Origin of the sequence: Thiomonas bhubaneswarensis (assembly GCF_001418255.1) — a bacterium.
Taxonomy (GTDB): domain Bacteria; phylum Pseudomonadota; class Gammaproteobacteria; order Burkholderiales; family Burkholderiaceae_C; genus Thiomonas; species Thiomonas bhubaneswarensis.
The window spans coordinates 87,145-143,245 of the sequence record NZ_LIPV01000010.1 but is presented as its reverse complement, the minus strand read 5'-3'; the positions used below and the strand labels follow the sequence as shown (position 1 = coordinate 143,245).

At 63.1% G+C, this 56,101-nt stretch carries 53 protein-coding genes, 3 tRNA genes and 1 pseudogene (1 of these 57 cut by a window edge); 30 read left to right on the top strand and 27 right to left on the bottom strand.

The window, feature by feature from the left end:
• Positions 1–203 carry the 3' end of a hypothetical protein gene (locus tag ASC45_RS15780; protein WP_055451533.1) on the top strand. 457 nt of this gene lie to the left of the window's left edge, so 203 of the gene's 660 nt are visible here — the last part of the coding sequence; its start codon lies beyond the left edge, outside the window; its stop codon occupies positions 201–203.
• A gap of 280 nt (positions 204–483) precedes the next feature.
• On the opposite strand, the gene ASC45_RS13405 is transcribed toward ASC45_RS15780, so the two are convergent.
• From ASC45_RS13405 to pgsA, 7 genes are all read right to left on the bottom strand, one after another.
• Positions 484–559 (bottom strand) — tRNA-His (locus ASC45_RS13405).
• A 65-nt stretch (positions 560–624) separates the two neighbouring features.
• Positions 625–2,550, bottom strand: coding sequence for a SurA N-terminal domain-containing protein (locus ASC45_RS13400; RefSeq protein ID WP_055451532.1), 1,926 nt, complete (start codon positions 2,548–2,550; stop codon positions 625–627).
• Between the two features lie 91 nt (positions 2,551–2,641).
• A tRNA-Val gene (locus ASC45_RS13395) sits at positions 2,642–2,717 on the bottom strand.
• A 72-nt stretch (positions 2,718–2,789) separates the two neighbouring features.
• On the bottom strand, positions 2,790–3,062 hold the full coding sequence (locus tag ASC45_RS13390; RefSeq protein WP_055451531.1) for an HU family DNA-binding protein: 273 nt from the start codon (positions 3,060–3,062) through the stop codon (positions 2,790–2,792).
• A 204-nt stretch (positions 3,063–3,266) separates the two neighbouring features.
• Entirely contained in the window at positions 3,267–4,394 is a 1,128-nt protein-coding gene (locus tag ASC45_RS13385; protein ID WP_055451530.1) for a tartrate dehydrogenase, read from the bottom strand.
• 18 nt (positions 4,395–4,412) lie between these two features.
• Entirely contained in the window at positions 4,413–5,264 is an 852-nt protein-coding gene (locus ASC45_RS13380) for a DMT family transporter (RefSeq protein ID WP_425427636.1), read from the bottom strand.
• A 121-nt stretch (positions 5,265–5,385) separates the two neighbouring features.
• Positions 5,386–5,964 (bottom strand): CDP-diacylglycerol--glycerol-3-phosphate 3-phosphatidyltransferase, encoded by a 579-nt coding sequence (pgsA, locus tag ASC45_RS13375; RefSeq protein ID WP_055451528.1) that lies wholly within the window; start codon positions 5,962–5,964, stop codon positions 5,386–5,388.
• Positions 5,965–6,116: 152 nt separating this feature from the next.
• On the opposite strand from pgsA, the gene ASC45_RS15885 reads away from it, so the two are divergent.
• Positions 6,117–6,260 carry a hypothetical protein gene (locus tag ASC45_RS15885; RefSeq protein WP_167344857.1) on the top strand — a complete coding sequence of 48 codons (144 nt, stop codon included), beginning with the start codon at positions 6,117–6,119 and terminating at the stop codon, positions 6,258–6,260.
• A gap of 37 nt (positions 6,261–6,297) precedes the next feature.
• On the opposite strand, the gene ASC45_RS13370 is transcribed toward ASC45_RS15885, so the two are convergent.
• Positions 6,298–7,662 carry an ATP-binding protein gene (locus tag ASC45_RS13370; RefSeq protein ID WP_055451527.1) on the bottom strand — a complete coding sequence of 455 codons (1,365 nt, stop codon included), beginning with the start codon at positions 7,660–7,662 and terminating at the stop codon, positions 6,298–6,300.
• A gap of 16 nt (positions 7,663–7,678) precedes the next feature.
• Positions 7,679–8,425: a response regulator gene (locus ASC45_RS13365; protein WP_055451526.1), complete on the bottom strand. Its 747-nt coding sequence runs from the start codon at positions 8,423–8,425 to the stop codon at positions 7,679–7,681.
• Between the two features lie 164 nt (positions 8,426–8,589).
• Between ASC45_RS13365 and ASC45_RS13360 the strand changes: the two genes are divergently transcribed.
• From ASC45_RS13360 to ASC45_RS13320, 9 genes are all read left to right on the top strand, one after another.
• The gene (locus ASC45_RS13360) at positions 8,590–9,033 is read left to right on the top strand and encodes a hypothetical protein (protein WP_141655797.1); all 444 of its coding nucleotides are present in this window, start codon (positions 8,590–8,592) and stop codon (positions 9,031–9,033) included.
• 26 nt (positions 9,034–9,059) lie between these two features.
• Complete coding sequence (locus tag ASC45_RS13355) at positions 9,060–9,359, top strand: hypothetical protein (protein ID WP_055451524.1); 300 nt, start codon at positions 9,060–9,062, stop codon at positions 9,357–9,359.
• A gap of 19 nt (positions 9,360–9,378) precedes the next feature.
• On the top strand, positions 9,379–10,068 hold the full coding sequence (locus ASC45_RS13350) for a DUF2202 domain-containing protein (protein WP_055451523.1): 690 nt from the start codon (positions 9,379–9,381) through the stop codon (positions 10,066–10,068).
• A gap of 30 nt (positions 10,069–10,098) precedes the next feature.
• Positions 10,099–10,734 (top strand): DUF2202 domain-containing protein, encoded by a 636-nt coding sequence (locus tag ASC45_RS13345; protein WP_055451522.1) that lies wholly within the window; start codon positions 10,099–10,101, stop codon positions 10,732–10,734.
• Positions 10,735–11,006: 272 nt separating this feature from the next.
• A complete protein-coding gene (locus ASC45_RS13340) occupies positions 11,007–11,615 on the top strand; it encodes a TetR/AcrR family transcriptional regulator (protein WP_055451521.1) in 609 nt (202 codons plus the stop codon).
• On the top strand, positions 11,612–12,760 hold the full coding sequence (locus ASC45_RS13335) for an efflux RND transporter periplasmic adaptor subunit (RefSeq protein WP_055451520.1): 1,149 nt from the start codon (positions 11,612–11,614) through the stop codon (positions 12,758–12,760). The genes ASC45_RS13340 and ASC45_RS13335 overlap by 4 nt, the downstream gene beginning before the upstream one ends.
• Complete coding sequence (locus ASC45_RS13330; protein ID WP_055451519.1) at positions 12,757–13,971, top strand: ABC transporter permease; 1,215 nt, start codon at positions 12,757–12,759, stop codon at positions 13,969–13,971. Before ASC45_RS13335 ends, ASC45_RS13330 begins: the two co-directional genes overlap by 4 nt.
• Before the next feature lies 1 nt (position 13,972).
• Positions 13,973–14,686 (top strand): ABC transporter ATP-binding protein, encoded by a 714-nt coding sequence (locus ASC45_RS13325; RefSeq protein WP_055451518.1) that lies wholly within the window; start codon positions 13,973–13,975, stop codon positions 14,684–14,686.
• A 43-nt stretch (positions 14,687–14,729) separates the two neighbouring features.
• Positions 14,730–16,220: an efflux transporter outer membrane subunit gene (locus ASC45_RS13320; protein ID WP_055451517.1), complete on the top strand. Its 1,491-nt coding sequence runs from the start codon at positions 14,730–14,732 to the stop codon at positions 16,218–16,220.
• Here ASC45_RS13320 and ASC45_RS13315 read toward each other — a convergent pair.
• Genes ASC45_RS13315 through ASC45_RS13305 form a run of 3 tightly spaced genes read right to left on the bottom strand, consistent with a single transcriptional unit; the run spans position 16,201 to position 19,308 of the window.
• On the bottom strand, positions 16,201–16,521 hold the full coding sequence (locus ASC45_RS13315; RefSeq protein WP_055451556.1) for a c-type cytochrome: 321 nt from the start codon (positions 16,519–16,521) through the stop codon (positions 16,201–16,203). The genes ASC45_RS13320 and ASC45_RS13315 overlap by 20 nt on opposite strands.
• Positions 16,522–16,577: 56 nt before the next feature.
• Positions 16,578–17,822 (bottom strand): hypothetical protein, encoded by a 1,245-nt coding sequence (locus ASC45_RS13310; protein ID WP_055451516.1) that lies wholly within the window; start codon positions 17,820–17,822, stop codon positions 16,578–16,580.
• A 4-nt stretch (positions 17,823–17,826) separates the two neighbouring features.
• On the bottom strand, positions 17,827–19,308 hold the full coding sequence (locus ASC45_RS13305; RefSeq protein ID WP_055451515.1) for a cytochrome ubiquinol oxidase subunit I: 1,482 nt from the start codon (positions 19,306–19,308) through the stop codon (positions 17,827–17,829).
• Positions 19,309–19,786: 478 nt separating this feature from the next.
• On the opposite strand from ASC45_RS13305, the gene ASC45_RS13300 reads away from it, so the two are divergent.
• Positions 19,787–20,263 carry a hypothetical protein gene (locus ASC45_RS13300; protein ID WP_055451555.1) on the top strand — a complete coding sequence of 159 codons (477 nt, stop codon included), beginning with the start codon at positions 19,787–19,789 and terminating at the stop codon, positions 20,261–20,263.
• A gap of 25 nt (positions 20,264–20,288) precedes the next feature.
• On the opposite strand, the gene uvrC is transcribed toward ASC45_RS13300, so the two are convergent.
• Complete coding sequence (gene uvrC, locus ASC45_RS13295; protein ID WP_055451514.1) at positions 20,289–22,235, bottom strand: excinuclease ABC subunit UvrC; 1,947 nt, start codon at positions 22,233–22,235, stop codon at positions 20,289–20,291.
• Entirely contained in the window at positions 22,232–22,801 is a 570-nt protein-coding gene (locus tag ASC45_RS13290; RefSeq protein WP_245610066.1) for a uracil-DNA glycosylase family protein, read from the bottom strand. The genes uvrC and ASC45_RS13290 overlap by 4 nt, the downstream gene beginning before the upstream one ends.
• A gap of 133 nt (positions 22,802–22,934) precedes the next feature.
• Here ASC45_RS13290 and earP point away from each other — a divergent pair, with 133 nt between their 5' ends.
• Both earP and efp read left to right on the top strand, forming a co-directional pair.
• The gene (gene earP / locus ASC45_RS13285) at positions 22,935–24,101 is read left to right on the top strand and encodes an elongation factor P maturation arginine rhamnosyltransferase EarP (RefSeq protein ID WP_055451512.1); all 1,167 of its coding nucleotides are present in this window, start codon (positions 22,935–22,937) and stop codon (positions 24,099–24,101) included.
• A 35-nt stretch (positions 24,102–24,136) separates the two neighbouring features.
• The gene (efp, locus tag ASC45_RS13280) at positions 24,137–24,691 is read left to right on the top strand and encodes an elongation factor P (protein ID WP_055451511.1); all 555 of its coding nucleotides are present in this window, start codon (positions 24,137–24,139) and stop codon (positions 24,689–24,691) included.
• Positions 24,692–24,767: 76 nt separating this feature from the next.
• Here efp and ASC45_RS13275 read toward each other — a convergent pair whose 3' ends face one another.
• The 3 genes from ASC45_RS13275 to ASC45_RS13265 all read right to left on the bottom strand — a co-directional run bounded on the left by ASC45_RS13275 (position 24,768) and on the right by ASC45_RS13265 (position 26,652).
• A complete protein-coding gene (locus ASC45_RS13275) occupies positions 24,768–25,061 on the bottom strand; it encodes a high-potential iron-sulfur protein (RefSeq protein WP_055451510.1) in 294 nt (97 codons plus the stop codon).
• A 70-nt stretch (positions 25,062–25,131) separates the two neighbouring features.
• Positions 25,132–25,587, bottom strand: coding sequence for a group I truncated hemoglobin (locus ASC45_RS13270; protein ID WP_055451509.1), 456 nt, complete (start codon positions 25,585–25,587; stop codon positions 25,132–25,134).
• Positions 25,588–25,614: 27 nt separating this feature from the next.
• Positions 25,615–26,652 carry a DUF3034 family protein gene (locus tag ASC45_RS13265; protein ID WP_055451508.1) on the bottom strand — a complete coding sequence of 346 codons (1,038 nt, stop codon included), beginning with the start codon at positions 26,650–26,652 and terminating at the stop codon, positions 25,615–25,617.
• Between the two features lie 222 nt (positions 26,653–26,874).
• Here ASC45_RS13265 and ASC45_RS13260 point away from each other — a divergent pair, with 222 nt between their 5' ends.
• The 12 genes from ASC45_RS13260 to ASC45_RS13205 all read left to right on the top strand — a co-directional run bounded on the left by ASC45_RS13260 (position 26,875) and on the right by ASC45_RS13205 (position 44,944).
• Positions 26,875–27,381: a MaoC family dehydratase gene (locus ASC45_RS13260; protein ID WP_055451507.1), complete on the top strand. Its 507-nt coding sequence runs from the start codon at positions 26,875–26,877 to the stop codon at positions 27,379–27,381.
• Positions 27,382–27,610: 229 nt separating this feature from the next.
• Positions 27,611–29,071, top strand: a complete 1,461-nt coding sequence (gene zwf, locus ASC45_RS13255; RefSeq protein ID WP_055451506.1) for a glucose-6-phosphate dehydrogenase — start codon at positions 27,611–27,613, stop codon at positions 29,069–29,071.
• A gap of 3 nt (positions 29,072–29,074) precedes the next feature.
• Positions 29,075–29,764 (top strand): 6-phosphogluconolactonase, encoded by a 690-nt coding sequence (gene pgl, locus ASC45_RS13250; protein ID WP_055451505.1) that lies wholly within the window; start codon positions 29,075–29,077, stop codon positions 29,762–29,764.
• 17 nt (positions 29,765–29,781) lie between these two features.
• Positions 29,782–31,305, top strand: coding sequence for a 4-alpha-glucanotransferase (malQ, locus tag ASC45_RS13245; RefSeq protein ID WP_055451504.1), 1,524 nt, complete (start codon positions 29,782–29,784; stop codon positions 31,303–31,305).
• A gap of 14 nt (positions 31,306–31,319) precedes the next feature.
• Positions 31,320–33,515 (top strand): 1,4-alpha-glucan branching protein GlgB, encoded by a 2,196-nt coding sequence (gene glgB / locus ASC45_RS13240; protein ID WP_055451554.1) that lies wholly within the window; start codon positions 31,320–31,322, stop codon positions 33,513–33,515.
• Positions 33,516–33,517: 2 nt separating this feature from the next.
• Entirely contained in the window at positions 33,518–35,749 is a 2,232-nt protein-coding gene (gene glgX / locus ASC45_RS13235; RefSeq protein WP_055451503.1) for a glycogen debranching protein GlgX, read from the top strand.
• The gene (locus tag ASC45_RS13230) at positions 35,746–37,377 is read left to right on the top strand and encodes an alpha-D-glucose phosphate-specific phosphoglucomutase (RefSeq protein WP_055451502.1); all 1,632 of its coding nucleotides are present in this window, start codon (positions 35,746–35,748) and stop codon (positions 37,375–37,377) included. Before glgX ends, ASC45_RS13230 begins: the two co-directional genes overlap by 4 nt.
• A 50-nt stretch (positions 37,378–37,427) precedes the next feature.
• Positions 37,428–38,756 (top strand): glucose-1-phosphate adenylyltransferase, encoded by a 1,329-nt coding sequence (glgC, locus tag ASC45_RS13225; RefSeq protein ID WP_082454424.1) that lies wholly within the window; start codon positions 37,428–37,430, stop codon positions 38,754–38,756.
• On the top strand, positions 38,749–40,242 hold the full coding sequence (gene glgA / locus ASC45_RS13220; protein ID WP_055451501.1) for a glycogen synthase GlgA: 1,494 nt from the start codon (positions 38,749–38,751) through the stop codon (positions 40,240–40,242). Before glgC ends, glgA begins: the two co-directional genes overlap by 8 nt.
• The gene (locus tag ASC45_RS13215) at positions 40,239–42,722 is read left to right on the top strand and encodes a glycogen/starch/alpha-glucan phosphorylase (RefSeq protein ID WP_055451500.1); all 2,484 of its coding nucleotides are present in this window, start codon (positions 40,239–40,241) and stop codon (positions 42,720–42,722) included. The genes glgA and ASC45_RS13215 overlap by 4 nt, the downstream gene beginning before the upstream one ends.
• Positions 42,723–42,762: 40 nt before the next feature.
• Positions 42,763–44,271, top strand: a complete 1,509-nt coding sequence (locus tag ASC45_RS13210) for a glucose-6-phosphate isomerase (RefSeq protein ID WP_055451499.1) — start codon at positions 42,763–42,765, stop codon at positions 44,269–44,271.
• 97 nt (positions 44,272–44,368) lie between these two features.
• Positions 44,369–44,944: a DUF4337 domain-containing protein gene (locus tag ASC45_RS13205; RefSeq protein WP_055451498.1), complete on the top strand. Its 576-nt coding sequence runs from the start codon at positions 44,369–44,371 to the stop codon at positions 44,942–44,944.
• 62 nt (positions 44,945–45,006) lie between these two features.
• On the opposite strand, the gene ASC45_RS13200 is transcribed toward ASC45_RS13205, so the two are convergent.
• A tRNA-Arg gene (locus tag ASC45_RS13200) sits at positions 45,007–45,083 on the bottom strand.
• Between the two features lie 202 nt (positions 45,084–45,285).
• On the opposite strand from ASC45_RS13200, the gene ASC45_RS13195 reads away from it, so the two are divergent.
• Together ASC45_RS13195 and ASC45_RS13190 are read left to right on the top strand one after the other, a co-directional pair.
• The gene (locus ASC45_RS13195; RefSeq protein ID WP_055451497.1) at positions 45,286–46,416 is read left to right on the top strand and encodes a tyrosine-type recombinase/integrase; all 1,131 of its coding nucleotides are present in this window, start codon (positions 45,286–45,288) and stop codon (positions 46,414–46,416) included.
• 28 nt (positions 46,417–46,444) lie between these two features.
• Positions 46,445–46,825, top strand: coding sequence for an IS5 family transposase (locus ASC45_RS13190; RefSeq protein ID WP_055451496.1), 381 nt, complete (start codon positions 46,445–46,447; stop codon positions 46,823–46,825).
• 203 nt (positions 46,826–47,028) lie between these two features.
• On the opposite strand, the gene ASC45_RS13185 is transcribed toward ASC45_RS13190, so the two are convergent.
• Together ASC45_RS13185 and ASC45_RS13180 are read right to left on the bottom strand one after the other, a co-directional pair.
• Positions 47,029–47,640 (bottom strand): LysE family translocator, encoded by a 612-nt coding sequence (locus ASC45_RS13185; RefSeq protein WP_055451495.1) that lies wholly within the window; start codon positions 47,638–47,640, stop codon positions 47,029–47,031.
• The gene (locus tag ASC45_RS13180; RefSeq protein ID WP_055451494.1) at positions 47,640–49,238 is read right to left on the bottom strand and encodes a B12-binding domain-containing radical SAM protein; all 1,599 of its coding nucleotides are present in this window, start codon (positions 49,236–49,238) and stop codon (positions 47,640–47,642) included. Before ASC45_RS13180 ends, ASC45_RS13185 begins: the two co-directional genes overlap by 1 nt.
• Before the next feature lie 163 nt (positions 49,239–49,401).
• Between ASC45_RS13180 and ASC45_RS15775 the strand changes: the two are divergent.
• Together ASC45_RS15775 and ASC45_RS13175 are read left to right on the top strand one after the other, a co-directional pair.
• Positions 49,402–49,500: pseudogene (locus tag ASC45_RS15775) on the top strand (IS5/IS1182 family transposase); the annotation flags it as partial.
• Positions 49,501–49,535: 35 nt separating this feature from the next.
• Complete coding sequence (locus ASC45_RS13175) at positions 49,536–49,805, top strand: DUF1153 domain-containing protein (protein ID WP_281173308.1); 270 nt, start codon at positions 49,536–49,538, stop codon at positions 49,803–49,805.
• A gap of 8 nt (positions 49,806–49,813) precedes the next feature.
• On the opposite strand, the gene ASC45_RS13170 is transcribed toward ASC45_RS13175, so the two are convergent.
• The 7 genes from ASC45_RS13170 to ASC45_RS15575 form a co-directional block, all read right to left on the bottom strand.
• Positions 49,814–50,335: a GNAT family N-acetyltransferase gene (locus ASC45_RS13170; RefSeq protein ID WP_055451492.1), complete on the bottom strand. Its 522-nt coding sequence runs from the start codon at positions 50,333–50,335 to the stop codon at positions 49,814–49,816.
• A 15-nt stretch (positions 50,336–50,350) separates the two neighbouring features.
• Positions 50,351–51,205 (bottom strand): diaminopimelate epimerase, encoded by an 855-nt coding sequence (dapF, locus tag ASC45_RS13165; RefSeq protein WP_072243071.1) that lies wholly within the window; start codon positions 51,203–51,205, stop codon positions 50,351–50,353.
• 108 nt (positions 51,206–51,313) lie between these two features.
• Entirely contained in the window at positions 51,314–52,258 is a 945-nt protein-coding gene (gene argC / locus ASC45_RS15595; RefSeq protein ID WP_072243076.1) for an N-acetyl-gamma-glutamyl-phosphate reductase, read from the bottom strand.
• A gap of 46 nt (positions 52,259–52,304) precedes the next feature.
• Complete coding sequence (locus tag ASC45_RS15590; RefSeq protein WP_072243070.1) at positions 52,305–53,378, bottom strand: pyridoxal phosphate-dependent aminotransferase; 1,074 nt, start codon at positions 53,376–53,378, stop codon at positions 52,305–52,307.
• Between the two features lie 25 nt (positions 53,379–53,403).
• Positions 53,404–54,216 (bottom strand): ThiF family adenylyltransferase, encoded by an 813-nt coding sequence (locus ASC45_RS15585; RefSeq protein ID WP_072243069.1) that lies wholly within the window; start codon positions 54,214–54,216, stop codon positions 53,404–53,406.
• A 29-nt stretch (positions 54,217–54,245) separates the two neighbouring features.
• Positions 54,246–54,941: a 2OG-Fe dioxygenase family protein gene (locus ASC45_RS15580; RefSeq protein WP_072243068.1), complete on the bottom strand. Its 696-nt coding sequence runs from the start codon at positions 54,939–54,941 to the stop codon at positions 54,246–54,248.
• Between the two features lie 12 nt (positions 54,942–54,953).
• Positions 54,954–56,003 (bottom strand): iron-containing redox enzyme family protein, encoded by a 1,050-nt coding sequence (locus ASC45_RS15575; RefSeq protein ID WP_072243067.1) that lies wholly within the window; start codon positions 56,001–56,003, stop codon positions 54,954–54,956.
• Positions 56,004–56,101 lie beyond the last annotated feature (98 nt).

The following is a 56,101-nucleotide window of genomic DNA, read 5'->3' as shown; positions in this document are numbered from 1 at the left end:
AGCAGGTGAACAACGGCACGCCGCGCGTGGAGGATTCACCGAAGCCTGCAAACGAACAATCATGCCTGGAGGCACCGAATGAGTGGAGCACACTGGACACCCGAGCAAAGACAACGCCAGCGCGAAGCAATCCAGCGATGGAAACCGTGGGAGCAGTCCACCGGGCCAAAGACGCCCGAGGGAAAGGCCGCATCGTCGGGTAACGCCCTGGTGCATGGCCTGTTCGACGCACGCAGCCGCGAGGCACTGCGCCACATCCATGAGCTACTGCGGGAGCAGCGCCAGGCTCTGAAGAGGCTTTGACGCCAACGCCTTCATTCGCGCATGACCCACACCACCGCCCGGCCATTGCGCCGGGTTTTTCATGCCCGCCGAACCTGCCGAGATGCCAGGCATTCCCGTGCGCGCATTACACAGCCATTACATGAACGCCAGGCAACAAAAAGCCCAGCGGGTGAGGCTGGGCTAAGTTCTTGATTTATTTGGGGTGGCTGATGGGACTCGAACCCACGACGACAGGAATCACAATCCTGGACTCTACCAACTGAGCTACAGCCACCGCAGAAAATCAAACATTCTATACGAAACGCCTTGTGTGCTTGAAGAGCTTTAGCCAGCGCACATTCAACCTGCGGCGGTGGTGCCTTCGGCGTTTGGTTTGTAGAAAATTTCCACGCCGAAGCGTTTCTTGAGCGCCTCGATGTAGGCGTCCATGATGCCCTGGGTGAGAAGCTGCTGCTCGGCGCCAGCTGCCGCGTTGACGAGTACCGGGGGAGCTTTGCCTTCGGTCACTTTGTCGAGTTGCAAGACAGCGTAGCCACCGGCCCCGAGATCCACGCCCGCCAAAGTCGGCAGCTTGTCTGTGCCAAGACCGAAGGCTTTGGCGACGACGGCCGCCGGGACATCTGGCGAGGGTTGGGTTTGATCCAGCGTGATCGGTGCCCCGAATTTCAGCGTTGTGGGCGACTTGAGAGCCTGCTCCCCTGCGCTGCGCGCGAGTTCGGCAGCGCGCTGCTCCACGAGCATCTGCTTGGCCTGGTTCTCCACCTCGGCGAGGGGAAGGGTTTGGGCCGGGCTGTACGACAGCACGCGGCCGGAAGCCCAGACATTGGGCGCGATCTGCACGGCCTGGATGTTGTGCTTGTTGCGCAGGCTGTTCTCGGCAAACAGGGCGTCGAGGAAAGCTTTGCTGGACAGCGGATCGGTGCTGCCAGGAGCCTGTGGCTGAGGAGTGCGTGTGACGTTGTTGGCGGTCTGCACCTTCAGCTTGAGCTTGTTTTCGACGGTCTTGAAGCTGTCGGGGTGTTCATAGACGGCATTGGTGAAGGTCTCGACATCGGCGGCGAGTTGCTTTTGCGCGGCCTCCTGCCGCATCAGCTTTTCGATGCCGGGTTTGGCGGCGTCGAAGGGCTGCTGGCTGCCTGGCTTGATGCCGGTCAGCTCGATGATGTGGTAGCCGAACTGGGTCTTGATCGGCCCGACGATGTCGCCGATCTTCTTCATGCCGAACACGGCGTCGGCAAAGGGCTTGACCATCGCGTCGGCGGTGAAATAGCCGAGGTCGCCGCCCTTCTCTGCGGAACCAGGGTCTTGTGAATCCTTGCGGGCCAGTGCAGCGAAATCGGACGGATTCGCTTCGACCTGCTTGGCGATGGCCTCGGCCTTGGCTTTGGCCGCCTCCTGCTGGGAGGGGGTGGCGTCGCTCGGCACGGTGATCAGGATGTGGCTGGCACGCCGCTCGGCTGGCGTGGAAAACTTGGCTAGGTTGGCGTCGTAGTAGGCCTTGATCTGCTCGGGCGTCACCTGAATCTGGTCAGCCAGCGTGTTGGCGCTCAGCACCACATACTGAATGTCCACTTGAGCGGGCTTCTGAAACTTCGCCTTGTTGTCCTCGTAAAAGCTCTCAACCTGCTGCGGCGTGACCTGAACCTGCGCCGTGTAGTCGGCGGGCTTGAACAGCGCCAGACGCACTTCGCGCTGTTGTGCCGCCGCCTTGGCAGCAGCCTCGGCCAGAGCCTTGCTGTCGATTACCGATCCGGTCAGCCCTCCGAGCACCTGCTGCAGGATGAGCTGTTCGCGCACTTGCGCTTCGAACTGGGCGGTATTCATGCCCTGCGCCGCGATCAGGCTGCGGTAGGCCTGCACATCGAAGCTGCCATCGGGCTTGCGCAGCGCCGCAATCTGCGGAATCTGCAGAATCGCCTGCTGCACCTGTGCATCGGTCACTGCGAGATGCTCGCGGCGCGCTTCGAGCTGCAGCAGGATCTGGCGGATCAGACCGTTCAAGGTGCGCAGCTTCTGTTCGGGGGTATCGAGTTGCTTGATGTCCACGGCGCTGCCCAACATACTTTGCAGGCGCGCGATCTCCTCGCGATTGGCCGCGTCGAGTTGTTGCATGGTGATCTTCTGGCCACCGACCTTGGCCGCCACATCCGCATTTCCCTCAAAGCTAGAGTAACCCTGGATTCCAAACAGCACGAAGGACGGAAAGATCAACACGAACAGCACGATTTGCATCAGCTTGCTGTGTTTGCGTATGGATTCGAGCATGGTGGCGAGGCTTGGAGAGGGGTGCCCTGTGAGGCCGACTCACAGAGGGATCAAAGACAGGTGAAGAATGATCGACCTGCGCAACAGCCGTTGGTGGGTGCTGAGGGGTTCGAACCCCCGACCTACGCCTTGTAAGGGCGCCGCTCTACCAACTGAGCTAAGCACCCGGCCGTTGCCATTGCGGCCCAGGTCTTGCAAGCCGAACGATCGTGCCTGCGGGCTTGGGCCTTGGACAACTCTTACTTGATGGCGTCTTTCAGGCCCTTGCCCGGACGGAACTTCGGAATCTTGGCGGCCTTGATCTTGATGGCGGCGCCGGTGCGCGGATTGCGACCCGTGCGCGCGGCACGCTTGGTGACAGCAAAAGTGCCAAAGCCGATCAGCGAGACGCTGTCGCCTTTCTTCAGGGTGCGTCGCACGGCATCGACCAGGGCGTCGAGCGCGCGGCCAGCCTGGGCCTTGTTGAGATCGGCGTTTTTGGCCATGTGTTCAATCAGTTCAGCCTTGTTCACTTGTGTCCCTCTTCAGTCTGGATAACGGCGCAAAGCCGCGCCCTGCGCCAAAAAATCGCGCCCTGCTCAGGGCGCGCGATGATCGGTCGCGACGATCGATTGATTAGAGCCGGGGCGATTTGCCCCTGTCAATGCGGCATATCAGTGATGGCGTTGTACACGCCAAAGAGCGTGCATTCTAGCCACGTCTGTCAGCGGCACGCCTCATCGGCCCGGCAGCGCGAGCGATCCGACGCACTCTGCCACGGCCCGCCCGACATCGGCCGTCGTCGCCTTGCCACCAAGATCGGGGGTGCGGGGTGCGCCGGAGGCGGGATCGAGCACCGTCTCGATCCCGCGCAAGATGGCATCGTGGCCATCGCGTCGGCCGAGAAAGTCGAGCATCAGCGCCGCACTCCAGATCTGCGCAATGGGATTGGCAATGCCCTTGCCCGCGATGTCGGGCGCCGAGCCGTGTACCGGCTCGAACAGCGATGGGAACTTGCGCTCCGGATTGAGGTTGGCCGAAGGCGCGATGCCGATGGTGCCGCAGCAGGCGGGGCCAAGGTCGGACAGGATGTCACCGAAGAGATTGCTCGCCACCACCACGTCGAACGCCTGCGGACGTTGCACAAAGTGCGCGGTCAGGATATCGATGTGAAACTGATCGCGCGTCACGTCGGGAAACTCGGCTGCGATGGCCTCGACGCGTTCGTCCCAAAACGGCATGGTGATGGCGATGCCATTGGATTTGGTCGCCGAGGTGAGATGTCTGCGCGGCCTGCGACGCGCCAGCTCGAAGGCGTATCGCAACACGCGATCCACGCCGAGGCGGCTCATCACCGTCTCCTGCATGACGATCTCGCGCTCGGTGCCTGCAAACATGCGCCCACCGATGCTGGAGTATTCGCCTTCGGTGTTTTCGCGCACGATCAGCATGTCGATTTCACCGGCGGCATAAGGGCTGCCGTCGCGTTTGACCAGGGGTGAGCGCACCCCCGGCATCAATCTGGCCGGACGCAGGTTAACGTATTGGTCGAAAGCACGCCGAAATTGCAGCAGCGACCCCCACAGCGAGACATGGTCGGGCACGGTCTTCGGCCAGCCGACGGCGCCGAAAAACAGCGCGTCGTGGCCGCCGAGTCTCTCTTTCCAGTCGTCGGGCAGCATCTGGCCGTGACGCTCGTAATACGTGCACGAGGCAAAGTCGAAATGATCGAACTGGAGCGCGATGCCCAGGCGCCGCGATACGGCGTCGAGCACCCGCAGCCCCTCGGGAACGACCTCCTGCCCGATGCCATCGCCCGCCATCACGGCAATGCGCAACGGTGGTGAATCCACGGCTTTCTTCATTGCATCTCCTGTCTACGGTCAGCCTCGAGCCGGGGGCGACCAGCGCGTCACGGCCATCACCCCGGCGGCCACCAGCGCCATGCCCACCCAGGTCGTCAGACCGAGCGTCTCGTGAAACAAGGCCCACCCCATCAGTGCGGTCACCGGGGGAACCCAATAAATCAGGCTGGTCACCTGCACCGCGGCGCCGCGCTGGATCAGCAGGTAGAGCAAGGCACCGGCTCCCACCGTCAGCGCCAGTACCGACCAGGCCAGCGCACCGATGAGCTGCCCGTTCCACACCACCGATTCCGACTCGATCAGTGCGAACGGCAGGCTCAGCAGCAGGGCCGCGGCGAGCTGTACGGTCAACGCGCTCCACACCGCAACCGGGCGGACATAGCGCTTCTGCCACAGCGTACCGGCCGTGATGCTGCCCAGCGCCAGCAGCGACAACATCAGGTTGTGGACGCTGAGTTCGCCGCCGTCGAGCTTGTGCAGCACCACCAGCGCCAGCCCACCGAAGCCCAGCAGCAGGCCCAGCCATTGACGCAGGTGAATGCGCTGGCCTCCGGCGGAAACCAGTACCGCGGTCAAAAGCGGCTGAAGCCCGACGATCAAGGCCACCGTGCCCGCGGGAATGCCATGTTTGACCGCCGCCCAGACACCGCCGAGATAACCCGCCTGCATCAGCGCCCCGACCACCGCGAGATGCAGCCATTGCCTGCGCCCACTGGGCCACTCCGTGCGAAGCCAGGCGGCCAGAGGCAACAGAACCGCGAGCGAGAAGGCGTAGCGCAGACTGAGAAATTTCAGCGGAGGCGAATACGGCATGCCATACCGAGCCACGATGAAGCCGGTGCTCCAGATCAGCACGAACACCCAGGGCATCACCCGCTTGAGCACGGGCGCAGACACCGCCGCTGCCGCGCTCACGTCAGTTCCGCACGGCCGTTCCGAAGGAACTGACGCCCCCTCGGGGGGAACGCGCGCAGCGAGCAAGGGGGCCGTTTCATACCAGTTTCATGCCGGCCAGGGCGATGCGGAAGTAATAGAGCATGGACCAGAGCGTGAGCACGGCCGCCACCCAGATCAGCCATTGACCGATCCACACCGTGTCGATGACCCCGAACAGCACGCCGTCGAACAAGAGGAAGGGTATGGCGACCATCTGCACCGCCGTCTTCACCTTGCCGATGTAGCTCACCGCCACGCGGCGAGACTGGCCGATTTGCGCCATCCACTCACGCAGGGCCGAAATGGCGATTTCGCGGCCGATGATGATCAGCGCCACCAGGGCGTCGATGCGACCGAGCTGCAGCAGGATGAGCAGGGCCGCAGTCACCATCAGCTTGTCGGCCACAGGGTCGAGAAAGGCGCCGAACGACGAGGTCTGATTCCACTTGCGCGCCAGATAGCCGTCGAGCCAGTCGGTGATGGCGCTCAGAATGAACAAAACGGTCGCGGTGAGATTGCGCTCGGGCAGCGTCATCCAGCCCGCGGGCAGGAAGTACACCCCGACGATGAGGGGAATGGCCGCCACGCGCGCCCAGGTGAGCAGCGTCGGCAGGTTGAGCGCGCGTAAGGACATGGAGCAAGTGGAGGCGTATTCGTCGAGCCCGGCATCAGCCGCAGTACCCGGCTGCCGTCAGCGGCTGCGTGGGCAGCGCCGAAAAACCGCGGGTCGCCGTAATCAGCATGATAGGGTGTGAACGAATTTTCCCCATGCAGGAAACGCTTCGAATGAACGCAAGCTGGTTTGCCACCCATGTCGATCTTCTTCTCTACATCTATGGCGGCATCGCCATTGCGCTGGTGATCTGGACCTTGTGGCGGGCGCGCAAGCGCAAGCGGGCTGCCCGCAAGCGAGATGGCATTGAGCCCTGATGTTCCCTGAGGCGGCGCTTCGCGCCTGCACTGGTGCTCAGGCTGACGGCTTTTCAGGCACGTCGACCCAGGCCTGCAAGCCACCGCCCTCACGCGCCTGCAAGCCTGTCGGCCAGCCATGCTGCTGTGCCAGTTGGCGCACGATGGCCAGGCCCAGACCCGACCCCGCCCCCGGGGTACGCGCCTTGTCCAGACGCACAAAGGGCTCGAACACGGCTTGAAGCTGGTCGGCCGCAATACCCGGGCCGCGGTCGTCAATCGACAGACGCACCCAACCCTGTTCGGGCGCAGGCTCGGCCCGCAGGGTGATGGAGCCTGGCGCATGACGAACCGCATTGCCCAGCAGGTTGTCCACCACGCGTTGCAGCGCGCTGACATCCACCCAGGCGTGCAGATCGGCAGGGCATTGCACGTCGAGCGTGCAGCCCTGCGCCTGCGCCCAGTCTGCATGCTCCTGGCGGCGTTGTTCAAGCCAGGGCAGCAGTTCGAGTTCTTGCGGCGCCTGCATCTGCAGCCCGCGCGCCAGTTGCAGCACGTCGCCGATCAGGCGGTCCATCGCCAATACGTCGCGTTCGATCTGATCGAGCCGGGCATCGCTGGGTTGCATGCGCTGCAGTTCGAGCGCCAGGCGGATGCGCGCCAGCGGCGTGCGCAGGTCGTGCGACACGCCGGCCAAAAGAACAGTGCGCGCCTGCAGCAGGTCATCGATGCGCTGCGCCATCTGGTTGAAATGCGCCGTCAGCCGCGCGAGTTCGCGCGAACCGCCTTCGGGCAGGCGCTGCGGCACGTCGCCGCGCGCTAGCTTGGCCGCAGCCCGTTCCATGGCCTCCACCGGGCGGGTGATGCGCCTTGCCCACCACAGCGCAAGCACGATGGCTATGGGCAGGGTCAACAGCAGGCCGAGCAGCAGCGCGCGCAGAGGCTGGGTCTGGATGCGGCTGTTGTCCACCCCCACGCCGATGTCGCGCCCGCCTGCGGGAATGCTGGTCCACAGCCAGACATGCCCCTGCGCATCGACGCGCTTGTCGAAATAGACCGCATGGCCCAGACGCTGCCGCAAGGCGCTCTCCAGGTAGCCGATGTAAAAGCCGTGGATCAGCCCTTGATCCGCTGGGGCGGCCATGCCGGGCTGAAGGCTGAGCCGATAGTGCTGCTGCAGTTCGCGCTCGAAGGCCGGGCGCGTTCCAGGAGGAAGTTCGGCCCAGGTATTTGCCGACAGCACCATCAGCCCGGCGAGATCGTGCGCCGACCGCTGCGCCATGGGTTGAAGCACGAACAGCAGCGCCACCGTGGCAAAGGCGCATTCGAGCCCCAGCACCAGCACCAGCATGGCGCGCACCGTCTGCCGACGCAGGCTGGGCGTGCGCAGCCAGGTGTCGATCAGACGGGGATCGCGGCGCATTGCGGCCAGAGGCGGCTCAGATTTCGGCACCCGCAGGGTTGAACAGATAACCCTGCCCGCGGATGGTGCGAATGTAGACGGGGTGAGCCGCGTCGGGCTCGATCTTGCGGCGCAGACGGGTGACGCGCACGTCGATGCTGCGGTCAAAGGCGTCGCGCTCGTAGCCCTTGAGCCAGTCGATCAGTTGATCGCGGCTGAGCACCCGGTTGGGGTGCTCAGCCATGACTTGCAGCAAGGTGAACTCGGCGACGCTCAGGCCCACGTCGCGTCCGTCGCGCAGCAGGCGAAAGCCCGGGGCGTCGATCACGAAGGGGCCGAACCGTTTCACACCCTGCGCGGCGGCATCTGTGCGCTGCTGCGGCTCCGCGAGAGCGCCCGATGGCGCCCGCCGCAGCAGGGCACGCAGGCGCGCGAGCAGCTCGCGCGGACTGAAGGGCTTGGGCAGGTAGTCGTCGGCACCGACTTCGAGGCCGATGACGCGGTCGATCTCGTCGCCGCGCGCCGACAGCATCAGGATGGGCAGATCGCCATCGCGGCGCAGCTCGCGCGCCAAGGCAAGGCCGTCTTCGCCGGGCAACATGATGTCGAGGATGACGGCCTGTGGCCTGGCGCGCGCCAGGCTTTCACGCATGGCCTCGCCATGAGCGGCCAGATCGACCTCGTAGCCGTTGCCCACGAGATAGTCGCGCAGCATGGCGCGCAGCTCGGGATCGTCATCGACCACGAGGATGCGCGGATTGTGGGGTGTTGGCGTGGGTTGCATGGGTCGAAGTCTAGGCGTGGCGCGGCGGGTTGCGCGCATCCGGAAATGCGCTGAAACAAAGCGTCACGCAGCGCAACCCTGGGGATGTGGCAGGACATCCCGGCGAAACCCTCGTGGCGAAACATGTCGGCATCGACCACGACCACTGCCTTGTCCGCTTCACCATGTCCTGCCGCCCTGCCCTGTTCCGTCGCATTGTCGCGTCAGCCAGCCTCGTTCCGCTTCTGGCGAGCATGGGGCTGGCCTGCGCGCAGACGCCGACTCTTGGCAAAGGCGCGCTGTTCGAGTCGTCCCGTCAGGTGGCGAACGATCAGGCACGGCAGATCGAGAGCGGCGCTGCGGCACCCCTGCGTCAGGTGCAGCCCCCGGTGGCCACGGGCATTGCCCCGGCGTTCCAGGAGTTGCAGGGCGGCGGGCAGAACCATGGCGCACAGGACTCGCCTTTCGGTACGGGCTACGAACGCCGCATGGAGCGTGCCGCAGCGGCCGCCGGACTGTCTGCAGGCTCGCCCGCACGCCCCGCTGCGGCAGGGGCAGCTGCAGGCGGTGCGGGCGCTGCGGGCGGCGGACAGCCAGGCGGACATGGCAGTGGGCGTGGTCGACGCTGATTCCTCTTCATCTCTAGGAGTTCATCATGAAACACAGCAAATCTCTTCGTCTCGCTCTTGCCGCAGTCGCCATGACAGCCGCGGGTTCCGTCTTCGCCGCAGGCATGGGCGGTGGCGGCATGGGTGGTGGCATGCCCGCCGGTGCGGGCACCGGCACGGGCCAGATGCAGCAGCATCAATACCAGCACCGCAATATGCACCAGAACGGCGGCCAGGGCGCAGGCCAGGGCAGCGCGCAGGGCCAGAAGCTGCAACAGCGTGACCGCGTGCAAGACCCGTCCCTGCACTCCACCACGCCGACGACTGCCGTCGCTCCGACGAACTGATCTCCCTAAGGACCAAACCATGCAACGCCGACTCTTCCTGGGCTCTGCCCTCGGGGCTGCGCTGCTGGCCCTGGGTGGCTGCGGCGGCGGAGATACCTCCGTCGCCGCAGCGCCCGCGACCACGGACGCAGCCTCCGCCACCGCACTCGCCGCGCTGAGCGCGCAGCTCGACGCGACGCCTCCGTCCACGCTGTCCGATACCGAAGCGCAGGCGCTGGTGTTCATGCGCGAAGAGGAAAAACTCGCCCGCGATGTGTACCAACTGCTTTATGCGCAGTGGGGGCAAAAAGTGTTCAACAACATCGCCGCCAGCGAACAGCAGCACATGGACGCCGTCGCCCTGCTGCTGACGCGCTACAACCTGCCCGATCCGGCGGCCAATACCGCAACGGGTGTGTTCGCCGACCCGGCGCTGCAGCAGATGTTCAACACCCTGATGGCGCAAGGTCAGACCTCGCTGATCGGTGCGCTCACGGTCGGCGCGACCATCGAGGATCTCGACATCCTCGACCTCGAACAGCGTATCGCCGCCACGGACAACGCCGACATCGCCCTGGTGTTTGGCGAACTGATGAAGGGCTCGCGCAACCACATGCGTTCCTTCATTTCGCAGTTGACCAAGCAGGGAGTCACCTACACGCCGCAGTACATCACCCAAGCCGAGTTCGACGCCATCGTCAACAGCCCGATGGAAACCGGTAGCGTCTGACCCCGTCTTCCCCATCCACCTGGAAATCCCATGACCCTATTTCCTTCCATCCTCTCCAAGACTACGGTCACCTTGGTCGGCATCCTGCTGGTCAGCGCGGCGTTTGCCGGAAACGGCGGCCGCCCCACGGGCGCCAGCACCCGCACCCTCGACGCCACCGAGTCCGCTGGCATTGTCATCATGCGCGAAGAAGAAAAGCTCGCCCGCGATGTGTACCAACTGCTCTACACCCAGTGGGGCCAGCCCATCTTCTCGAACATTGCCGCGAGTGAACAGCAGCACATGGACGCCGTCGGCACGCTGATCTCGCGCTACAAACTGCCCGACCCGGCGTCCCATACCGCCACAGGCGTGTTCGTCGATGCCGAACTGCAGACCATGTTCAATGCCCTCATGAGCCAGGGCCAGAGTTCGCTGCAGGCGGCTTTGCAGGTCGGCGCCACGATCGAGGATCTGGACATCAAGGATCTGAACGAACGCATTGCCCAGACCGACAATCCGGATGTGAAACTGGTGTACAGCAATCTACTGAAGGGCTCGCGCAACCATTTGCGCGCCTTCGTGTCCCAGCTGGCCACGCTGGGTGTGACCTACGTGCCGCAGTACATCACCCAGGCCGAGTTCGACGCCATTGTCAACAGTCCGCAGGAGAGAGGTAGCGTCTGACCTCAGAGGAACGGACGTGAGCCGGATTTGGCCCGCGTCCGCTCCCATGCCATCCTGCCCCGACGTGACGCCACAACACCAGCTTGCATGGTGATGAACACGCTCCGGCATCTGATCCGTGGACTCGCCTTGCTGATCCCCTTCGGCTGGGCCGTCGTCGTCGGCGCGCACTGACTTCAGTGAACGGATGCAGCGCCGCTGCATCCGTTCACTCTTACTTGCAAGCTCGTCACACTGAAGTTAGTATTCAATTACTTACTTTACAGGACTCAATGGATACGCATTCCCTACATCTACCCGCCGACGTGCGCCGCGAGGTCACGGTCGAAGCGGTGATCGCGCTGGCTGCCGAGCACAATCCCGGCGACATCACCACCAGCGCCATTGCCCGCCACATGGGGCTGACGCAAGGCGCGCTGTTCCGCCACTTTCCCAGCAAGGAGGCGCTGTGGGAGGCGGTGATGGACTGGGTAGCGGCCCGGCTGATGGCGCGGGTGGACGCCGCCATGGGCACGCACAGCGATGCCCTCGACGCCCTGGAAGCGGTGTTCCTCACGCACTGTGACTTCGTTGCCGAGCATCCGGGGGTGCCGCGCATGCTGTTCGGTGAACTGCAGCGCGCCGAGGACACCGCCGCCAAACGCGTCGCTCGCAGCCTGCTCTCGGCCTACGGCAAGCGCCTGCGCCTGCTCATTACCACGGGCCAGCAGCGCGGCGAACTGAGTTCAGACATCACCGCCGACGCCGCCGCCGCGATGTTCATCGGCGCCATCCAGGGCCTGGTGATGCAGACCCTGCTGACCGGCAAACCCCAACACATTCGCAGCGCGGCACCTGGAGTGTTCGCGCTGTACCGTCGCTGCATTCGGAGCCAGCCATGACGTTTTCCGCAATGAACCGCCGCACCCTGCTGCTGCTTGCCGTACTGGTGCCCATTCTGATCTTGCTCGGCTACGTGGCGCTGCGCTCGGGGCCGCTGGCTCCGGTGCCGGTCACTATAGCCAAAGTGGAAAGCCGCGCCCTGCAACCGGCTCTGTTCGGCATCGGCACCGTGCAGGCGCGCTACACCTACAGCATCGGCCCGACCGTGGCCGGGCGGGTGTTGCGGCTGAACGTGCATGTGGGCGACCAGGTCAAGGCCGGCCAGCTGCTGGGTGAGATGGATCCGGTCGATCTCGGCCAGCGCCAGACCGCGCTCGATGCGGCGATGCGCAGCGCGCAGGCGCAGTTGCAGCAGGCGCAGGCGCAGCGCGACTTCGCCGCCAGCCAGGCCGAACGCTACGAGCAACTGCTCGCCGTGCATGGCACCAGCAAGGAGGTGGCCGATGTGAAGCGCCAGGAGCTGCGCGTGGCCGATACCGCGCTGGCCGCCGCCCGCGACGCCGTCAAACGCGCCCAGGCGGATGCCCAGGGCGTGGGCGCGCAGCGCGGCAATCTCAAGCTCATCGCCCCGGCGGATGGCCTGATCACCGCCCGCGACGCCGACCCCGGCACCACCGTGGTCGCCGGGGCGCCGGTGATCGAGATGATCGACCCGAACAGCCTGTGGATCGACACCCGCTTCGACCAGCTCAGCGCCAGCGGCCTGGTCGCAGGCGAGGCGGCGCGCATCGTGCTGCGCTCGCGCTCGGGTCAGACCCTGGCCGGCAGCGTGCTGCGCGTGGAGCCGCTGGCCGACGCCGTCACCGAGGAAACTCTGGCGAAGGTGCGCTTCGCTCAAGTGCCGCAGCCCCTGCCGCCGCTGGGCGAACTGGCCGAGGTGACAGTGAGCCTGCCCGCCCTGCCTGCGCGCCCGACCCTGCCCAACGCCAGCCTACAGCATGTGGACGGCAAGCTCGGCGTGTGGCGCATCCACGCGGACAAGCTGGAGTTCGTGCCCGTCAAAGTGCTGGGCAGCGACCTCGAAGGCCATGTCCAGGTCGAGGGCGTGAAGGCGGGTGAACACGTGGTGGTCTATAGCCAGCGCAGCCTGCGCGCGGGCAGCCGCTTCAGCATCGTCGACCGCATTCCCGGAGTGACACCGTGATCAGCCTGGCCGGCCGCGACATCCTGCACGCCTGGGGCAAGTTCGTCTTCACCGGCATCGGTCTGGGCCTGCTGATCGGCGTGACCCTGACCATGGCCGGGGTCTATCGCGGCATGATCGACGATGCCATGGTGCTGCTGGACAACAGCGGCGCCGACCTGTGGGTGGTGCAGAAGGACACGCAAGGGCCGTACGCCGAGTCGTCCAGCCTGTATGACGATACCTGGCGCGGCATCGCCGCCATGCCGGGCGTGGCCAGCGCCGCCAATGTCACCTACCTGACCATGCAGGTGCGCGCGGTCAACCGCAGCCAGCAGCGCGACGTGCGCGCCATGGTGGTGGGCGTTTCCGCCGACGGCCACGGCACGGCGGGCTGGCCGCCCTATCTGGTAGCCGGGCGCCAGATCACCCGCAGCCACTACGAGGCCGTGGCTGACATCGCTAGCGGCTTTCGCCTGGGCGACACCCTGCAGATCCGGCGCAACCGCTACACCGTGGTCGGTCTGACCCGGCGCATGGTGTCGTCCAACGGCGACCCGATGGTGTTCATCCCGCTCAAGGACGCGCAGCAGGCGCAGTTCCTCAAGGACAACGAGGCCATCCTGCAACAGCGCCGCCGCACCGCCGAAAATCCGGCCTTCAACCGCCCCGGCGTGCCGGGTCTGCTCGACGCGGTGATCGCCTCGCAAAGCAGCAACAACTATGTCAACGCCGTGCTGGTGCGCATCAAGCCCGGCACTACCGCCAACGAAGTAGCTGAACCCATCCGGCGCTGGAAGCGGCTCACGGTGTTCACCCGCGCGCAGATGGAAGACATCCTGGTCAACAAGCTCATCGCCACCGCGGCCAAGCAGATCGGCATGTTCATGGTCATCCTGGCCATGGTCAGCGCGGCCATCGTCGCCTTCATCATCTACACCCTGACCATGGACAAGATCCGCGAGATCGCGGTGCTCAAGCTCATCGGTACGCGCAACCGCACCATCGCCGCCATGATCATGCAGCAGGCGCTCGCGCTCGGCCTGATCGGCTTTGCCGTGGGCAAGATCACCGCCACCTTTGCGGCGCCGATCTTTCCGAAGTATGTGCTGCTGCTGCCGGACGACTCGCTCAAGGGCTTGGCCGCCGTCATCGTCATCTGCGCGCTGGCCAGCCTGATTGCCATCCGCATGGCGCTCAAGGTCGATCCGGCCGAGGCGATCGGGGGGTGAGATGAGCACGAACAAAGGCATCCGCATCGAAGGCTTGAAAAAGCGCTACGGCAGCGGCGACACCGCAGTGGACGCGCTCAAGGCCGTGTCCATGCAGGTCGATCCCGGCGAGGTGGTCGGACTGGTCGGGCCGTCGGGCTCGGGCAAGAGCACCCTGCTCAAGTGCCTGGGCGCGGTGATCGACCCCACGGCCGGGCGCATGATTCTGGGCGACGAGGTGATCTACGACGACGCCTGGAAGGTGCGCGATCTGCGCGCCCTGCGCCGCGACAAGATCGGCTTCGTCTTCCAGGCGCCCTACCTCATTCCTTTCCTCGACGTCACCGACAACGTCGCCCTGCTGCCCATGCTGGCCGGCATGCCCAATGCCGAGGCACGCGCGCGGGCGCTGGAACTGCTCACCGCGCTGGATGTGCAGCATCGCGCCAAGGCCATGCCCTCGCAGCTGTCCGGGGGCGAGCAGCAGCGCGTAGCCATCGCCCGTGGCTTGGTCAACCGCCCACCGGTGATTCTGGCCGACGAACCCACCGCGCCGCTCGACTCGCAGCGCGCCATGGCGGTGATCCGCATCCTCAACGACATGGCGAAGAAGTATCAAACCGCCATCATCGTCGTCACCCACGACGAGAAGATCATCCCCACCTTCAAGCGCATCTACCACATCCGCGACGGCGTGACCCACGAGGAGGCGGGTGAAGGCCGCGGCTTCGACTGACGGGGAAACCAACACACCCGCCCCCAATTCACGGAATCGCAGCATGAAAATTCTGCCTCACACCCTACGCAAGCGCAGCGCGGCCCTCGGCCTGTCCGTCCTCGGCCTGGCAGGTTGCGCCGTCGGCCCTGATTTCAAATCGCCAGCTCCGCCAGCCGTGGCGGGGTACACCGCAACGCCGCTGCCCGTGCAGACCGCGTCGGCACCGGGCGCGCTCGGCGGGGCGCAGCGTTTCATCGCGGGTCAGTCCGTGGCCGACGACTGGTGGAAGGCGTTCGGCTCGGCCAAGCTCGATGCGCTCGTGCGCCGCGCCCTGCAGCACAGCCCCACCATTGCCGCGGCGCAAGCCACGCTGCGTCAGGCCAAGGAGACTTATGCCGCGCAAAGCGGCGCCACGCTCTACCCGCAGGTCGGCGCCACGCTGGGCGCGCAGACCCTGCAAAACAACAGCGCGGCAATGGGACTGCCCGGGGCAGAAAGGCGCTACGACCTCTACAACGCCGGATTGGGCGTGAGCTACGCTCTCGACCTGTCCGGTGGCAACCGCCGGGCCCTCGAAGCGCTGGCGGCGCAGACCGACTGGCGGCGCTATCAACTCGAAGGCGCGCGCCTGACCCTGATCGGCAGCCTCGTCGCCACGGCGGTGAATCAGGCGGTGCTCGCGGAGCAGGTGCAGGCGCTGGAGCGTCTTCTCGTCAACCAGCGCGGGCAGTTGCAGATCATGCACGAACGCGTGCGGCTGGGCGTGGCGACCGACAGCGATGTCGCTGCCTTGCAGACCCAGATCGAGCAGACGCGCGCCAGCATTCCGCCACTGCGCAGCCGCCTGGAACAGACCGCACACCTGCTCGCCGTACTCAGCGGTCAGGCACCGGGGTTGGCTGACGACACCCGATTCACCCTCTCCGACTTCACCCTGCCGAACGAACTGCCGCTGAGCCTGCCCTCCGAGCTGGCGCGGCAGCGCCCGGACATTCTCGCCGCCGAAGCGCTGTTGCATGCCGCCAGCGCGCAGATCGGCGTGACCGTGGCCAAACAGTATCCGCAGCTCACGCTCAGCCCCTCGGTCGGCAGCCAGGCGCTCACCGCGGCAAGCCTGTTCAGCAGCGGGTCGCTGATCTGGGGCCTGGCTGCACAACTCGCGCAACCCGTGTTCAAACCCGGCTTGAAGGCCGAAGAACGCGCCGCGCAAGCCGGGTTCGACGCGGCCGCCGCCAACTACCGCGAAACCGTGCTCCAGGGTTTGCGCCAGGTCGCCGACGCGTTGCGCGCGCTGGAGTATGACGCGCAGGCGCTGCAGGCGCAAACCGGGGCCGATGCCGCCGCGCAGCGGTTCAGCGACCTGGCCGAGCGGCAATATGCCTTGGGCAGCGCGGATGCCTTGCAACTGCTCATTGCGCAGCAAAAACTGGAGCAGGCGCGGCTTGGATTGATTGCCGCACAGGGCGCGCGGCTGATCGACACCGCCGCGCTCTATCAAGCCCTCGGCGGCGGCCTGCAGCAAACGCCGCGGCTTACTTCTTCCCCGGTTTGAGATCGGCGAAATACATCGCGATCTGATCGATGTCGGAGTTGCTCAGCGGCTTGGCCATCGGCCCCATGATGGGGTTGGGCCGCGTGCCGTCGCGAAATTCCTTGAGCGTCTGCACCAGATAGTCTTTGTTCTGCCCGGCGAGGTTGGGATAGGTGGGAAGAATGGCATGACCATCCACGCCGTGGCATGAGAAACACACACCGAACTTGGCGTTGAGCGCGGCAGTGGGCGCGGCTTGCGCCATGGAGGTGGTCAGGATGACGCTGGCGGCTGCCAGCAGAGTGGTTTTCAGAAGAGTCATGATGAGCAATCTGGAATCAGGAAGTTGAACGGGCGGACCTGCGCCCGCCCGCTGCATCAGGCGATGTTGCGCACGTAGGCCCAAACGCCAATGGCGAAGAACACCGCCAGCCAGGTGAAGTTGATCCACACCGCAGCGTCGCCCAGGCGGGCCACGGTGCGGTCAGCCGTGTACAGCCCCTTGACCTTGCCAGCCTTCCACAGCATGGCCGAGTAGAAGGCCACCAGCGAGCCCCCCACGAAGACGAAGGTGGCGAAGAACCACACCACTGCGCCCCACTCGTAGTGCGGCTTGGAAGCCAGGTCGTAGTGGAACGGGGCCAGATAGGCCACGCGCAGGGCCTCGCGGTCGACAGAAACGATCAACGCCATCAGCGCGTAGAACGCCATGGCCGAATACGCCTGCAGCGCCGATCCGCCCACCGGCACCTGACGCGCATACAGCGCCACACCCACGATCAGCACCAGCGTGAGCCAGAACAGCGGCTGGGTGAACACCTGCATGTACGACGGCAGGCCGAATGCCCACAGCAGGCCGGTGACGAGCTGCAGCGCCACGCCCCAGTACACCGTCTTCACGCCGATGCGGTGCGCCAGATCGAGATAGTCTGCGGGGAAGTCGGCGCGGGCGCGGAAGTAGCGCGCGTAGCCCAGCAGGAACACGCCGGTCATGGTCAGCGACATGACGATGAAAAAGGCAAAGCGCGGCAGCTCAAAAGCGTGTATGCCCATGCCGTTCATCACCGGCACGCCATGCGGCGCATACCACTGCATCCACTTCTGCGGAAACAGTCCCTGGTACGACAGCATGTGCATGATGAAGCCGTCGAAGATCAACAGCGACAGCGCACCCGTGGCCCACCACACCGTGGTGTCGGGGGCTTGCGCTGCGTGCGACACGTCGTGGTTCTTGAAATAGAACACGAACCACATGGTGTAGCCGATGCCCAGGCTGAAGATGAAAAAGATCACCCAGAACGCCGACAGCACATTGCTGGTGTACCACGACGGGTCGTAGATGGTCTGGGTGAACAGCAGCGGCGCCACGCCCAACACGATGGCCATCGAGACGGCCACCTTGGCCACGCCGGTCATGGCCACCGACAACCGCGCCCAGGCCGACTGTTGGCGGCGCATGAAGGCGATGATCGCCAACAGGCCCGCGCCCAGCGACAGATTGACGAAGGCGATGTGGAACGACCAGGTCAGGACGTTGAGATACTGGAAAATCCATGCAGGCGCGGGCAGACCGGCCGGGTCCTGCAAGGCGTGCAGCATGGCGGAAACGGAAGCGTTGTCCATGGCTTTAGTCCTTTGCTTTGACGGGTTGCGCTGCGGCCTGGGCCACGGCGGTGTGCAGCGGCGCTGCAGCAGGCGCAGCGCGGGCGATCAGATGGCCTTCGGCGTCCACCGTGCCAGCGTTGACCGCAGCGAGAAAGGTCGCCAGCGCTTTTTGCTCGTCATCCGGCAGATCGATCTTGGGCATGTAGGGCACGGTGCCATGCGCCAGAGGGCCGGCAAGAAAGCCCTGAATCATCGCCACGTCGGTGGTGCCGTGCAGCAGTTGCGGCAGCGGGCGCAGCGGGCCGTCCTTGTTGAGCGAATGGCAGTTGGAGCACGACATAACGGCAAGCAGTCGGCCCGCCTGCATCTGGTTCTGCGGGGTGATCACCCGCAGATCGGCCGGCACGAAGGCCGCGGTCTTGAGCAGCCCCTCCTTGGCGATGATCGGCACCTCGTCCTGAATGCCCAGCCCAGGCACGTCGCGGCCAATGATCTGGTTGGAATACATGTACTGGCCCGCCACCCAGGGCTTGCGCAGACTTTCGCGGGTGCGCTCTTCCGGCCAGATGCCGGCGATCAGCAGGATCACCACCATGCCAGCGGCCAGCGGCACGCGCACTGCATGCGGCTTGAGATAGACCCACAGCAGATACAGCCCGATCAACAGCGACGTGATCGCCAGCGGCATGAAGGTGGTGACGCGGAAATCTACATAGCCGAACCAGTGCGGCAGCCTGTCCTTGAGCATGAGCAGCGCGTTGGGCGGCAGCGTGGCCACGTACCACATGAACGCCAGTGCCCCGCCCACCAGACCGAACAGACCGAGCTGCGCCACCGTCTTGCCGACATCGCGCCGCAGCGGGTCGCCCTTCGGAATGGCCGCGACGATGATGCTGCCCACGACTGCAGCGGACGTCAGCATCAGGAACCCGCGCTCGGCGAGTTGGGCGGCGAAATTCAGGTTGAAGAACGCATCGAACACACTGCCGGTGAGGTACCAGCGGTCGTTGCCCGGCCACATCATGAACGACAGGATGCCCACGATCAGCACCAACGTGGCAATCGAGCTGACGACGAAGGTCCAGGTGATCTTCAGGTGCGTCTTCGGGTCGATCTTGCCGATGGTATAGACCAGCGCGTAAACCCCGATGACCTCGACCGTGAAGAAAATCCATTCAGTCGCCCAGGCCCAGACGAAGTTGTGGATCAGCGCTGAGATGCCGCGCGGGCTGGCCACGGTGACCGAATACCAGATGCCGGGGCCGGTGACCGAGCCCCAGATGTAGGAGAACACCAGCAGGAACATGCCGTACTTCTTGATGTACTGCATGATTTCCGGCTTGTTCTCACGAACCGCCCGGCTTTCCAGCATGGCGAACAGCACGGCAGCACCCACCGAGGTATTGGACGCCAGCACGTGGATCGTGCCGATGATGCCCATCACCCAGGCTGTGCCGATTTGGGGCACGTACCACGTGGGATACATGCCGATCAGATCAGACATACAAACTCCTTCAAGCAATGTGTTGACGGTGGATCGCGGTCTTGGCGCCGCTGTCCGTCGAATCAATATCCGTACATCAGTATTCGCTGATATAGATCGGGAACAAGATGACAAAACGTCGCTGGGAAAACCCTGAATCACTCACCCCGCATCGAAAAAGCAAAGGTGCGCCTGCTCGGCTTTCGACCCCCAGAACGCTCTGGGCACAACGATTCGGTGAAGCCTAGGCGCGAATCACGGCTTTGCCGCAAGGCCTCAGCCCGCGCACTTGATCTATATCAAATCACCCATCGGCTTGCGCATCGTCTCGATCAGTCGTGCGCGCCTGAGAAGTCATCCCGCGAATGAACCCCAAGCCTGCGACATTTCGCCGCATGACGCATCCCCTTGCTGACGATCAATAGTCGTTTTGATACATATGCTTACATTGATGGATGTGCCGATGCATGGTGCATGGGCCCATCACCTGGAGATCGTCATGCTTGCTTTTCCCTTGTCCGGCTTCAAACGCGCCACGCTGTTCGCTTCGCTGGCGATCGGTCTGGCGGCGCCGATGTCGTCCGCCTTTGCCGAAGCGCCTGCCTACAACCTGGGCGAACCCGTCGTCGCCCTGGTGCCCATCATCAAACAGCACGAAAAGGCGCTCAAGCTCGATGCCAAGCAACAAGAGGAGTTTGCCCAGTGGCTCAAGACCGCCCCGGTCAAGCGCAAGGCGGCCGAAGACAAGCTGGCCCAGACTCGTCTGCAACTGCGCGATGCCCTGCTGAACGGCATGGGCGACACGCCCGAGCGCCAGGCCATGATCGAAGACATCGGCAAGCAGGAAGCCGCGCTGGTGGCCATGCGCGCGGGCTGCGTGGACCGGATGCGCGCCTTGCTCAACGCCGAGCAGTTCAAGGAAGTGGTTGCGCTCTACAAGGCCTCGCTGCACAAGGGCCACGGCGCGGCGAAGTAAGGCCGACGTGGCAGACAAGGCTGCTTCAGTGCATGGCCTTGTAGATGGCGTGAGCGAGTTCGCGGGAGATGCCGTCCACGGTCATCAGATCGTCCTCGCTCGCCGCCTCCACCCCGCGAATGCCGCCGAACCGCGCCAGCAGCTTGGCGCGGCGTTTCGGGCCGATGCCGGGGATGTCTTCCAGCCGTGAGCCTCCGGTGCGTACCTTGGCTCGCGCCGCCCGCATGCCGGTGATGGCAAAACGATGCGCCTCGTCGCGAATCTGCGCCACGAGCATGAGCGCGGCGCTGTCGGCAGGCAGGGTGAGCTTGGGCCGACCGTCGGCGAACACCAGTTCTTCCAGGCCGACCTTGCGCCCATCGCCTTTTTCCACGCCGACGATCACGCCCAGATCCAGCCCCAGTTCGGTGAATACTTCGCGCGCCATGGACACCTGCCCTCGCCCGCCGTCGACGAGCACCAGGTCAGGCAGCCGCGCGTCGTTTCGCCCCTGCGCCTCTGGGTCTGGCTCGGCATCGGCCGCCAAGGCTTCGGCAACCCGCTTGTAGCGCCGGGTCAGCACCTGGCGCATGGCCGCGTAATCGTCGCCCGGCGTGATGTCCTGGATGCGATAACGCCGGTACAGCGCAGGCTGCATGGCATGCTCCGCATACACCACGCACGAGGCCTGCGTGGCTTCGCCCGCCGTGTGGCTGATGTCGAAACACTCGATGCGCAAGCCCTCGGCCTGCTCGGCACCTAGCCCCAGCACCTGCGCGAGCGCAAGGCTGCGTTCCCGTTGAGAGCCTTCTTCGGCCAGCAGGCGCGTCAGGGCGATCTGCGCGCCTTTCTGCGCCATGTCCAGCCAGTCGCGGCGCTGGCCGCGCGGCTGGGTGATGTGCAGCATGCGGTGCCCGGCATGCTCGCTCAGCGCGTCGAGCAGTTCGGCGTCGAGCGGCTGATCGCACACCAGCACCGGCGGCGGAGCCATCTGCAGGTAATGCTGCGCGACGAAGGCCTGCAACACGCTTTGCGCTGCTCGGCCACCCGCATCGGGCGAAGCCGCTTCGTCAGAAGCCGCCAGGTCTTCGAGTTCCAGCGCCGCCTGCACCTGGCTGGGGAAATAGGCGCGATCGCCTAGATGCCGACCTCCCCGCACCATGGCCAGGTTGACGCAGGCCCGTCCGCCCTTGAGGGCCACGGCCAGAATGTCCACGTCGTCCGTGCTGCCCACTTCCATGCTCTGCTGTTGCAGTACGCCCGAGAGCGCGGCGATCTGGTCGCGCAGCACGGCCGCCTCCTCGAAGCGCCAGGCATCCGAGAGCGATTGCATGCGTTGTTGCAGGTCGCCCATGACAACGCCATGGTCGCCACGCAGAAATCGCACCGCATGCTGCACGTCGCGTGCATAGTCTTCGGGGCTGATCTTGCCCACGCACGGCGCGGTGCAGCGGTGGATCTGATGCAGCAGACAGGGCCTGCTGCGGTTGGAGAACACCGTGTCCTCGCAGGTGCGCAGCTGAAACACCTTCTGCAGCACGGCGATGCTTTCCTTGACGGCCCAGGCATTCGGATAAGGCCCGAAATACTGCTGCTTGCGATCGGTCGCGCCGCGGTAGTAGGCCACGCGCGGAAAAGCGTGCGCGGTGGTGATCTGCAGATAGGGGTAGGACTTGTCGTCCCGAAAAAGAATGTTGTAGCGCGGGTGCTGCGTCTTGATGAGGTTGTTTTCGAGCAGCAGCGCCTCGGCTTCGGTGCGCGTGACCGTGGTGTCGAGCCGGGCGATGCGCGACACCATCAGCCCGATGCGCGTGCCGCCGTGGTCTTTCTGGAAATAGCTCGAAACCCGTTTGCGCAGATCGCGCGCCTTGCCCACGTAGAGCAAGGCGCCGTCCGCCGAAAAATAGCGATAGACCCCGGGCAGATGCGGCAACGCCGCCACCTGCGCGAGCAGCGCCGCGCTGTGCTGCGGTGCGGATGGGTCGGATGTCATCGGTTGGTCAGCTCAAGAATTTGCGCCGCGCGCTCGAACACCGCGCGGAACATCGGCGCCGTCAGGCGGCCGGTGTTCTGGTTGTAGCGACTGCAGTGGTAGCTGTCGATCAAGGTGTAGCCCGCGATGCGGTGCTCGGCGGCATGGGCAAAGCGCGCCGCCGACGCCTTTTGCCCCAGCGCCATGAGCACGGCGTCATGAGCCACCTTGCCCAGCGCCACGATCACGCGCAGATTGCGCATGGCCTCGATCTCGGCCGCCATGAAGCGATTGCAAGTGCGGATTTCCACGGGTAGCGGCTTGTTGTCGGGCGGCAGACACTTCACCGCGTTGCTGATGCGGCAGCCGTGAAGCTGCAGGCCATCGTCGGCACGAATCGTCGAGGGATGATCGGCGATGCGCACCGGCTGCGGGCGCGAAGCCATGCCGAGTTCGGTCAGCGTGCCGAAAAGCAAAGGCCCGGCGCCGTCGCCGGTGAACGGCCGCCCGGAGGCATTGGCACCTTTCAGACCCGGCGCCAGACCGGCGATCAGCAGCGGCGCGTCGATCGGGCCGAACGGCGCCACCGGCTGGCAGGCAAAATCGGGATGTTCCCGCTTGACCTGATGTAAAAACGCCGCGAGTCGTGGGCACAGGCGACAATGCGAATCGTAAAAAGACAGAGATCTCGAAACTGGTGCGTTGTCACCCTGCATAGTCATGAAAGTCCAACATCGGTGGGATTTGTTTTGCCACGTCGTCGACAACCTCGGCGATATCGGCGTGACCTGGCGGCTTGCCCGGCAACTCGTCGTCGAGCATGGGCAACAGGTGCGATTATTTCTCGACGACTTCAAGGCGTTTGCCCATATCGCGCCCCAAGTCCAACTGCGCGCAGCCGAACAGACTCTCGCCGGGGTGCAGATTGTGCCTTGGGCGCGCCAGGCTCAGGCGACGCCGGGCGATGTCGTCATCGAAATGTTCGGCTGCCACCTCAGCGAGACCTACATCGCCAAAATCGGCCAGACTTCACCGCAGCCGGTCTGGCTGAACCTCGAACACCTCAGCGCGGAGACATGGGTCGATCTGCACCACCTCAAGCCCTCGCCGCAAAGCGGGGGTGTGACAAAGTATTTTTACTACCCCGGCTTCACCGACAAGAGCGGCGGCCTGCTGCGTGAGGCGAACCTGATCGCCCAACGCGACAACTGGCAGATGCAGCCCTCCGCCCGTCGCATCGCCATGCGTGCGCTGGGCCTGCCGCCTCCGCCCGATCACGCCCTCACCGTGCTGCTGTTCAGCTACGCCCGCCAGCGGCTCGATGGGTGGCTGCACTCCATGGCCGCCTCCGAACGTCCCGTGGCGCTGTGGGTCTGCCCCGGCCCGGTGAAAACGGCCATCAACGCCTGGCTGGACATGGAGCTGCAGACCGGGCAGATCACCAGCCGCGGCAGCCTCACCATCTACGCCCTGCCCTACATCCCGCAACAGCGATTCGACGAGCTGCTCTGGGCCGCCGACATCTGCATCGTGCGCGGGGAAGACTCGTTCGTCCGCGCGCAATGGGCCGCGAAGCCCTTCGTCTGGCACATCTACCCGCAGGAAGACAGCGCCCACGACCGCAAGCTCGACGCCTTCCTCGATCGCTACCTGGCCGAGGCCGACCATGACCTACGCGACACCGTGGTGCATTTCTGGACCGCCTGGAACCGCGGCCTCGACCTCGCACCCGCCTGGCTCGAATTTGTCGGCAGCCTGCCCGCACTGCAGCGCCACGCCCTGAAGTGGTCGCGCAGCCTGCAAACCCAGCCCGATCTGGCCAGCCAGCTCATCAACGAAGTCCAGCAGCTGGGCAGCAATCGGCCGAGTCTGGTGGCGGCCCGGTAGAATATGCGTTTATTTGGAACCCCACAGACTGTTCAATGAAGATCGCACAAGAAATTCGCGCCGGTAATGTCATCATGGTTGGCGACAACCCGATGGTGGTGCAGAAAACCGAATACAGCCGCGGCGGCCGCAATGCCGCCACGGTGAAAATGAAGCTCAAGAACCTGCTCACCAGCGGCGGCACCGAAGTGGTCTACAAGGCCGACGACAAGCTCGACCCGGTCGTGCTGGAGCGCAAGGAGTGCACCTACTCCTACTTCGCCGACCCCATGTATGTCTTCATGGACGCCGACTACAACCAGTACGAGGTCGAAAAAGACAATATGGGCGACAGCCTGAACTACCTCGAAGACGGCATGGCCGTCGAGGTGGTGTTCTACGACGGCAAGGCTATCTCCATCGAAATGCCCACCACCGTGGTGCGCGAGATCATCTACACCGAGCCTGCCATTAAGGGCGACACCTCGGGCAAGGTGCTCAAGCCCGCCAAGCTGGCCACCGGCTTCGAAGTGCCCGTGCCCATTTTCGTGGCCACTGGCGACAAAATCGAAATCGACACCCGCACGGGCGAATACCGCAGCCGCGTCTGACACCAGACGACTGCTCCGATCTGTACGCACTCACAAAGCCGCCCTTGGGCGGCTTTGTTGTTTCAGAGTAGCCTGCTCACGACGAGAACCGCTCGCACCATCCCTCGGGGAAGATGGTTCCCGCGACCAGTCGGCAAGACCCGCTGGCCGTGGCCGTGGCACCGGGGATGAAGTAGGCGCAATCGCTGCAATGCTGGCCACCGTGCGGGCTGTCCTGATAGTGCACTGCTGTCTTGCTCAGCATGCCGTCGTCGGCCCGCGCCGGTGCGAGCGTTGCTGCACCGACCACTGCAAGCAGCAGGCCGCCTTGGCGCAGCAGACGGCGGCGCTGCGGGTTGGAAAGCGAGCGAAACGAGGGTGGGTGGTTCATGAGAGATCTCCTGTGAGGTGAGGCGGTGCGAAGGCCGGCAGACCTCCGCATCGCAATGCGGCCGCAGGCCTTACTGGTGCACCACGTCGGGCTCCATCGGTGCCAGAATCGCCAGCAACTGGTTCTGCAGGCCCAGGGGCACGTGATTGCTGTGCATGGACTTTTGCAGATCTTCGACCAGAGCGTTGAAATCGGCCGTGCTCAGCTTCATGCCTTTGTGCGCCTGCTGCATGCTCAGACCGGTGTACTTGCACGGACCGCCCGTGCCCTCGCACACTTGGTTGACCAGTTCCATCTGAAGGTGCGGGATATTGGTCTTGGCGAAAAAGTGATTGATGCGGTTGTCCGCGGCCACGTTGACGATCATGTCGTGCACGACCTTGGTAATGGCCGGTTTGCCGCCGAGTTGCTCATACAGGGTCTGGCCCGAGGCCATCTGCGCATGAGCCAACGTCGGCAAGGCCAGCGCGCAGGTCAGGACAACGCCACCGAGATGGCGCGCCAGGGGGAGGGATTGCAGTTTCATGGGAGGATCTCCTGAAAGGGGGCGGAATCAGAACGTGCCGTTAAGCGAGAGGTAGAAGCCCTTGTTGCTGGCCTGGAACGGCAAGGGTCCCAGGTCGGCATAGGCCGCGGTCAGCGACAGGCTCTTGTTCGGGAAGTAGGCGATGAAGACATCCTTCATCGTGCCGGGCGAGCCTACGGCCGTGGCGCTGGCGTTGATCGGGTATTTCATGTTGTCGGGCTGCTGACGGAACTCGCCACCCACGGCAACATCCGGGCGCAGAAACACGGCGGCAGAACCTTCGAGTTCAGCGTGGTAGCTGTTGTCGCTCTTGGTGCCCAGTGCCCCGGCAATGCCGTTGGCGCTGTTCGTGCCGAAGCCCAGCAGACCCATGGCGTTGGCCTTGGTGCCGCGCAGGGTCAGGTTGACCAGGGTGACGCGGTGAAAGATGCCATTGAGGAACACCTTGGTGGCAGCGACATAGAAGTCGGTGCCCGAGTCGCTGGCCGCACCGAAGAACTTCGGAATGCCGATGGGGCCCAGACCCGAGAAGTTGCTGTTGAAGTCGTTGTTTTTCTTGTACTTGATGCCCACGGACACCTGCGGGTAAGGGGTGTAGAGAATGTCGCCAAACAAGCGGGCCTTGAATCCCAAGACGTCCATGCTGATGGTCTGGTTGCCAAGGTTGATGTTGGGATTGGGACTGGAGATGAGGCCCAGGCCACCTGCTTGATTACCCAGAACGCCCAGGCTGGACAGGCCACCCAGGTTGACATTGAGGTTCTCGTGGGCCACCGAGATCTCGAAGCGGTTGTGAATGCCCACAGCCGCGCCCAGGGTGGTCAAGCCATAGTTGGGCACGGTGACGTAGGTGCCGGTGACCGAACCGCCGACTTCGTCGCCCGTGTCGTAGCCGGCAATCACCGCCCAGGGCGTGATGCCACCTCCGGTGGAGCCGCCCACCTCGGTGACCCCGCTGGTCGCCAGCAGGCGGCTGCCTTGCGCCTGCGCCGCACCCATACCCCATACCCCCAATCCCGCCACGGCCGTCGCCGCCAGGGTCCGCCTCCAACGCTGTGCACTCATGGTCTCGCTCCTTTAGAGTCATACGTTCCATTCCACCCATGTGGAATGACCGCATCAGAAAGCCGACCCCTGTCGGTTTCCGTATGCGATACCGGCACTACGCCAGACCCAGTGCAGCGGATTCAGCAAATCAGGCCAGCGCACCGAGAAAGATGTAAAGGTTTGCATCCGACCGCAGCGTGACCGTGCGCAGACGATGTGCGCAGGCTCTAGCATCGCCGCATGAACGCCCGACACTACCCACCCGCATCCGACCTGCTGCACTGGGAAGACTTCCCCAAAGGCTCCGTGCGCGACTGCGGCAGCACCCGAGTCAGCCGCGAAGCCGTGCTCGATTTCGCCCGCCAGTTCGATCCCCAGCCCTTTCATGTGGACGACGAAGCGGCCAGGAACTCGCTGTTCGGCGGCCTGGCCGCCAGTGGCTGGCATACCTGCAGCATGGCCATGCGCCTGATGTGCGACGCCTACCTGCTGCGATCAACCAGCCTGGGTTCGCCCGGCCTGGACGAGTTGCGCTGGCTGAAGCCGGTTTATCCCGGGGACGAGCTCAAGCTGCGCATGACGATTCTGGACACACGACCCATGCGCAGCAAACCTGACGTCGGGCTGGTCCAGTCGCACTGGGAACTGTTCAACCAGCATGGCGACTGCGTGTTGAGCATGAAAGGCTGGGGCATGTTCCGGCGCCGGAACCCGGGCGCCGAGAGTCCAGCAGTCCCCAACCCGTAACCGCGCCCGATTGCATCACCCAATGCGGGTGGCAAGGAAATTGCATGCGGTTCGCACTGTTTTATCGGCCCGGGTGACACCCGTTCTGCCGCCGCAGCGCCTGAATCGGTTTCGTGATGAAGATCAATTTCACGGGAACGGGACCGGCGGCGTCACACGCAAGTGCGTCCCTGTCCTTACACTGAGCCGAGTTTCCCCCACAGGCACACAGCAACAAGCGAAACACAAGATGAGCGCATCCCCTGTTTTCGACATGGTGTTATTCGGCGGCACTGGCGATCTGGTAATGCGCAAGCTTCTGCCTGCGCTGTATAGCGCGCATCGGGCCGGACAGTTGCACCCGCAGGGGCGGATTCTGGCCCTGGGCCGACGCGATGCCGACCGCAGCGCCTACCTTGCCCAGATGGAGCACGAGGCCCGGGTGCATGTGCAGGCCGACTTCGACGCCGCCAGCTGGGACAGCTTTCTCGAGCGCATCGACTTCGCCAAGCTCGACGCCACCCACCCCGATGACTTCGACGCCCTGGCCGCGCGGCTGGGCACGGACGGCGAGCGCGTCACTGTCTGCTACCTCGCCACCGCCCCTGCCCTGTTCGCCCAGATCTGCGCCCAGCTCGCCCGCGTCGGACTCAACCACCCCGGCGTGCGCGTCGTGCTGGAAAAGCCCCTGGGCCATGACCTGGCCTCCTCCGACGCCATCAACGCCGCCGTGGCCCAGTCCTTCGCCGAGCACCAGCTCTACCGCATCGACCATTACCTGGGCAAGGAATCGGTGCAGAACCTCATGGCCATGCGCTTTGGCAACGTGCTGTTCGAGCCGCTGTGGCGCCGCGAGTGGGTGGACAACGTGCAGATCACCATCGCCGAAGACCTGGGCGTGGGCGGCCGCGGCGAGTTTTACGACAAGACCGGCGCGCTGCGCGACATGGTGCAGAACCACTTGCTGCAACTGCTGTGCATGGTGGCCATGGAGCCCCCGGCCAGCCTGCAGGCCGACGCCATCCGCGACGAGAAGCTCAAGGTGCTGCAGGCGCTCAAGCCCTTTGGCGAAGCCGACGTGGCCAGCAAGACCGTGCGCGGCCAATACCGCGCGGGTGCCGTCGACGGCAAGCCGGTGGTGGGCTATCTGCAGGAGGCCGACATCGCCGCAGCCAGCCGCACCGAGACCTTCGTGGCGCTCAAGGCCGAGGTGGTGAACTGGCGCTGGGCGGGGGTGCCGTTCTTCCTGCGCACGGGCAAGCGCATGGCCGAGCGACTGGCGGAGATCGTCATCAGCTTTCGGGCCGTGCCGCTGCATCTGTTCGGCGGCGTGACGGCGCTGCAGGGGGCCAACCGGCTGGTGATCCGGCTGCAGCCCGAGGAGAGCATCAGCCTGCACTTTCTGGCCAAGGAGCCCGGCGACGGCATGCGGCTGCATCCCACGCGGCTCGATCTGGACGTCGAGGCCACGGCGCAAAAGCGCCGGGCCGACGCCTACGAGCGGCTGCTGCTCGATGTGATCCGCGGCGAGCTCGGGCTGTTCATGCGCCGCGACGAACTCACCGCCGCCTGGCGCTGGGTGGAGCCGATTCTGGAGTGCTGGGCGCGCAACGGCGAGGCGCCCAAGAGCTATACCGCGGGCACCTGGGGCCCGGCCGCCTCCAGCGCCCTGCTCTCGCGCGACGGCGCTTCATGGCATGAGGAGCTGTGAACCATGCTGCACGTCTGCGCCAGCCCGCAAGACCAGATCGCGCGTCTGGTGAGCGCACTCACGGCCACGCTCACGCAGGAAATCGATCGCTACGGGCGGGCGGTGTTGGCCGTCTCCGGCGGACGCTCGCCTATCCCGCTGTTTCATGCCCTGGCGCGGGCGCCTGTCGAATGGGCTCGCGTCACCATCACCCTGGTGGACGAGCGTCTGGTGTCGGCCGATCATGCCGACAGCAACGCCGCCCTGGTGCGCACCCATCTGCTGACGGGCGATGCGGCGAAGGCGCGGTTTCTGCCGCTGGTAGACGTGCCGCACGACCTGGCGGGCTGCGTGGCCCGCGCCAATACCCGGTTCCGCGCACTGGGGCAGCCGCTCTCCGCCGCGCTGCTGGGCATGGGTGACGACGGTCACACGGCCTCGCTGTTTCCCGAAGCGGCCGAGTTGGCCGAAGGTCTCGATCCCAACTTTGCCCAGCCCTATCTGGCGTTGACGCCGCCGCATGCGCCGCACAAGCGCATCAGCCTGAGTCTTGCGGCCCTGCTGGCCAGCGATCGTCTGCTGCTGTCGATCGCCGGAGCGGCCAAGCGCGAGGTCTATGACCGCGCCTGCCAGCCGCCGCCCAGCCCCGCGCTGCCCATCAGCTATCTCATTCAGCAGCAACAGACCCCTTTCGACGCCTACTGGACACCCTGAACCGCCGTCCACCCCTCATGAGTGCGAACCCGAACGTCTCACGTTTTCCCCGCGCCAGCGGCGTATTGCTGCACCTCACCAGCCTGCCCGGCCCCCACGGCAGCGGCGACCTTGGGCCTGCCGCCTACCACTTCGTCGACTGGCTGCACAGCGCCGGGCAGTCGCTGTGGCAGTTTCTGCCGCTGGGTGACATCGGTTTGGGCCACTCGCCCTACATGAGCCGTTCGGCCTTCGCCGGCAATGTGTTGCTGATCGACCTGGCCGAACTGCACCAGCGCGGCTGGCTCGATGCTGCCGATCTCACCCCCACTGAGGGTCTGAGCGACGATCGCGTGGCCTTCGACCGCGTCATTCCCTTCCGCATGGAACGGCTGCGCCGCGCCGCCGCGCGCTTTGCGGCAAGCGCCACACCGCAGGAGCGGGCCGAGTTGGCCGCCTTTCGCCTTGAGCACGCCGCCTGGCTCGACGACTACGCCCTGTTCATGGCACTTTCGGAGCAGTTCGGCGAGCAGTCGTGGAACACCTGGGAACCGCCTCTCGCGCAGCGCGAGGCTGCGGCGCTGCAGACGGCCCGTGCCGAGCATGCCCAGCACATCGACTTCTGGGTGTTCGCGCAGTGGTGCTTCTTTCGGCAATGGGCGGCGCTGCGGGCCTACGCGAACGGCAAGGGTGTCAAACTGGTGGGCGACATGCCCATTTTCATCTCCCTCAACAGCGCCGACGTGTGGGCGCGGCCCGATCTGTTCCAGCTCGACGACACGGGCCAGCCCACCGTCGTGGCCGGGGTGCCGCCCGATTACTTTTCCGCCACCGGCCAGCGCTGGGGCAATCCGCATTACCGCTGGGCGGCGCATCAGGCCGAGGGTTTCGCCTGGTGGATCGCGCGGCTGCGTGCCACCTTCGCCCTGGTGGACATGGTGCGCATCGACCACTTCCGCGGCTTCGAGAGTTGCTGGGAAATTCCGGCCGAAGAGCCCACGGCCATCGGCGGCAGGTGGGTACCAGCGCCGGGCGCGGCGCTGTTCGACGCGGTGTTCCAGGCCCTGGGGCCGCTGCCCATCATCGCCGAGGATCTCGGCGTCATCACCCCCGAGGTGACTGCGCTGCGCCAGCGCTTCGGTTTTCCGGGCATGCGCATCCTGCAGTTCGCCTGGGGCGAAGACAATGGCGGCAAAAACGCCTACCTGCCGCACAACCACACCCACGACACCGTGGTCTATCCCGGCACGCACGACAACGACACCACCGTCGGCTGGTGGCACAACGCCCCAGAAACCGTGCGCCACCACCTGCGCGACTATCTGGCCTGCGACGGCGGCGACATCGCCTGGACGCTGATCCGCGCGGCCAGTGCCAGCGTCGCCGACATTGCCCTCTTCACCATGCAGGACGTGCTGCGCCTGGACGGCACGCATCGCATGAACACCCCGGGCACGGCCGAGGGCAACTGGGGCTGGCGCTTCACCTGGGCTCAGGTACAACCCCATCATGCGGACGGCCTGAAACACTTCGGCCTGCTCTACAACCGTCTTCCCTCCTGAACCGGATGACCTCCATGCTGACCGAACACGACATCTCCGCACTGGACCACGGCCGCCACGACGACCCCTTCGGCGTGCTGGGCATGCATGTCCGTGGCGCGGGGCTGTGGGTCAGCGCCGTGCTGCACGGCGCGCTCGGCGTGAACGTGGTCGAACGGTCGAGCGGCAAGACCGTCGCCACGCTGGAGCGCATGGGCGAGACCGCCGTGTTCAGCGCCCGCATGGGGCGTCGCCGCAAGCCGTTCGACTACCTGCTGCGCGTGACATGGCCGCCGCTGCGCGCGGGCGACCCCGACTGGGTGGTCGATCTCGAAGACCCCTACCGTTTCCCGCCGGTGCTCGGCGAGACCGATGCCTGGCTGCTGGCCGAAGGCACCCACCTGCGTCCCTTTGAGTGCCTGGGCGCGCACCCGGGCGAGATGCTCGGCGTGCAGGGCACGCGGTTTGCCGTGTGGGCGCCCAATGCGCGGCGCGTCTCGGTCATCGGCGACTTCAACGCCTGGGATGGCCGCCGCCACCCCATGCGCCTGCGCCGCGAGTGCGGCGTGTGGGAGCTGTTCCTGCCCGGCGTGGGCAAGGGCGCGCTGTACAAATTCGAAATCCTCACCCAGCACGGCGAGGTTCTGCAAAAGGCCGACCCGATGGCGTTCCGCGCCGAGCTGCGGCCCAATACCGCCAGCATCGTGCAAGGCCTGCCGCCGCTGCACCCCGTGCGCCCGGCCATGGCGCAGGCCAACGGGTTTGACGCGCCGATCAGCATTTACGAAGTGCATCTGGGCTCGTGGCGCAAGGCCGACGGCTGGCGCTGGCTGAGCTACCGCGAACTGGCCGACACCCTGGTGCCCTACGCCCGCGACATGGGTTTCACGCATCTGGAGCTGCTGCCCGTCAGCGAGCACCCGTTCGACGGCTCGTGGGGTTATCAGCCCATCAGCCTCTACGCCCCCACCGCGCGCCACGGTACGCCAGAGGATTTCCAGTCTTTCGTCGATGCCGCGCATGCCGCGGGCCTGGGCGTCATCCTCGACTGGGTGCCCGCGCACTTCCCCTCCGATCCGCATGGCCTGGCCAACTTCGACGGCACCCACCTCTACGAATATGCCGATCCGAAGGAAGGCTTCCACCACGACTGGAACACCCTGATCTACAACTTCGGCCGCACCGAGGTGCGCAACTATCTGGTGGCCAACGCCCTGTACTGGCTGGAGCGCTTCAACGTCGACGGCCTGCGCGTGGACGCGGTGGCCTCGATGCTCTATCGCGACTACAGCCGCCCCGCCGGGCAGTGGGTGCCCAACAAGTTCGGCGGCCGCGAAAACCTGGAGGCCATCGACTTCCTGCGCCGCATGAACCACACCGTCGGCGTGCAGCGACCGGGCGCCATCACCATCGCTGAGGAGTCCACGGCCTTCCCAGCGGTGAGCCGCCCGCCTTCGGCCGATCTGCAAAGCGGCGGCCTGGGCTTTCACTACAAGTGGAACATGGGCTGGATGCACGACACCCTGAGCTATATGCGCCGCGACCCGGTGCACCGGCAGTTCCACCACAACGAGCTGACCTTCAGCATGATGTACGCGTATGACGAAAACTTCGTGCTGCCGCTCTCGCACGACGAAGTCGTCCACGGCAAGGGCTCGCTGCTGTCCAAGATGCCCGGTGACCGCTGGCAGCAGTTCGCCAATCTGCGCGTTTATCTAGGCTATATGTTCAGCCACCCCGGCAAGAAGCTGCTGTTCATGGGCGACGAATTCGCGCAAGGGCCGGAGTGGCAGTCCGACTACAGCCTCGACTGGGACGCACTGCTGCACGCTCCCAACCGCGGCGTGCAGCGGCTGGTGCGCGATCTCAACCTCACCTACCGCGCCCATGCGGCCCTGCACCAGCGCGACCATCACCCCAGCGGTTTCGCCTGGATCACCCATGAAGACGCGTCGCAATCGGTGCTGGCCTTCGAGCGCAAGGCGGCCGACAGCAGCAGCCTGGTCGTGCTGTGCAACTTCACCCCCACACCACGGCCGGATTACCGCGTCGGTGTGCCGCAAGGCGGGCGCTGGGAATTGCTGATCAATACCGACGACGTGGTGTACGACGGCTCTGCCCTGCCGCTGAACCTGAGTGAAGCCACGCCCGAGCCCGCGCATGGCCGACCGTTCTCGCTGCGGCTCACCCTGCCGCCGCTGGCCTGCGTCATCCTGCGTCCGGGCGCCTGAGCATGAACGCCACGCGCCGCCGCAGCTCCAAGGCCAGCCCCGCCTTGCGCCTGCTGCCCCAGCGGGTCGAGGCGCTGGGCGCGCAGCTGCATGCCGAAGGCATCGACTTCGCGCTCGCCGCGCCGCATGCCCAGGCGGTGGAACTGTGTCTGTTCGCCACCGACGGCCAGACCGAAATCGCCCGCCTGCCCATGCCGCTCAAACGCGACGGCATCTGGCAGGCCCGCCTGCCTCTCTCCCCGGACGCCGCGCAAGACCTGATCTACGGCTGGCGCGTGCATGGCCCTTGGGCGCCCGGCGACGGCCACTGGTTCAACCCGGCCAAACTGCTGCTCGACCCCTGCGCGCGCGAAGTCGTCGGCCGTTACGACGGCAGCGACATCCACCTCGCCTACGACCCCGGCCACCCCGCGCGCCCCGATCCGCGCGACAACGCGGCCACCGCACTCAAGGCCCGGGTGGTGGCCGACCTGCCGCCGCTGCTGCAGCCGCGCCCTGCCATCGACCCAGCCAGGCGCGTCATCTACGAACTGCACGTCAAGGGTTTCACCGCGCGGCATCCCGACGTCCCCAAGGCGCTGCGCGGTACCTTTGCCGGTCTGGCCCACCCAGCCAGCCTCGGCCATCTCAAGGCGCTGGGCATCACCACCGTCTGCCTGCTGCCCGTGGCCTTTCGCGCCGACGAAGCCCGCCTGCTGCGCATGGGGCTGAGCAACTACTGGGGCTACACCCCCATCGCCTGGAGCGCGCCCGAGACCCGACTTTGGAGCGGCACGCCTGGCAGCACGCCGCGTAGCGAGTTCCGCGACATGGTCGAGACGCTGCACGCCGCGGGCCTCGAAGTCATTCTCGACGTGGTCTACAACCACACCGCCGAACTCGACCCCCACAGCGGCCCCACCCTGTCGATGCGAGGCATCGACAACACGCTCTACTACCACCACAGCCCGCACGAGCCCGGGCGCAACCTCGACTGGACCGGCTGCGGCAACAGCGTCAACCTCAACGAGCCGCTGGTGCTGCGCACCGTGATGGACAGCCTGCGCCGCTGGGTCACCGAGTTCGGCGTCGACGGTTTTCGCTTCGACCTCGCCAGCACCCTGGCACGCGGCGGCTCCCGCGTGGAGCATGCCTTTCAGCCCGACGGCGCCTTTCTCAGCGCCATCGCGCAAGACCCGGTGCTGTGCAACCGCCTGCTGGTGGCCGAGCCCTGGGACCTGGGCCCAGGCGGCTACCGCGTTGGCGGTTTTCCGCCCGGCTGGCTCGAATGGAACGATCGTTTCCGCGACACTCAGCGCGCCTTCTGGCTGCAGCATCAGAACGCCCCCGGCGAGTTCGCCACGCGGCTGGCCGGCTCGGGCGACCTGTTCGATCCCGCGCTGCGCAGCGCGCACAGCAGCGTCAACTTCATCACCGCGCACGACGGCTTCACCCTGCGCGATCTGGTGAGCTACGCCCATCGCCACAACCAGGCCAACGGCGAAGACAACCGCGACGGCCACGGCCACAACCTCAGCACCAACAACGGTGTCGAAGGCCCGACGACCGTTCCCGAAATTCTCGCCGCCCGCGCCCGCCAGAGCCGCGCGCTGCTGGCCGTGCTGCTGCTGTCTCTGGGCACCCCGATGCTGCTGGCCGGCGACGAACTCGGCCACACTCAGCGCGGTAACAACAACGCCTACTGCCAGGACAACCCGATCTCCTGGATCGACTGGGATGAGACCGACACCGGACTGCGCGATTTCGTGCGCGGCGTGCTCGCGCTGCGGCGCGCTGTGCCGCTGCTTCAGACCCACGCCTGGTGGGCGCCCTCGCCCACCGCTAACCAGCCCGGCGCAGTGTGGCGCCGCAGCGATGGCCGCGCCATGGAAGTGGCCGACTGGAATCGTGACGATCACGGCGCGCTCATGGTGGAGTTGAGCGCCCCCCGGGTCGGCTCGCCGACCCGCCCCCCATCGGGATCAAACAAACTTGGGGCGGCCCTGCCTTTTCTTGAAAACCATCAAGCGCAGCGCGTGCTGATTCTCGTCAATGCCGAAGCTCAGGCGGTCAATTTCACTGTCGAAGCCGGGGTATGGATGCTTAAACTGTCCAGCGACAATGGTGTGGTGCATGCAGACACCGACGGTCAGCCGCAGGCGCCGCTTCCGGCGCAGCTCACCCTGCCTCCTACCAGTCTTTGGATCGCCACTTCCGAGCACCCCGCCGCACCTTCAGGAGCACATCCGGCATGAACCTCATCATCCGCCCCGCCACCCCGTTCGAAGGTCAACGCCCTGGCACCTCCGGGTTGCGCAAAAAAGTCGGCGTGTTTCAGCAGCCCGGTTATCTCGAAGCCTTTGTGCAGGCGCTGTTCAACGTCCTGGGCGATGCCAGCGGCAAAACCCTGGTCGTCGGCGGCGACGGCCGTTTCTACAACCGCACCGCCATTCAGACCATCCTGCGCATGGCCGCCGCGCACGGCTACGCCCGCGTGCTGGTGGGGCGAGGCGGCATTCTCTCCACCCCGGCGATGAGCGCGGTCATCCGCAGACGGGCAGCGAGCGGCGGCATCGTGCTGTCGGCCAGCCACAACCCCGGTGGGCCGCAAGGCGACTTCGGCATCAAATACAACATCGCCAACGGCGGCCCGGCGCCCGAATCGGTCACCGAGGCGATCTACCTGCACTCGCGCGAAATCACCGAAACGCGCACCGTGGACAGCCCCGATCTGCCGCTGGACGCGCTGGGCACCCACACCCTGCTCGGTACGAAGATCGAGATCATCGACCCGGTGGCCGACTACTGCGCGGTGCAGCGCGAGCTGTTCGACTTCGACGCCATCCGCGCCCTGTTCGCCCGCGGCTTCCGGCTGCGGTTGGACACCATGTGGGCGGTGGGCGGCCCCTATGCCCGCGCCCTGTTCGAAGGCGAACTCGGCGCGCCCGCGGGCACGGTGGTCAACGCCGAGCCGCGCGAGGACTTCGGGGGTCTGCACCCCGACCCCAATCCGGTCAACGCCACCGACCTGATCCAGCACATGGCGGCCGCCGACGCGCCCGACATGGGCGCGGCCACCGATGGCGACGCCGACCGCAACATGATCGTCGGGCGCAACTTCGTGGTATCGCCCTCTGACAGCCTCGCGGTGCTGGCTGCGCACGCCACGCGCATTCCGGGCTACGCGGCAGGTCTGGCCGGCGTTGCGCGCTCCATGCCCACGTCCACCGCGGTCGATCGCGTGGCCGCCAGCCTGGGCGTGGCCTGTTACGAGACGCCCACCGGCTGGAAATTCTTCGGCAACCTGCTCGATGCGGGCAAAGTCACCCTTTGCGGCGAAGAAAGCTACGGCACCGGCTCGAATCACATCCGCGAGAAAGACGGGCTGTGGGCCGTGCTGTTCTGGCTCAACCTCATTGCCGTCACCGGCAAGTCGGTCGAGCAACTGGTGCGCGAGCTGTGGGCCGAACACGGCCGCTGCGTTTACTCGCGCCACGACTATGAAGGCATCCCCACCGAGCAGGCCGACGCGCTGATGCGCGAACTGCGCGCAGCCCTGCCGACGCTGCCTGGCACGACCCTGGCGGGCGAACCCGTGGCGATCGCCGACGACTTTGCCTACACCGACCCCACCGACGGCAGCGTCAGCAACAAGCAGGGTGTGCGCATCATTCTGCAAAGCGGCTCGCGCGTGGTGTTCCGTCTGTCGGGCACCGGCACCGAGGGCGCGACGCTGCGCATCTACCTGGAGCGGCACGAGCCCGACCCGGCACGCCACGATCTGCCGACACAGCAGGCGCTCGCCCCGTTGATTGCGCTGGCCGAACAAGTGGCGCGGGTACGCCACTGGACGAACATGGACGGACCCAGCGTCATGACCTGAGCCCCCACCTTGCCCCGAACTTCAGCCCTAAAACACCCAGGAGACCTGCCATGAATCAGAACAGCCCGCTCAGCCCGATGACCATGCATGATCGCCAGATGCAGCCGCACATGCTAGTGCGCCGCTCCATCGCCCTGGTGCTCGCCGGGGGGCGTGGTTCGCGTCTGAAGCAGCTCACCGACAAACGCGCCAAGCCTGCGGTGTATTTCGGCGGCAAGTTCCGCATCATCGACTTCGCGCTGTCGAACTGCGTCAATTCGGGCATCCGGCGCATCGGCGTCATCACCCAATACAAATCGCATTCGCTGCTGCGACACCTGCAGCGCGGCTGGAGCTTTCTGCGCGCCGAGCTCAACGAAATGGTCGATCTGCTGCCCGCGCAGCAGCGGGTTGACGAGGAACACTGGTATCGCGGCACGGGCGACGCGGTCTATCAGAACATCGACATCATCCAGTCGAGCAAGCCCGAGTACGTAGTCATTCTGGCTGGCGACCATGTCTACAAGATGGACTACTCCATCATGCTGCAGGACCACGCCACCAGCGGCGCGCAGGTCACGGTGGGCTGCATCGAGGTGCCGCGTGAGGAGGCCAGCGCCTTCGGCGTCATGGCCATCGATGCCGACCGCAACATTGTCGAATTCGTCGAAAAACCGGCCCATCCCCCGGCCATGCCCGGCAACGAGCAGATGTCGCTCGCCAGCATGGGCATCTACATCTTCAACGCCGCCTACCTTTATCGCATGCTCGACGAGGACATGGCCGATGCCGCGTCCTCACACGACTTCGGCAAGGACATCATCCCCAAGGCCGTGCGCGAAGGCGTGGCGCACGCGCACCCGTTCTCGATGTCCTGCGTGCAGGGCGGGCAGCAGAGCCAGCCCTACTGGCGCGATGTCGGCACGCTCGATGCCTTCTGGGCCGCCAACCTCGATCTGGCCTCGGTCACGCCCGAACTCAACCTCTACGACACCGAGTGGCCGATCTGGACCAGCCAGCGCCAGCTTCCCCCGGCCAAGTTCGTGCAAGACCACAACGGTAGCCACGGCCAAACCATCAACATGATGGTGTCTGGCGGCTGCATCATTTCGGGCTCGGTGGTCAGCAACTCGGTGCTGTTCTCCAATGTGCGGGTGCATTCGTTCTGCACCCTCAATGAATGCGTGCTGTTGCCCGATGTGGTGGTCAACCGCTCATGCCGTCTCAACAAGGTCATCGTCGACCGTGGCTGCGTTCTGCCCGAAGGCATGGTCATCGGCGAAGACCCCGAGCTGGACGCCAAGCGCTTCGAGCGCACCAGCGGCGGCGTGGTGCTGGTGACCAAGAAGATGCTGCGCGCCCTCGGCGAAGCCGAACTCAATGAGGAAGACGATGACTGATTCGGTTCGGGTTTTGCAGGTCAGTGCCGAAATCTACCCCCTGCTCAAGACGGGCGGGCTGGCCGACGTGGCCGGCGCCCTGCCTGCGGCGCTGGCCGGTGCGGGTTGCGAGGTGCGCGTGCTGTTGCCGGGGTTTCCCGCCATCCTCGCCGGACTGCAGAATGCCGCGCCCGTCGGCCGCTTCACCCTGCCCTGGGGCGAGGCGGCGCAGGTGCTCGGCGGCACCCTGCCCGCAGTGCCTGGCGCCGATGGCGCAGCGTCACTCGCCTATGTGGTGGAAGCGCCCAGCCTGTACGAACGCCCCGGCAACCCCTACGAGGACGCACAGCGTCGGCCGTATGCCGACAACCACCGCCGCTTTGCCGCGCTGGGCTGGGCGGCGGCGCATCTAGCGCGCGGTCTCGACCCCAACTGGTCGCCGCAACTCGTCCACGGCCACGACTGGCATGCCGGGCTGGTCGCCGCCTGCATCAAGCTCACCGCGGGGCGGCGCGTGCCTTGCGTTTACACCGTGCACAACTTGGCGTATCAGGGCATTTTCGGCGCCGACCAGTTCGCCGATCTGGGATTGCCGCCCGCCGCGTTTCAGATGGACGGCCTGGAGTTTCACGGCCAGATCTCGTTCATGAAAGCCGGCCTGTTCTACGCCGACAAGATCACCACCGTCAGCCCCACCTACGCCCGCGAGATTCAGACGCCCGAGCAAGGCTTCGGCCTCGACGGCCTGCTGCGCAGCCGCCGCAACGATCTGAGCGGCATCCTCAACGGCGTCGACACCACGGTGTGGAGCCCCGCCACCGACCCGCTCATTCCCCGGCACTACGGCGTGGAGCAGATGACGGGCAAGGCCCGTTGCAAGGCCGCGTTGCAGGCCGAAGCCGGGCTGGAAGCGCGCAAGGACGCGCCGTTGTTCACCGTGGTCAGCCGTCTGACCGAGCAAAAAGGCCTCAACCTGGTGCTCGCCGGCGTCGACGACCTTGTGCATGGCGGCGGGCAACTGCTGGTGCTGGGCAGCGGCGATCACGCGCTGGAAGCCGCCTTCGCGCATGCCGCGCAGCGCCACCCCGGTGCCGTGGCGCTGCGCGTGGGCTACGACGAGCACTACGCCCACCGCATTTTTGCTGGCAGCGACATCACGCTGGTTCCCTCGCGCTTCGAGCCCTGCGGGCTGACCCAGATGTATGGCCTGCTCTACGGCAGTCTGCCGCTGGTGCGCGCCGTCGGCGGCCTGGCCGACACCGTGGTCGATGCCGATCTCGCCACCCTCGACGACGGCACGGCCACGGGCATCGTTTTTGCTAGCTTTTCCGAGGCCGATTACCGCCACGCCGTCCGTCGCGCTCTGGCCCTGCATCGCCAGCCGCGCGCCTGGTCACGGGTGCGGCAAAACGGCATGCAGCAAGATTTCAGCTGGACGCAAGCGGCCCGGCACTACCGCGCGGTCTATTCTGCCGCACTCCCCGATCTTCCCAAGCAACCGACATGACTCCCGAACCCAAACCGCCCATTCCCGAAGCCGCTGCGGTTCCCTTCGTCCACGACACGCCACCGCACGATGTGGGTGCGCTCAAGCGCGCGATCTCCAACAAGCTGATGTTCCAGATCGGCAAAGACCCAGCGTCTGCGCAGCCCATCGACTGGCTGCATGCGGCCTCGTACGCCGTGCGCGATCTGATGGTGGAGCACTGGTTCGACACGACGCACGCCCGCAACGCGCAGGACGCCAAGCAGGTCTATTACATGTCGATGGAGTTCCTCATCGGCCGGGCCTTCAGCAACGCCCTCATCGCCCTGGAACTCACCGTGCCGCTGCGCACCGCGCTGGCCGAGCTCGGCGTCGACATGGACGCCATCGCCGACCTCGAGCCCGACGCAGCCCTGGGCAACGGCGGCCTGGGCCGACTGGCCGCCTGCTTTCTCGACAGCATGGCCACGCTGGGCATTCCCGGCTACGGCTACGGCATCCGCTACGACTACGGCATGTTCCGCCAGACCATCGTCGACGGTCGGCAGGTCGAGGCGCCCGACTACTGGCTCACCGCAGGCAATCCCTGGGAATTTCCCCGCCCCGAAGTGGTGTACCGGGTGCAGTTCGGCGGTCATGTCGTCAAGGAGGGCGATCGCGCCCGGTGGATCGACACCCACGATGTCGAGGCCATGGCCTACGACACCATCATCCCCGGCTACGGCACGACCACCACCAACACCCTGCGGCTGTGGTCGGCCAAGGCCACCAAGGAGATCGACCTGGGCGCGTTCAACCGCGGCGACTACTTTGGCGCGGTCGAACAGAAGAACCATTCGGAAAACGTGTCGCGCGTGCTCTACCCCGACGACTCGACCGACGCCGGGCGCGAGCTGCGACTGCATCAGGAATATTTTTTCTGCAGCGCCAGCGTGCAAGACCTTATGCGCCGCTACCTGCAGACGCACACCACCTTCGACCAGTTCGCCGACAAGGTGTCCATCCACCTCAACGACACCCATCCGGTGCTCGCGATTCCCGAGCTGATGCGCCTGTTTCTCGACGTGCATCACCTGCCGTGGGGCGATGCCTGGCGCATCTGTCAGGGCGTTTTCTCCTACACCAACCACACCCTGATGTCGGAGGCACTCGAGACCTGGCCCATCGACATGCTCGGCCGCGTGCTGCCCCGCCACCTGCAGATCATCCTCGACATCAACGCCCACTTTCTCACCCGCCTCACGCAGAAGCACGGCCATGATGTGAACCTGATGCGGCATGTCTCGCTGGTCAACGAATCGGGCACGCGCTCGGTGCGCATGGCGTATCTGGCGGTACTCGCCAGTCACTCGGTCAACGGCGTGTCGGCGCTGCACTCCGAGTTGATGCAGCAGTCGATCTTCGCCGACTTCGCCCGCATCTGGCCCACCCGATTCAACAACAAGACCAACGGCATCACCCAGCGCCGCTGGCTCGCGCTGGCCAACCCGCCGCTGGCCTCGCTGCTCGACGACACCATCGGCCGCCACTGGCGCCGCGACCTGTCCGACCTCGCCAGACTGCGGCCGCTGGTGGGCGACGCCACGCTCATCCAGCGGTTTCAGGCCGCCAAGCACAGCAACAAACAGCGTTTCGCAGCGTGGTTGCAAAGCCATCACAACATCACCATTCCGGTGGACGCGCTCTACGACGTGCAGGTCAAGCGCATCCACGAATACAAGCGCCAGTTGCTCAACGTGCTGCACGTCATCACCCGCTATTTGCGCATTCTGGAGCAGCCCGGCAGCGTCACCGTGCCGCGCGTGGTCATCTTCGCGGGCAAGGCGGCTTCGGCCTACCACATGGCCAAGCTCATCATCCAGCTCATCAACGACGTGGCCAAGACCATCAACCACGACGACCGGGTGGGCGATCTGCTCAAGGTCGTGTTCGTGCCCAATTACAGCGTGAGCGCGGCCGAGGTCATCATTCCCGCAGCCGACCTGTCGGAGCAGATCTCCACCGCGGGCACCGAAGCCTCGGGCACCGGCAATATGAAGCTGGCCCTCAACGGCGCACTCACCATCGGCACGCTCGATGGCGCCAACGTCGAAATCCAGGAGAATGTCGGTGCCGACAACATCTTCATCTTCGGTCTCACCGCGGGCGAAGTCACCGATCTGCGCATGACCGGCTATCAGCCCCATGCCATCGCCAACGCCAACCCCGAACTCTCGCGCGTGCTCGACACCCTGCGCGACGGCCGCTTCAGCCCCGAAGAGCCACACCGCTACCAGAGCATCTACGACCTGCTGGTGAACTGGGGCGACCATTACATGCTGCTGGCCGACTACGCCAGCTACATCGCCACGCAGACCAAGGTCGATGCGCTGTACCGCAAGCCCGACGAATGGGCCAGGCGGGCGCTGACCAATGTCGCCGGCATGGGGCCGTTCTCCTCCGACCGCACCATCGCCGAGTATGCCCAGCAGATCTGGCATGCCAAGCCCTTGCTGGGCTGACCTGCACTGGCCCTTCACCCACCTCAGCTCCTGACTCCTCATGCCCGCACCCAAGACCATCGACACCGCCGGCCTGCGCCTAGAATTCACCCGACACGGCGAGCAGGCTCTGGCCACTGCCCTCAAGACTCTGGCCGCCCTGCCGCAAAAGGCCGAAGACCTGGTGAACAAGACGGTGCTCAACGGCAGCGAAAACCGCCCTGCCTGGCATGTACTGTCACGACTGGGCGCCAAGGGGCGTGATGCCACGTCGCAGGCCGCGGCTGATTTTCTGCATGCCGAGTTCGCCCGCATGACCGACTGGGCGGAGCAGATCGTGAACGACGCCGGCCCCGAAGGACTGGACATCATCCACCTCGGCGCCGGCGGCTCCGAAACCCCGATGCGTGCGCTCTACACCGCGATCTCGGTGCTCCAGCCCTCGCGCGTGCGGATTCACTGGGTCGCCAACCTCGACGGCGCCACCATCGACGCCGCACTCAACGCGGCCAAGCCCGAACGCAGCTGGATCATCATCAACAGCAAGTCCTTCCGCACCCAGGAGGTCATGCGCAACGCCGACATCGCGCTGCGCTGGCTGGGCGACGGCATCGGTGCCGACAAGGCCCGCTCCAGACTGGTCGCCCTGACCGCCAATGCCGAGCTGGCGCTGCAGCGTTTCGGCCTTCCGGCCGATCAGATCTTCCGCTCCCTGCCGGAAATCGGCGGGCGCTTCTCGCTGTGGAGCGCGCACGGCCTCGTGCTGCTGCTGGCCTTCGGCCGCGAGACCGTCACCCAGCTCCATGCCGGCGCGCATGCGATGGACACCCACTTCATCGAGACCCCACTGGAACAGAGCGCCCCCGGACTCATGGCCGGCCTGTCGCACGCCTACCGCGTGCGCTTCGGTCTGCCGCTGCTGTCCATCGGCCTCTATGGCGACGCCTTCTCGCACATGCCGCTGTACCTGCAGCAATTGCTGATGGAGTCGCTGGGCAAGTCCACCAGCGCCGACGGCGTGCAACCCGTTCACGTCAGCGGCCCGGCGGTCATCAGCGGCGTGGGCACTCCGGTGCAGCACACCTATTTTCAATTGCTGCATCAGGCCGCCGTGCCGGTGTTTCACGAAATCGTCGCCGTGGCTCACCCCTGGCACCGCCACCTGCGCGAGCATCTCGCCCTGCTGGCCAACGCACTCGGCCAGGCCGACGCCTTGTGGAACGGCAAAGACGCCTCGAGCTGGCAGACCGAGCTGATGGCGCAGGGCATGACGCCCGAAGCCGCCGCCCGCGCCGCGCATCACCGTGCCTGCCCCGGCGGCCGTCCGTCCACCTTCATCTGGATGGAGCAACTCAGCCCCTACCATCTCGGCGCCCTGCTCGCTCTCTACGAACACCGTACCGTGGTGGAAGGCTGGCTCTACGGCATCAACCCCTTCGATCAATGGGGCGTGGAGCTCGGCAAGACCCTGGCCACCAAGATCGAAAATGCTCTGCTGTCACAAAATGCCCAGGGGCTGAGCGCCGAGACCGCCGCTTCGATCGATTACCTTCGCGCCCACAGCAACTGACGCTGTTCCGACCCACGCACACTGCGCGAGCGGCCCATCCGGGGCGCTCGGTCAGGCACGCCTGCACCCTTCCCATCTACCCCACGGCTGTGCACCCATGAGCGAATCCGGCATCCACACTCACGCCCCGCATGAAGAGTTCGTCGAAGAACAGGCGGCCCATCATCCCCTGAGTCAATGGGTCGCGATCTTCACCGCCTTGCTGGCCGCGCTGGGCGCCATCGTCAGCTATCAGGGCAGTCACCTCATGAACGAGGTGCTTCTGCACAAAAACGAGGCCGTGCTCCAGAAGGCCCACGCCACCGATCAATGGAATTACTACGAGGCCGTCAGCACCAAGGAACACCTGATGGAACTCGCGCGCGACCTCGCACCGCCCGAACGGCAGGCGGCGATCAGCGCCAAAATTCAGAAATACGATCAGCAAAAAATCAGCATCAAGCGGCAGGCCGAAGCGCTCGAACAGGCATCCCTCAAAGCCGACAACGAGTCCGATCGCCTCAACCGCCCGCACACCGAACTGGCACGCAGCCTGATCTTTCTGCAAATCGCGATTTCCCTGGCCTCGATCACCGCCTTGACCGGGCGCCGCTGGCTTTTCGCTCTGGCCTTCGCCAGCGCGGCCGGAGGCGTCGGCCTCTGGCTGATGGCGCTTGTACGAATGGGTATGTAAACCCAGCGCGAAGGTGTCACCCTTCATGGGCCGGGGTCGCAAAGCCACTGTCCGCGCGATCATGGCCTGCCCGACTGGATTCGAACCAGTGGCCTACGGCTTAGAAGGCCGTTGCTCTATCCAGCTGAGCTACGGGCAGAAAACTGCTCGATATGCCACACCCACTATCCCAGCGGGCTTGCGAAAACCTCGGCATACCGATGAAAACTGGTCGGGGCGAGAGGATTCGAACCTCCGACCCTCTGCTCCCAAAGCGTAAACTAGAATCTCTGTAACCCGCATGAATGCTTGATTCTTTCTGTTTTTTCAAGCCATTTGGGGGAATACAGGGGGAATGAAGCATGGCGCACATCGAGCAGAGAAAAGGCGGCTGGCGCGTTCAGATCCGGCGCAAGGGAGCGCAGTCAATCAGTCGAACCTTCGACCTCAAGGCCGATGCCGAAGCCTGGGGGCGCGAAGCTGAGCGCGAACTGCAACGCGGCAATCTTACCGTGCTTCGGCAGGAGGCGCAGCGCACGACCTTGAGCGAAGTCATTGACGCCTATCTCGCCAGTCCAAGGCTGGCCGCGCAGCGAAGCCGGCACAACATCCCGGTTCGCCTGGAGGCGGCGCGGGCGCGTTTCGGGAAGCTGTTTCTTGCCAACATCCGGGGACTGGATATCGCCGCATGGCGTGATGATTTGCTCGCGCAGGGCTACGCCTCCCAATCGGCGCGGCATTATCTTGCCGCGCTGTCCGTGGTCTTCACCCATGCCGAGCGTGAACTTGGCATCGATCTGCCGCAAGGCAACCCCGTGAGACGGTTGGCATTGCCCGCCGCCGCGCCTGCGCGGGATCGCCGGCTTCGCCCAGGCGAAGAGGATGCGCTTCGGGCGGCGACCGAGAATGCCGATCAGATCGCCATTCTGACCCTGGCGCTGGAAACCAGTATGCGCAGGGGTGAGATGCTCGGACTTTGGTGGGAGCATATCGATCTCAAGCGCCGCACGGCGCATCTGCCCCGAACCAAGAATGGCGAGAGCCGGACTGTGGCGCTGTCCAGCAAGGCGGTGGAGGCCCTGCAAAGCCTGCCGCGCAGGCTGGACGGGTTAGTGTTCCGGTGGAAGACGGCCGAGGGCTTCAAGGCGGTATGGACGCGCTGGCTTGCGCGCGCACGGCGCACGGCCCTGCTGAACAAGCTGCGCACTGAGCTGGACAGCATCGGGCTGGACGGTGAAGCGCAGGCCCGAGCCCTCCAATGGCACAAGCGAGAACCCGACCCTCGCGCTGCGGCGCTATGGGGTCGGCTGCAATCCGATCCCTTCCTTGATGATCTGCACTTTCACGACCTCAGACATGAGGCGACTTCAAGGCTTTTCGAGAAGGGCCTGGGCATCATGGAAGTCGCCAGCATGACCGGCCACAAGAGCCTGTCCATGCTCAAGCGCTACACGCACATCGAGGCGGAGAAGCTGGCGAAGAAGCTGGGATAAGCAAGCGCTAAAAGAGACAGCGTTGTATATGGTTCATGGGACAGGTGGCGGCACGGATCCCCTGGAACGGCTCGATGCCGTCATCGACTGGGAAGTCTTCCGCCCCATCCTTGAGCGCATCGACGCCAAGCAGCGCAAGAGCGCTGCCGGGCACAAGACCACCTGCCGCGTGCTCATGTTCAAGCTGCTCATCCTGCAGCGCCTGCACAACCTTTCCGTCGAACGCCTGCAATTCCAGGTCACCGATCAGCTTTCCTTCATGAGTTTCTTCGGTCTTGAACTCTCGGGCGACGTGCCCGATGCCCGTACCGTCTGGGCGTTCCGCGAAGCCCTCAAGACCCACAATATGGTGGACGCCCTGTTCGAGCGGCTCCATCAGGCGCTGGCCAGTATTCGGATACTCGTTTGAATCAGCCCCTCAGCAGGATCCCAGGGGAGCTCTACTATGCCGCTTTGTGTGGCAAAATGGATATGAGGTTGGCAAACTCACGCGCTACTGGCCAGTCTGCTCAGCGTGCGGTCAGGTGCACCATGAGATGCGCCGCAAGGGTATGACGCTGAGTCTGCTGAGCTGTGGAAGGAACGCGTCGAGACTCACCCAGGCCACCAGCACTAATCGCCGATGATCGCGATCACGCCCAGCACAACGAACAGCGTGCCGGCGAGCAACTGGCCGACCCGCAGTGCCTGGCCGCCCGGTGACACGCGGGCACGCAACGGATGGGCGAGCAGGATGCAGAACACGTCGGCGGCGGAAAACAGCAGGTTGGCGCAAGCGCCGAGCAAGAACAGTTGCCAGCCGAGCCCGAGCGACGCGTCAGGATCGGTGAATTGCAGCAGAAACGAAAAATAGAACAGTGCTGATTTCGGATTCGACGCCTCGATGAACGCGCTCGACGACACAACGTTGTTCGGCACGTCGATCTCCTCGTCATGCCTTACGGGTGCACGGATGCGCTGGATGCCGAGCCAGATCAGATAGCCTCCACCGACCACCTTGAGCACGTGATACAGCATCGGTGATGTCTTCAGCACCGCGACCGCACCGAGCGCGACGATGCAGATCTGGAAAAAGGCGCCGAGGTGAATGCCGAGCGCAGACAGGAAGCCGACACGCCGCCCGTGCTGAAGCGTCAACGATACAGTCTGTAGCAGTGCAGGCCCAGGAATGAAACCGAACCCGAGGCAGGTTAGGCCGAAGAACAGCGCTTTTTCTGGCAGCATTAAAGGTCGTCTCCAATCACGATCCCGAGTCGACCGCATTCGCCGCGCACCTGATCGCGTGCGGTGGCGAGCCGCTCCTTAGACAGTTCGGGCATGAACACACCGATATAGTCGTCAATGGCGGCCTCGCGATCAAAGATATCGACGTTCCGGTAGCGATTGGCCACATGCTGCCGCAGTGCGCGGCTTCCGATCGCGAGACCCAATCGATCCGACATTGTTTCAGCCTCGTCCGGGTCAGTCAGATAGCGAAAATCCTTCGATCCCGGTTCCGGCGACAGCAATTCGATGTCGGCGCTGATGATCACATCCCGCCCGGCCTTGAGAAAGGCGATGTAGGTCTCGATGTTTTCCGCCAGCAACGCCTCGTTCATCCCCAAATGCCCCAGCACGAATCCTGCCTTGATCGCTACTCCATGCGCGCGTGCGTTGTACAGAGCACGCAGATTGGCGTCGGCCATCCGATGCGCAGCTGCCACCGGATCCTTGTTCCGTAGCGGCTTGTTGAGCGCCAGCAAAGAGCGCGCGGCGCCTGCGTCGACGCCCACAAACAGAATGCGAAAACCGATCTCGCTCATAGCTTTCAGTACTTGCTCCTTCTCCATACCGTCCGCGCGCGCGTAGCCAACCAAGACCGGGCGCTCGTCTACTGGCAGCGCGCACCACCATGGCGGCGGCGAGTCCGCCATGTCGAGCATCAGCCGTGCGAACGTGAGCGGCAACTCGTCGGCCGTCACGTACAGATAATCGTAGCCTGCCTCCCATGCGCCTCGTACGGCGGACCATGCGTGGTCTGCTGGCAGTTCATTCTTCCACATGGAGCCGTACTGAATCGAACAGAATGAACAGGCGTCGTCGCCGCTGAATTTGATGCAGCCGCGTCCGATTTCGACAGGCACGCCCTTGCGCACCTGCCGCCCAGTCAGTGCCAGGATCCGCCGGCCGAGGCGCCGGGTGAAATTCTCGGTGTAGACGGCAGTATGCGGCAAGGTCCGGTCGATCAAGCCGTAGTCGATGATGCGGTTCACAGGCTCTCGAATCGCAGGATCGGCAACGATCCTCCCGGATTCCAAGCGAACCGAACCGGGATAGAGGCTGGCGGCTCGTGATTGCTGCCGATCCCTCAGGAAATCGACCAGGCCGCCATACACTTCGTTGCCGACAAATCCGCAATCGATCAGATCACCGTGGCGATGGAGAATCTCTCGGCTCAATGCAGTGAAATGATCGTTACCGATCACGATCGAGATATTCGAATCGATGGATTTGACTGCGCCGGCAATCCGGATCGCGGCTTCATAATTGGCCGTGATCGCACTGAGACAAACGGCGAGTGTGCGGCCAGCCCGCTCGCGAATAACTGCAAGAATACGTTCGAGCGGATGAATTACGCCATCGACGTAACAGCCTTCGAAGCCCGGAAGCGCATCGACATAAGAAGCCAGTGACAGGATACCGAGATGCGGGAAATTAGCCCAGTCAGTATGTTGAATGCCCTTCGATACAACGATGTCGCTTGCTTCGCCCACGTCGTCAGCATCCAGATCATTGCTGTTCGGCGGATTGACAAAGAATACGACTACCCTCGGCTCGCTCATGGTGCGGTTCTCTCGGTATTGTAGATATTGTCTGAGGACTGCTGTAACCGGTCGGCGCACGCCTCAGCTCGCGGTGCCTCTCGAAGTGACCACTGTAAGAGAAAGTCCTTGAGACGGAACCTGTCAGGTATGACAGGCTCCGGCATTATGCAGGCCGTACTGTTGGCACGTGGCCATGATGCCCAGCCACCGCAAAGCGCTGGACAAGGACACGCCCATGGGGGCGATCATGGACGCTTTGGAGAAAACCAAGGCCCGCATGTATTGACCCAGTGAATTCCTGCACAGGTGTTAACGTTGAAAGGAACGACGATGAGCACCCTGATGGAAGACGACATCAAACGCTGGACGGCCAAGCGAAAAACGGCCCTGGTTCTGGATATCATCCAAGGTAAAAGCACGGTCTCCGAGTCAAGCCGGGCCTTCGATCTCAACCCCTCGGAGGTCGAGTCCTGGGTTGATGAGGGCAAGCCCGGCATGGAGAACGCCCTGCGCACCAAACCTCTGGAAGTCAAAGAGCAGTACGAGTGGTTAATAAAGCCTGTGCAGAAGAAAGTAGGTCAATAAGTGCCGATTCAGTCGAGTACAACGCGACGTCCCACCATAATCAGATCGCGCTCTATACCACGCAGTCGCGCAACACGCGGCATATAGCCCCACTCCCCAAACCCTTGGCCTTTGAACAGCCGCAAGCTGGCGATGTTGGACGCAAAAATGGTGGTGGCCAGGGTTTCAATTCCCAAACTAGGCGCGGCCTCAATGGCATTACGCAGCAAAAAGGTGCCAAGCCCTTTCCCTTGTGCATCACGATGCAGGTACAAGCCCATATCCGCAGTAATAGAGTAGCCTGGGCGTTCGTTCATGAAGTGCGAGAATGACAAATAGCCAGCCAGCCCAGGTAGTGCCAGGTCATCGCTTTGAGCGACCCATAAAGGGCGGCAGCTAGTCGCTAGATGGCGCTCAAACCAAACCTCGCGTGAGGCCACGCTCACGGGTTCGGTATCACAAGTGCTTTCCAGGGTGACAACAGATTGGTTGTAAATTTCAACAATTTGTGGCAGGTCGCCGCTGCACGCGGGCCGGAATGTCCAGTTCATAATCGGGTCCTCGTATCAGGCCAGCATCTGGCTTCCAAAATCAGCGGAGACGCGGCCCAGCGCAACCCGTTGTGCAGGGCCAGTCAGCGCCAGTGTATGGTTTGCGTTTAAATCTACCTGCACTTGGCCTCCGGGCATGTGTACGGTGACAGCAGCGTCTACCAACCCAGAGTCATACGCCACGGCGGCTACCGCGCACGCACTACTACCAGACGCCAGGGTGTAACCTGCACCGCGCTCCCAGATTTCGATCTGCACGTTTCTCCTGTCCAGCACGCGAGCGAACTGCACATTTGTTTTTTGCGGGAATAGCGTGCAAGTGCCGATCCGGGGCCCCCAGGTTCGCGCCAGTTCGGCACTGAGGCTATCTACCCAGACCACACAATGCGGGTTGCCCACGTCCACACCAGTGATGGTGAACACCTTGCCGCCTATTTCAAGGGGGTAATTGCGTAATTGCTCCTGCGAGGTGCTGGCTTGCAGGGCTATTGCATCAAAGCAATAGCTACCCAAATCCACACGGATAGCATGTTCGGTGCGCAGAAAACTAACGTTGACGATTTCTCCGGTATATAACAGGGACAGTCGCAGTTCTGACTCTGTGGCATACCCGACATCAACCAGATAACGAGCGAACAAGCGTAAACCATTGCCGCTTTTTTCACACTCTGAGCCATCCGCATTGAAGATGCGTAGACCGTAAGCACCATCAGGTGCTCGCCACGGTCCGATTATGACTCCGTCAGCACCAACACCAAACCGACGATTGCACAGCTGGCGGATAAACGCAGGCGGGATAGTTTCACTGAACCAGCGCGGCTCTAATATCAGATAATCATTCCCCAATGCCTGATATTTAAAAAATTCCATACAAGCAACCCCATTTAAAATAACGATGCAGTAAAAATGCGACCTAAGTCCCCAATACGTTCGATGAGCACGCATTGGCGGCTCTAAATGAGCTCAGATTTCAGGGTGTCAAGCGACGGGTAGATTTGTGCACAAACTCTCCGGCAAGCCCAGCATGATATTCAGGTTTTGTACCGCTGCACCTGAAGCCCCTTTGCCCAGATTGTCTAGCCTAGCTATCAGCAAAGTTCGATCAGAATACGCAGGGTTTGCCAATACAAATAACTCAATATTATTGCTTCCATTGGTGCCGTGTGGCGTGAGCATGGGTGCAGTAGTTGGTTCAATTTCGTTAAACGCCTGCACTTTTACAAACGTTTCAGCTTCGTACCATTGTTGCAACGCGGTATGCAGGTCCCGGCTGTGACCTGCCGCATGTACAACCGGAATAAAAACGAGCATTCCTTGATCAAAATTCCCTACCGCAGGCTGAAACACGGGTCGTGCGCTAAGTTGGCTCCAGGTCTGGATTTCGGGAATATGCTTGTGACTGAAGTCCAGTGCATACGCGGAATAAGCCGGTCCACCCTCGGCGTACTGCTCAACAAGTTTGTTACCGCCACCAGTATAACCAGAGATTGCGTTGATGCAATAAACAGCATCATCTGGTAACAATCCCTGCGAAATTAGCGGTCGCAACAACGAAATGCCGCCGGTTGCATAGCACCCCGGATTGGCGACCTGCCGCGCAGAGGCAATCGTTTCTCTTTGGCCTGGCGCGAGTTCAGGCAAACCGAAAACCCATCCTGGCTTGGTACGATGTGCCGAACTAGCGTCCAACACACGACAACCTGCGTCTTCTGCCAGCTGGGCTGATTCTCGTGCAGCATCGTCGGGCAGGCATAAAACCGTTACGTCCACCGCGGCCATTAGCTCACGACGTGCCTGATTGTCTCGGCGCAACTGATGCGCAATTGTCACCACCTCAATGTGCGGATGAAGAGCTAGGCGTTGCCTGATTTGAAGCCCGGTGGTGCCAGCCTGGCCGTCAATAAATACCCGGTAGAGACTCATGAATTTGACCTTCGTCGAAGTTGGTGAAGTTCCCATCGTGCCATATTCACACCATAGGGTGCGGTACATCTTCAAAGCAGCACGCCACTCCAGCAAGCCCTGCTTTTAATTGCTCAGGCTCGCGCGCGAAGGTAACCCGCAAACCCCTTTTTTCGCCAAAAACTTCAGCTGGCATCAGTAACACACGGCTGGTCTGCAGCACGCGTCTGCAGAACGTCAACGAGGTTTCTTCGCCCTTGAGCCGTACCCAAGCGAAAGGCGTGCCTTCAGGCTCTACCAACTCAACAAACTCCGTGTAACGCTGTATCCATTTGCGCAAAATGTGCAAGCCATGCTCCATCAGCGCTTGGTAATGCGCAATGTACTGCGGGTGCCGCTCTAAAATCAGAGAGCCCAAGGTTTCACACAGTGTTGAGTTAGAAATAGTGGTCAGATGTTTATAGGCCATCGCATCACGAACAATGATGGGCGCACCCGCTACCCAACCCACGCGCAATCCTGGAGCCCCATAAATCTTGGAAAGGCTGGACACTGACACTACATTGTGACTTAAGTGCGCCAGTGATTGCTCCAGATTAAACAGATATTCCTCATCTGCAATCAGATACAGTCCACGTTCTTCTACCAACTGGATCAAAGCGGCCCTGTCAGTTGCACTAAGCACTCGACCTGTGGGGTTGCACGGCGTGTTGATCACAATGGCACGGGTGTCATGCTGGATCGCTGCAGCAATAGCTGCAATATCAAAACTGAAGCCTGTTTCAAAAGGCACGATAGAGACTTGGCAACCTACAGCTCGTGGGGCCTCCCAAGATTGCTGCCAACCTGGACCAGTGGTGATGATGTGATCACTAGGTTTCAGCAAAGTGCGATATATGAGATAGAGTGCCTCCTGTGCGCCATGAGCGATGCCGATATGATCGAGCGGCAGCTGGTAAAGATCCGCAACTTGTTCCCGTAATCGTTGCGCCCCCCTGTCGGTGCCGTAATCAAACACCACCGGCGGAATAGCGCTGAAGTCATCCAGCGTAATACATGGCGCGTTGCTATCGCCCAGATCAATATCGTATTTGCCAAGGGCGTCTTTGAAAACCCAATCCTGAATTCGATAGGTTTGCATGCCCGGATTAATCCTGTAACAATGGTTATTGGTTATGAGAGGCAGTGCTGTTCTGTACCGCTTCAAAGCGACCTGCGCGAATATCAAATTGATAGCACCAAGGCACAGGTTTGAAACCAGGTATCTGGTCTAATAGCAGCATCAATGCCAGATTAGAACCCCACGCCGTAGCCATTAGGCATGATGCGCTGAGTGAGGCTACTTTTCGCTGGGCGAAGTCGAGGCTAGGCGTGTCTGCATACGCCTTAAACAAAGCTGCGGGAGTCAGACCCTCACCAAAGCGCTTCAATTGTTCGGTCTCGCTCTGATTGTCATTGATACCGAAATACGCTTCAAAAGTCATAGCATCGGGTAAGAATAAATGCCCGGTCACTCCAAACGCTACTGGGCAGCATATTAGCACCGGAATACCTCTTTCTCGTGCCACTTTGTAGAGTAGCCGCCGTGGTTTGATTACGAAAAAATCGAGCGTATCACACACCACATCCACACCGTCAAGATACGCGTGAATATTGCCTTCATCGATGAAATCAACAGTGCGCACATCAATATCTGGGTTGATCGACTCAAGTCTTTCCCGCAGTACAGTAGATTTTTTCTGTCCTACTGTATGCACGGTGCAACCAAACTGGCGATTCATGTTTTCCGGGCCGAAAGTATCGGCATCGGCAATGTTGATTCCGCCCACCCCCATACGTGCCAAGCATTCAGCATACGTAAAGCCAGTACCGCCACAGCCTGGAACCGCCACCCGACGTGTGGCGAGCATGTTCAATTCGTCTGGGGTAACGAGACCTACCATGCGACTGAACAGTACGTCTCTTGAAAAATTGGCCATCAATTTTCTCCTCGTAATATTACGGCACTTTAAACAGCAGTAGACTCTGACTCTGCAACTCGAGATTCAAAATCTTCACCATGCCAGCGATCAGCCCAACGTGAAAATGCCACTACGAAGATGTCGCGATAACCGGTTTCATTTGTGGCAACAATCTCTGTAACATAATGAAGCATCTTCCGATCATTCAGCAGGGCCATTTCCCCTTCTTGAACCGTGCAACGGAAGAATGGTTCGCCCTCACCTCCGAGTGGCAGTAACGTCATTTCTGCACCAGTAATGCCAAAGCGTGTGATCACAGCAATCGCGACAAAATCATGGCCATCCTGATGCGGCCCTTCCGGAACTGTTACCCCGGCAAGTCCAGGGCCGGTGCGCACACGATACTGATGTACATTAATTTGCCAATCATCATGCGTATCCAGTGGAAAACCAAGTGCCATTGCCTCAATCTGGTCTGTAAAATCTACTTGCAAAGGCTCGTAGAAACGTTTAATACCGCCAGCAACTTTATTGTATTTAGAGAATGTCATATAAGGCCGGTGCGGTAGTAATTCGAATTTCCAGGAATTCTCAACAAAATACATTTTGTATTGAGAGAAGCGGCGATAGCGATTGCCATTTCCAATATACTTATCAAACACCAAGTCGGAAAAACTGGATTTTATTTTTTCGCTAACATGCGGGATTTTTATAACTGTATAGCCTTGATCATTCAAAGACACGATATTTGCTCCTTAAGCATTGTCAATAGCGGTATATTGATTTTCGAAATGTTGCAACAATGAATTCAAATACCGCTCTGATGAATTTAGACGAATCATTGCACCAATTGCAATTTCACGACCAACATCTATATTGTTTTCTACTGCTGGAATTATCACGTTGTTAAACCAGCCTTTGGCATGTACAGCATCTATGCCAATATGCAGTTCATGATAAGTGATACCTGATTCCGGCAGGCCATTGCGGCGCCATGCATTGACAACATGCTTAAAGCGGCGTGGCGCCAAGTATTCAGTTACTCCGAAATAACCAACCGCCTTGAAATAATGTCGACGCGACAATGCCAATGCGGCCGAAATATTCCCAGATATTTTAGCATCTAAAAGCATATTGTCTTGTAAAAATTGATCATCTACGCCAATTTGCTGTAGTGCAGTTTTAAACATGTGAGAATGCACTTCGGCAGGATTTCCATTGCCCATTTCATCGAAATAATTTTGAGCCAGTTCCAACTTTGGCTCTACGGGCAGACCCACTTGAAGGAAGGCCAGAATATCATCAAAGCGTGGATCCAAATTGGTTTCCTGGGCAAGATAATACGCCAGATGATGTGACTGCGCATGCAGCCCCAGAAAATCGTTATACAAAGGATGTACGCTAGATGAATGCTTAGAAATAATATTTTTCAGCCATTTTACATAGAGCTGTCCATCCTTTGGCACATCTTCAAGCCAGCCATGCGTAAACTGTTTAATTTCATGATCTATCATCGATTTTTCAAAGATAGCTGAGATGTCACGCAAAATGGGTTGCATCTCGCACTCTATAGTGCCAATCTGAGCACTAGAGAAATCTTTGGTGTAAATTAATGCTAGTGCTTTATGCACTTGCTCAAGCGCTGAACGATCTCCATGCGTATAAGCAGATTTAACAAGTTGCTGGCAGTGAGTTCGAATCTCGGCTCGCAGTACGTCATCGTTACAGCATTTCAACCATTCTTGAGCAGTGGCATCAAACATATAAAGAAGCCAAGAAGAAATATGTTCAGTTCTAAAATCCATGGTGATGTATCCCTCTTAAAGTTCTACTGGTTGGCGTATCGGCAAACTAGAGTCATCGCTTTGCAGATCAAAATTTGGGGAAATTGCACGGGGGGGGG

Bases quoted from the DNA above. Each gene is read 5' to 3' on its own strand.
- ASC45_RS13400 (WP_055451532.1), bottom strand. From the start codon at position 2,550: ATGCTCGAATCCATACGCAAACACAGCAAGCTGATGCAAATCGTGCTG.
- ASC45_RS13385 (WP_055451530.1), bottom strand. From the start codon at position 4,394: ATGAAGAAAGCCGTGGATTCACCACCGTTGCGCATTGCCGTGATGGCG.
- ASC45_RS13380 (WP_425427636.1), bottom strand. From the start codon at position 5,264: ATGCCCTGGGTGTTCGTGCTGATCTGGAGCACCGGCTTCATCGTGGCT.
- pgsA (WP_055451528.1), bottom strand. From the start codon at position 5,964: ATGTCCTTACGCGCGCTCAACCTGCCGACGCTGCTCACCTGGGCGCGC.
- ASC45_RS15885 (WP_167344857.1), top strand. From the start codon at position 6,117: ATGAACGCAAGCTGGTTTGCCACCCATGTCGATCTTCTTCTCTACATC.
- ASC45_RS13370 (WP_055451527.1), bottom strand. From the start codon at position 7,662: ATGCGCCGCGATCCCCGTCTGATCGACACCTGGCTGCGCACGCCCAGC.
- ASC45_RS13365 (WP_055451526.1), bottom strand. From the start codon at position 8,425: ATGCAACCCACGCCAACACCCCACAATCCGCGCATCCTCGTGGTCGAT.
- ASC45_RS13360 (WP_141655797.1), top strand. From the start codon at position 8,590: ATGTCCTGCCGCCCTGCCCTGTTCCGTCGCATTGTCGCGTCAGCCAGC.
- ASC45_RS13355 (WP_055451524.1), top strand. From the start codon at position 9,060: ATGAAACACAGCAAATCTCTTCGTCTCGCTCTTGCCGCAGTCGCCATG.
- ASC45_RS13350 (WP_055451523.1), top strand. From the start codon at position 9,379: ATGCAACGCCGACTCTTCCTGGGCTCTGCCCTCGGGGCTGCGCTGCTG.
- ASC45_RS13345 (WP_055451522.1), top strand. From the start codon at position 10,099: ATGACCCTATTTCCTTCCATCCTCTCCAAGACTACGGTCACCTTGGTC.
- ASC45_RS13340 (WP_055451521.1), top strand. From the start codon at position 11,007: ATGGATACGCATTCCCTACATCTACCCGCCGACGTGCGCCGCGAGGTC.
- ASC45_RS13335 (WP_055451520.1), top strand. From the start codon at position 11,612: ATGACGTTTTCCGCAATGAACCGCCGCACCCTGCTGCTGCTTGCCGTA.
- ASC45_RS13325 (WP_055451518.1), top strand. From the start codon at position 13,973: ATGAGCACGAACAAAGGCATCCGCATCGAAGGCTTGAAAAAGCGCTAC.
- ASC45_RS13320 (WP_055451517.1), top strand. From the start codon at position 14,730: ATGAAAATTCTGCCTCACACCCTACGCAAGCGCAGCGCGGCCCTCGGC.
- ASC45_RS13315 (WP_055451556.1), bottom strand. From the start codon at position 16,521: ATGACTCTTCTGAAAACCACTCTGCTGGCAGCCGCCAGCGTCATCCTG.
- ASC45_RS13310 (WP_055451516.1), bottom strand. From the start codon at position 17,822: ATGGACAACGCTTCCGTTTCCGCCATGCTGCACGCCTTGCAGGACCCG.
- ASC45_RS13305 (WP_055451515.1), bottom strand. From the start codon at position 19,308: ATGTCTGATCTGATCGGCATGTATCCCACGTGGTACGTGCCCCAAATC.
- ASC45_RS13300 (WP_055451555.1), top strand. From the start codon at position 19,787: ATGCTTGCTTTTCCCTTGTCCGGCTTCAAACGCGCCACGCTGTTCGCT.
- uvrC (WP_055451514.1), bottom strand. From the start codon at position 22,235: ATGACATCCGACCCATCCGCACCGCAGCACAGCGCGGCGCTGCTCGCG.
- earP (WP_055451512.1), top strand. From the start codon at position 22,935: ATGAAAGTCCAACATCGGTGGGATTTGTTTTGCCACGTCGTCGACAAC.
- efp (WP_055451511.1), top strand. From the start codon at position 24,137: ATGAAGATCGCACAAGAAATTCGCGCCGGTAATGTCATCATGGTTGGC.
- ASC45_RS13275 (WP_055451510.1), bottom strand. From the start codon at position 25,061: ATGAACCACCCACCCTCGTTTCGCTCGCTTTCCAACCCGCAGCGCCGC.
- ASC45_RS13270 (WP_055451509.1), bottom strand. From the start codon at position 25,587: ATGAAACTGCAATCCCTCCCCCTGGCGCGCCATCTCGGTGGCGTTGTC.
- ASC45_RS13265 (WP_055451508.1), bottom strand. From the start codon at position 26,652: ATGAGTGCACAGCGTTGGAGGCGGACCCTGGCGGCGACGGCCGTGGCG.
- ASC45_RS13260 (WP_055451507.1), top strand. From the start codon at position 26,875: ATGAACGCCCGACACTACCCACCCGCATCCGACCTGCTGCACTGGGAA.
- zwf (WP_055451506.1), top strand. From the start codon at position 27,611: ATGAGCGCATCCCCTGTTTTCGACATGGTGTTATTCGGCGGCACTGGC.
- pgl (WP_055451505.1), top strand. From the start codon at position 29,075: ATGCTGCACGTCTGCGCCAGCCCGCAAGACCAGATCGCGCGTCTGGTG.
- malQ (WP_055451504.1), top strand. From the start codon at position 29,782: ATGAGTGCGAACCCGAACGTCTCACGTTTTCCCCGCGCCAGCGGCGTA.
- glgB (WP_055451554.1), top strand. From the start codon at position 31,320: ATGCTGACCGAACACGACATCTCCGCACTGGACCACGGCCGCCACGAC.
- glgX (WP_055451503.1), top strand. From the start codon at position 33,518: ATGAACGCCACGCGCCGCCGCAGCTCCAAGGCCAGCCCCGCCTTGCGC.
- ASC45_RS13230 (WP_055451502.1), top strand. From the start codon at position 35,746: ATGAACCTCATCATCCGCCCCGCCACCCCGTTCGAAGGTCAACGCCCT.
- glgC (WP_082454424.1), top strand. From the start codon at position 37,428: ATGAATCAGAACAGCCCGCTCAGCCCGATGACCATGCATGATCGCCAG.
- glgA (WP_055451501.1), top strand. From the start codon at position 38,749: ATGACTGATTCGGTTCGGGTTTTGCAGGTCAGTGCCGAAATCTACCCC.
- ASC45_RS13215 (WP_055451500.1), top strand. From the start codon at position 40,239: ATGACTCCCGAACCCAAACCGCCCATTCCCGAAGCCGCTGCGGTTCCC.
- ASC45_RS13210 (WP_055451499.1), top strand. From the start codon at position 42,763: ATGCCCGCACCCAAGACCATCGACACCGCCGGCCTGCGCCTAGAATTC.
- ASC45_RS13205 (WP_055451498.1), top strand. From the start codon at position 44,369: ATGAGCGAATCCGGCATCCACACTCACGCCCCGCATGAAGAGTTCGTC.
- ASC45_RS13195 (WP_055451497.1), top strand. From the start codon at position 45,286: ATGGCGCACATCGAGCAGAGAAAAGGCGGCTGGCGCGTTCAGATCCGG.
- ASC45_RS13190 (WP_055451496.1), top strand. From the start codon at position 46,445: ATGGTTCATGGGACAGGTGGCGGCACGGATCCCCTGGAACGGCTCGAT.
- ASC45_RS13185 (WP_055451495.1), bottom strand. From the start codon at position 47,640: ATGCTGCCAGAAAAAGCGCTGTTCTTCGGCCTAACCTGCCTCGGGTTC.
- ASC45_RS13180 (WP_055451494.1), bottom strand. From the start codon at position 49,238: ATGAGCGAGCCGAGGGTAGTCGTATTCTTTGTCAATCCGCCGAACAGC.
- ASC45_RS13170 (WP_055451492.1), bottom strand. From the start codon at position 50,335: ATGAACTGGACATTCCGGCCCGCGTGCAGCGGCGACCTGCCACAAATT.
- dapF (WP_072243071.1), bottom strand. From the start codon at position 51,205: ATGGAATTTTTTAAATATCAGGCATTGGGGAATGATTATCTGATATTA.
- argC (WP_072243076.1), bottom strand. From the start codon at position 52,258: ATGAGTCTCTACCGGGTATTTATTGACGGCCAGGCTGGCACCACCGGG.
- ASC45_RS15590 (WP_072243070.1), bottom strand. From the start codon at position 53,378: ATGCAAACCTATCGAATTCAGGATTGGGTTTTCAAAGACGCCCTTGGC.
- ASC45_RS15585 (WP_072243069.1), bottom strand. From the start codon at position 54,216: ATGGCCAATTTTTCAAGAGACGTACTGTTCAGTCGCATGGTAGGTCTC.
- ASC45_RS15575 (WP_072243067.1), bottom strand. From the start codon at position 56,003: ATGGATTTTAGAACTGAACATATTTCTTCTTGGCTTCTTTATATGTTT.